A 57417-nucleotide genomic window follows, 5' to 3' on the forward strand; every position below is an offset into this window, starting at 1 on the left:
CGCAGTGCGTAGAGCTTCTTGTCGGCGGGTGCCAGCCCCGAGCCGGCCGCGCAGATGACCGCGCCCACCTCGTCGAGTTGCCTGAACATCTCCTCGTTGCTGAGCGCCGCGCGCCAGCCGGGGATCGACTCGAGCTTGTCGAGCGTGCCGCCGGTGTGGCCGAGGCCTCGGCCGGAGAGCTGCGGGACCGCAACCTCGAACACCGCCACGAGCGGCGCCAGCGGCAGCGTGATCTTGTCGCCCACGCCGCCGGTGGAGTGCTTGTCCGCGGTGGGGCGCCGCAGGGCGCCGAAGTCCATCCGCTCGCCGGAGGCGATCATCGCGTTCGTCCAGCGGGCGATCTCCGCGCGGTCCATCCCGCGAAGGAGGATCGCCATCGCCAGCGCCGCCATCTGCTCGTCGCCGACGGCGCCCCGGGTGTAGGCGTCGATCACCCAATCGATCTCTGCGTCGGAGAGCTTCCCGCCGTCGCGCTTGGTCCGGATGAGGTCAACCACGTCGAAGTTCACGCGACCAAGGCTAGCCCCGGCCGATCCTTCCGGCCGGGAGGCGGGGCAAGGTGTCCTCTTGGCTACGACGTCAGCCGCACCCTCCGGTGCTGGTCCTCCGTCGTGGACTCGCCCGGCACGTAGGGCGCGATCCACGGCCCGGTGCCCTCGGAGGCGTCGAGGATCCCGGCCTCCGCCCAGGTGTGCTTCCCGTCGAGCACCTCGCGGGCGAGCTTCACGTCGGAGGCGTCCGTGTTGTCCCAGAGCGCGTCGAAGAGCCGCTCGGCCCGGAACCGGGACTGCTTGCACGCGGCGTCGGCGAGCTCGACCTCCGCCCGGCCCTGCTGCGGGTCCTCGTCGAGCCGCGCCTTGGCCCGCGTGCACATGGCGGCCATCGCGAACAGTTCGGCACCGATGTCGACGACGCGGCCCAGGAAGCCCTGCCTACGTTCGAGCCCGCCCTGCCACCGGACCATGCCGTAGAACGTGTCCCGCGCAAGCCTGCGCGACGTGCGCTCGATGTAGCGCATGTGGGTGGCGAGCTTGCCGTACTCCTTGAACATGGTCGGCACCTGTCCCCGTCCGACGAGCAGCTGCGGATACCAGGTGGCGTAGAACGCACCCGCCTTGCCGAGCGCGCGCAGTTTGTCCGCGCGGCTGGCGTCCGGGTCGATGATGTCCCCGGCCACGGAGAGGTGGGCGTCCACCGCTTCCCGCGCGATGAGGAGGTGCATGATCTCGGTGGAACCCTCGAAGATCCGGTTGATGCGCATGTCGCGCATCAACTGCTCGACGGGGACGGCCCGCTCCCCTCGCGCGTGCAGCGAGTCGGCCGTCTCGTAACCGCGCCCGCCGCGGATCTGCACGAGGTCGTCGACAACCTGGAAGGCACGCTCGCTGCCGTAGAGCTTGGCGATCGCGGCCTCGATCCGGATGTCGGTCTCTCCGGCGTCGGCGAGCTGGCCGGCGAGCTCCAGCATCGACTCCTGCGCGTAGGTGACCGCGGCGATGAACGCCAGCTTGTGGGCGACGGCGGCGTGCCGGCCGATGGGCTTGCCCCACTGGACGCGCTCACCGGCCCACTCGCGGCCGATTTTGAGCGAGTACTTGGAGGCGGCGACCGCCAGCGCCGGGATCGACAGCCGGCCGGAGTTCAGCGTGGTCAGGGCGATCTTGAGCCCCTGTCCCTCCTTGCCGATGACGCTCTCTGCGGGCACCTTCACCTGGTGGAAGCGCGTGAGCGCGTTCTCGATGCCGCGGAGGCCGGAGAAGGCGTTGCGGCGCTCGACGGTGATGCCGGGGGTGTCGGCCTCGACGACGAACGCCGTGATGCCGCCGCGGTGCTCGTCGGACTTCGGCACGCGAGCCATCACGACCAGCAGTTCCGCGATGACCGCGTTCGTGCCCCACAGCTTGAGCCCGTCAATGACGTAGCCGCCGTCCTCGGTGGGGGTGGCGGTGGCCTGGAGCCGTGCGGGATCGGACCCCACGTCGGGCTCGGTCAGCAGGAACGCCGACACGGCGCCGGCCGCGCAACGGGGCAGGTACTTCGCCTTCTGTTCCTCCGTGCCGAAGCGCTTCACCGGCTCGGGCACGCCGATGGACTGGTGGGCGGAGATCAGCGCGCCGAGCGCCGGGTTGGTGGTGCCGATCAGCATCAGCGCGCGGTTGTAGTAGACGTTGCCCAGCTCGAGGCCCCCGTAGGCGCGCGGGATCTTGATCCCGAAGGTGCCGATCGCCGCGAGCTTGGTGAGGTACTCGTCGGGGATCCGCGCGTCGCGCTCGATGACGTTGCCGTCGAGCTCGGCCAGCACCGCGCGCAGCTTCTCGAGGTAGGCCTCGCCCCGTTCGGCGACGTCCGGCCAGGTCCGTGGGAACGGGGTGATCAGGTCGGGCCGGAAACGACCCAGGTAGAGCTCCTTGGCGAACGAGGGCTTCTCCCAGACGGTCTCGCGCGCCGCCTCGCTGACCCGTCGTGCTTCCTTCTCGGTGACTCGCGGCGTCGGCGCGGCGGGTCGGTCCGTCATGGTGGTCATTGGTCCCCCTCGGACTCTTACCGATACTTGTGGTATCGGGTAGGTCTACCAATGGTACGTCAATCGTTTGTCGATGTCAGCAGGTCAAAATTGTCCTGACGATTGGCGGCGGCGCCTTCGATCTGTGACGATGATCGCGTGCTTGGAACCAGCGTGACTGCCGAGGCCCGCCGCGCCCGCTGGGGCGTGACCCTGTGCTTCTTCCTCAACGGCGCCGCGTGGTCGTCCGTCATCCCCCGCTACCCGGAGATCCGCCGGACGCTCGAGCTCGGCGACCTCGAGTGGGGCCTCATCATCAGCGTCGGCCCGTTGGCGGGACTGTTCTTCGGGCTCGCCTCGGCGCACCTCATCCGGCGCTTCGGATCGGCCAACCTCGCAGTCACCATGCAGACCGCGGGCATCTTCACGCTCAACCTCCTCGGCAACGCCACCCACCCCGCGGTCTTCGCGCTGGGGCTGGTCATGATGGCAGCCTTCGACGGCCTCTGTGACACGGCCATGAACTCGCACGGGCTGCGGGTGCAGCGGTTGTTCTCGCGATCGATCATCACCGGCTTCCATGCCTGGTGGTCGCTCGGCGCCGTGTTCGGCGGCCTGCTGGGTTCCGCCGGTGCCCAGCTTCGCATATCCGTGTGGCTGCAGTGCCTCGTGCTCAGCATCGTGTTCGGCGCCCTGGCGATCGTCGCCCGCTACTGGATGCTCGACGGCAAGGACCCCTTCCGTCCCCACGACGTGCACGCGCCGGGCCGGATCCCACTGCCCATCCTGGTCCGGCTCCTCGCGCTCGGCATCCTGGCCGCCTCGGCCGCCATGATCGAGGACTCCCCCGCGTCGTGGGGCGGCATCTACATGGACGAGATGTTCTCCGTGGCGCCGTTCTGGTTCGGCGGCGCGTTCGTCGCGCTGCAGGGCGCCCAGATGATCGGCCGCTTCACCGGCGACCGGATCATCGACCGCTTCGGCCGGCGACGCACCGTCACCATGGGGCTCGGCGCCGCCGCCGTGGGCATGGGCATCGTCGTGTTCCTCCCCTCACCGGCGACGACGATCCTCGGTTTCGCGATCGCCGGTTGGGGCATCGCGACGACCATCCCGGGCGCGATGAACGCCGGCGACGACATCCCGGGGCTCCGCAACGGCACCGGTCTCACGATCGTGACGGCGATGTTCCGCATCGGCATCCTGTTGGGCCCCCCGACGATCGGCCTGCTCGCGGAGGTGTTCGGGATCCGCTGGGCGATGGCCGCGCTACCGCTGGCGGCCGTCGTGGCGCTCGCGCTCACCCCGGCGCTCGGCAGGGACCGTCGCGTCGAGCGGTAACCTGCCGGCGCCTGACGCACGGAAGCCGAGAGCCCGGCCGATAGGCTGGCGACCATGAACGATGCGCGACCCTGGACGAAGCACTACCAGCCGGGGGTCCCGGCAGAGATCGAGATGCCGACGACGTCGCTGGTCGAGATGTGCGAGCAGGCGGTGCGGGAGGCGGGCGACGCCGTCGCGCTGGAGTTCTTCGGCCGCACGACTACGTACCGCCAGTTGGGGGACCAGATCGCTCGTGCCGCGGAGGGGCTGCGCCGCCTCGGCGTGGGGGCGGGTGATCGGGTCGGGCTGATCCTGCCGAACTGCCCGCAGCACGTCGTCGCGTTCTACGCCGTCCTCCGGCTGGGCGCGATCGTCGTCGAGCACAACCCGCTGTACACCGCTCGCGAGCTGCGGCACCAGTTCGAGGACCATCGCGCCGACGTGATCATCGCCTGGGACTCTGCTGTCGAGAAGGTCGCGGACCTGCCCCGCGACCTCGGCGTGCGGCGCATCGTCGCTGTGAACCTGCTCGACGAGTTCCCCACGGTCATGCGCCTGGCGCTCGGCCTGCCGGTGCCGAAGCTGCGCGCTTCCCGGGACGCCCTCCACACGCCCGCCCCGGGCGCGATGCCGTGGAAGGAACTGCTGTCGGCGCCCCCGCTCGCGGCCGACCACCCACGTCCCACGGTCGACGACCTCGCCGTCATCCAGTACACCTCCGGCACCACCGGCCAGGCCAAGGGCGCCAAGCTCACGCACCGCAACCTCTACGCGAACGCCCGGCAGGGCGAGGCATGGATGCACGACGCGGTGAAGGGCAAGGAGACGCTCTACGCGCTGCTGCCGATGTTCCACGCCTTCGGCATGACGCTCTACCTCACGTTCGGCATCCTCAAGCAGGGGCGCATCGTGCTGTTCCCGAAGTTCGACGTGGACCTCGTCCTCAAGGCGTGGAAGAAGTCGCCGGCGACGGTGTACTGCGCAGTGCCGCCGATCTACCAGAAGACCGCGGCCGTGGCGAAGGAACGCGGCGTCGACATCTCGTCGGCCAAGTTCTGCATCTCGGGCGCGATGGCGCTCACCGACGACATCGTCGCGCAGTGGGAGGAGGTCTCCGGCGGCCTCCTCGTCGAGGGCTACGGCATGACGGAGTCCTCCCCCGTCGCGCTCGGCAACCCGTTCGCGCCGACGCGCCGCACCGGCACGATCGGCATCCCGTTCCCGTCGACCGACATGAAGGTCGTCGACCCGGAGGACCCCGACGTGGAGGTCGAGCGCGGCGAGGAGGGCGAGCTGCTCATCCGCGGCCCGCAGGTGTTCGAGGGCTACTGGGAGAATCCCGAGGAGACGGCACGGATGCTGCTGCCGGGCGGCTGGCTGCGGACGGGCGACGTCGTCGTGCAGGACGAGGACGGGTTCACGACGATCGTCGACCGGCTCAAGGAACTGATCATCACCGGCGGGTTCAACGTGTCGCCGAGCGAGGTGGAGCGCGTGCTGCGCGCCCACGACGCGATCGCGGACGCTGCGGTGGTGGGCCGCCGCAACGCCGGCGGGGGCGAGGACGTCGTCGCGGTGATCACCCTGGAGGAGGGCGCCACCGCACCCACCCTCGACGAGGTGCGGGCCTTCTGCAAGCAAACGCTCGCGTCGTACAAGGTGCCGCGAGCGCTGCATGTCGTCGACGACCTGCCGCGGTCCATGCTCGGCAAGGTGCTGCGTCGTCAGGTGCGAGAGAAGGTCCTGACAAACGGTTGACCTCGCCTCACGGTGGGCGCACACTGCCGCTGATGGGTGTTGCTGGGAAGGGAAGCACCATGGTCGGCTCGGCGCGCTTCGCGCTCTTGGGACTGGCAGCGGCGTGCGCCTACGTGCTCGGTGCCTGCGCCGGCGGTGACGTCGACCCGGTCCCGTACGCTTCCACGCCCGCCGCCGCGCCGTCATCCACCGCATCAGGTCCGGCGACGTCGCCGCCGCCCACGACATCGATGCAGCCGATCGGCTGCCCCTACGACCACGGCGGCACGTGCCTGTTCGAGTTGGAGCCCGGCACCTACACGACCACGACGTTCGAGCCGTCCATCACCTACACGGTCCCCGAGGGCTGGGTGAACGCCGAGGACCTGCCCGGGAACTTCCTGCTGCACCTTGACGCCGACGACCAACTCGGCGGGGCGGGCGGCAGCTACCTCGGCATCTACCGCAACGCCCACGCCGCGGCCATCAGTTGCGTGGAGGATGCGCAGGAGGGGGTCGGGACCTCCTCCCGGGAGCTCGCAGAGTGGTTCACGTCGCTGGAGATGATCGAGGTGTCGGAGCCGCAGCTGGTCTCCGTCGGCGGCCTCGACGGCCTGCAGGTGGACATCTCCCAGGTCCCGGGCGCGGAGCCGTGCACCTTCGGTGGAGGTGTCTCCACACCGCTCATCATCGGCGACGGCAAGGTCTCCGATCTCCACCACGTGGTGAGCGCCGAGATCGACGTGCGGCTGGTGATCCTCGACCACGAGGACGGCAACGTGACGCTGGAGATCACCAACGTCCTGGAGCAGCACCCCACCCAGGAGTACCGGGCCATCGTGCAGCCGATCGTCGACTCCCTCGCGTTCGGGGTCTGACCCGGCGCCGCTAGTCGAACGCGAGGCCGGAGCGGTAGGCGAATGCGACGAGTTGCGCCCGGGATTCGCAGCCCGTCGCCTGGAGGAGGCGACTCACGTAGGTCCGGACCGTGGCCTCCGAGAGGTGCATCCGCTCGGCGATCTCGCTGTTGCGCATTCCTTGGCCGACGTGGCGCAGGAGCTCCTGCTGCTTCGGCGAGAGGGCGGGGACCTCGAAGCGCAGCTGCCGCTGGTAGGAGGCGAGCAGCAGCGAGATGAGGCGTTCGTCGAGCGGGTTGTAGCCGGCGACAGCCTTGTGGATCGCCTTCGAGAGTTCCTCCGCGGACGCGGTCTTCAGGATGAACCCGACCGCCCCGGCACGGACCGCTGCGTTGAACGTGTCATCGTCGCCGAGCGCGGTGACCGCGACCACCTTCGGGGGCCTCGGCTCCGCCATCAGTGTCCGCGTCGCAGTCACGCCGTCCATGCCCGGCATCCGGATGTCCATGAGCACCACGTCGGGCAGCAGGGTCCGGGCCTTCTCGATCGCCGCGCACCCGCTGTCGGCCACCCCCACGCAACGGATCCCGGGCATCCTGTCCAACCGTCGGCGCAACTGGAGGAGAAGCACCGCATCATCGTCGACGAGGAGGACTCGGATGGGGCCGGGCATGGTTGAAACTCTAGAGGGCGACGGGTCGCCGCGCATCAGTCGCCCAATGTTGACGTTGTTGGTGAACCGCTTGCCGTGTCGTTCATCACCCGCGACGATGGGCCCCATGTATTACTGGACATATTGGTACCCGACGCTCACGACCTCTTGGTGCAACTGGCTTCCCTGGATCTGCCGGTGAACCTGCGCGCTGCGTGGGACACCAAGGAACGACCCCTTACACTCGTCTACCTCGTCGTCGCGTTGGCACTCTTCGTGACGGCGAGGCTCATGCCCGGCGACGTGAACACGCTCGCGACGGTGGGCAACGACATCTTGGCATGCCTCGGGGGCGTTCTCGTCCTGCGCTGGCCGACGGTGGGATCGGCGTTCTACCTCGTTGCCTTCATCATCTCGCTGACCAACCTGGCGGAGTCGACCCCGACGGCGCTGTGCATCGCCCTCATCATCATGGCGCTGGCGATCCGCACCTACTGGGCCGCCGTCGCCGCCGCGGTCATCTACGCGGTTCTGCTCCTGAATTTCTACCCGAGCCTGCACCCGATCGAGATGGCTCTCGAGTCCGCGATGCTCCTCACCGCCCTGGGCTTCGGGGCGGTGCTTCGTCGTTCCAGGCAGCAAGCGGAGGAGCGCGATGCGCAGGCCGCCGACGAGCAGCAGCGGCTCCGGCTCCGGCTCGCGCGGGAACTGCACGACTCCCTGGCCCGCTCCCACGTGCTCATCTCGCTCCGACTCGAGTCCGCGATGGCTGACCCGACGCTGTCCGAGGGGACGCGCGCCGAACTCGTCGCCGCCCAGAAGGCGACCGCGCAGGCGGTGGCGGACCTGGGGGCTCTCGTCGGAGCGCTGCGTTCGTCCGGCACGAACGTCATGACCAACACGAACCTGCCGCTGTCGGTCGAGGCGCTGCTGAATGAGCAGTTCGCGCGGTTGCGGGCGGAGGGCTTCAGCCCCGAGGCGAACATCCCCGACGACGCGGACAGCGCCGAGATCGCCCACTTGTTCGCGCCTGTGCTGATCGAGGCGACCACGAACATCATCAAGCACGGTGCGCCCGGCCCCTGTCGCTTCTCCATCAAGGTCGCTGAGGACACCGCCATGCTGGTGGCCAGCAACCCGCTCGACTCCCGTGCCAGCGAGCCGCGCGTCGGGTACGGCCTGCTCGGCATCGCCGAGCGCCTCAGCGCGATCGGCGGCGAGGCCACCTGGCACAGCCATGAGGGCCGCTGGGTGCTGGTGGCGGCGGCGCCGCTCGAGCCCCCCGTCGCCACCACCCCCGAGTCCGGCTCGGACCTCGCCAGCGGCATTCCCGCGTAGCGCTGCCCCGACGGTCAGACGGCCGAGGCCGGGTGTGGCGGCCTGCGGGCCAGGTCGACCAGCCGCTCGTTGTGCGCCACCCGCTCCTCGAACCGTCCGAGCGACAGGTGGTCGGAGGCCGCGACGATGGATCGCATCCGCTCGACGTGCCGGAACGCGTAGCCCCTCAGGTCCACGTGGACGACCTGCTGCTCGACGTGGCCGGCGAGGTCGACGAGCGCGAGGTAGACCGCCGGCTGCGGTCCCACGAAGGGCAGGAGGTGGTCGAACGGGACGTCGATCAGTTCCTCCAGCGTCGCGGGGCGCAGAAAGACCCGGGCGACGGTGTTGTCGTCGCCGATCACCGCCAACGGTTTGGGCGAGCGCACGAGCTCGGCCATTTGCGGGACGAGGTCCTCGATCACCGCGATGGCCGTGTACGGATCGTTGGTGCCCGGTGACAACGCCCGCACGGCGAGTTCCAGCACCTGGTGCTGGGCGAAGCGGATGTCGGTCTCCGGATTGTGGTGCGCGTCGAGGTCGATCGAGTCGTGTACGGCGCGTTCCAACGCGTCGGCGTCATGCCCGACGATGAGTCTCGCGATGGGCGTGCCCTCCACCACCCGGTCACCTATCCCGACCTCGAGGACGATCTGTCCCCCATCCGCGGTGGCGGCCTCGAGCAGCGACTCCTCGTCGAGTTGGATGACACATCCGGTGCGGCTCGACCGGACCACCACGCCGCCCACGGGAACCTTCGCGTCGACCGACTGGAACCTGGTCCGCCGCTGGACGTCCTCGACCGCACGGTTGAAGGACGCGGCGACGGACGACGTGAGCGAGTCCACCTGCGTCGTCCTCGCGATGTGATGGATGAAGGAGATGAGCAGGAGCACGTCGGCAACGGCGATCAGGATGGCGGCGTTGACGGCGAGGTGTGGGACGAACGCGCTGCCGTCATCGGTCGCGGAACGGATCGTGCGAATCACGAGCGTGGTGTAGACGAAGGTGGAGACGAGCGCGCCGAGGGTGAGTTGGTTGCGTCGGTCGCTCATGAAGTTGCCGACGAGCCGCGGCCCGTAGGTCGTCGACGCGGTGACGATGACCGAGATGGTGATCGAGAATGCGGTCGCGGCGGCCGCGAACGTACTGCCGCCGATCATCGACAGGAGCCCGCGGGACCCGTCGATGCCGAGCTGGAACACGGGGGTGGACCAGAACGGCAGATCCTCGTAGCTGACGGCGCGGTCGATGGCCACCAGCAGTTCCGCGAGCACGATGGCGGCGACGACGCACACGATGGGCACCAGCCAGAACGCCCGTAGTACCCGCCGTAGCCAGTGGAGGAAGCGCCTCATTCCCGCAGCCTACGGCCCCATGGCCGCATTCAGCGGAGGAACAGCGCCTTCAGCCGGCTCGTCGCGAGCGTCGCGCCGATCGCGATCATCACCACGAAGTAGGTCACGTGGCCCCACATCGACGGCTGCACCAGCCCCGTCGTGAGCTGGCGGATCATGTCGACCCCGTGCCAGAGCGGCAGCGCCATGATGAACCACTGCACCGGCTCCGGGTACACGGAGATCGGGAAGAAGGTGGCCGACAGCAGGAACATCGGCAGCATGACGAAGTAGACGAAGTCCAGGTGCTGGTAGGTCTTCATGTAGCTGGTCACGCCGAGGCCGATCGCTGCGAAACCGAACGCGATCAGGAGGGCCGCCGGCACGGCGAGCAGCGCCGTCCACGAGAGGTTCAGGCCCAGCAGCGTCGTGATGATCATGAACCCGACGGCGTACAGCAGGCCGCGGAACATCGCGATGAGGATCTCCCCCAGCGCGACGTCCATGGGGCCGAGCGACGTCGAGAGCATCTGGTCGTAGAGCTTCGCGTGCTTCATCTTGAAGAACACGTTCATCGTCGAGTCGTAGACCGCGCCGTTCATCGCGGAGACCGCCATGAGCGCGGGAGCGATGTAGGCGGCGTACGGGACCTTGATGCCGTAGAACTCGACGGCGCCGACGAGCGCCCCGAGCCCCAGGCCCATCGAGAGCAGGTAGAGCACCGGCTCGAAGAAGCCGGTCAGGATGATCAGCCAGTTGTTGCGGGCGATGACCTTGAGGCCGCGCTCCAGCACGGCCATGGTGTTGCCCGCGTACAGGCCGCGCAGGAACCCCGAGTGCACCTTGGGTGCTTCGACGCTCACTTGTCGAGCCTCCTCTCGAAGGTGCGGATCGACAGGGCGGCGGTCACCGCGGCCAGAGCGACGAGGAAGAGCACGTGCACGACGAGCCGCCAGCCCGGGATGTCGGCCCCGTACATCACCCAACGGCCGAGCTCGACGGCGTGCCACAGCGGGGAGATCCAGCCGATCCACTGCAGGTACGCCGGCAGCACCTCCAGCGGGTAGAACGTCCCCGAGAACAGCGCGAGCGGCGTCACGACGAAACGCTCGACGAAGCTGAGTTGGCCCCGGTCGTCCACCTGGGTGGCGACCCAGCTCGTCACCGCGAACCCGACCGCCACCGACAGCAGCATCGCCACGGGCAGCAGGAGGAGCGCCCGCCCCAGCGGCGCGATGCCGGCCACGGCGATGACCACGACGTAGCAGGCGGCGGTGATCGAGGTGCGCACCAGGATGCCGAGCTGGGAGCCGAGCACCATCTGCGCCGGGGTGATCGGAGAGGCGTACTGGGTGATGTACCAGTGCGTCCACTTGAAGCCGCCGAAGGTGCCGAAGGTGTTCTCCTGCGACGAGCCCTGCATGACGGCTGACAGCAGCAGCGCCGGCGTCACGAACGTCAGGTACGGCACGCCGCCGACCCCGGCCCCGCCCTGGTTCTCGTCGATCAGGATCCCGAGCCCGAGCCCGAGTCCCAGCAGGTACACGAACGGCGATCCCAGCGACGTGACCAGCAGCGTGATCCAGTAGGCGCGGATGTGGGAGACGCGGTGCTCGGCGACGAACCACCAGCCCCACCGTCGGGCCTTGACCGCGGTGGTCATTCGATCAGGCTCCGTCCCGTGAGCCGGAGGAACACGTCCTCCAGCGACGAGCGGCGGACCAGGCTCGACGTCGGCTCCAGTCCACGGTGCACGGCGGACTCGAGCGCGGCCTCGCCGTGGTCGGCGTAGACCAGCACACGGTCCGGCAGCACCTCCAGGCGGTCGCCGATGCCGACGAGCTGCTCGGCCGCCCACGCGTTCCGGCTGCTGCCGAACCGCAACTCGACGACCTCGCGCGTCGAGTACTGCTGGATGAGCGAACGCGGCGAGCCCTCGGCAACGATGACGCCCTTGTCGACGACGACCAGGCGGTCGCACAGCTGCTCGGCCTCGTCCATGAAGTGGGTGGTGAGCACCAGCGTCGTGCCCTGCTCCTTCAAGCGGAACAGGCGGTCCCAGAGGATGTGTCGGGCCTGGGGGTCGAGGCCGGTGGTGGGCTCGTCGAGGAGGAACACCTTGGGGCTGTTCATGAGCCCCCGGGCGATGGTGAGCCGTCGCTTCATGCCGCCGGAGAGTTCCGAGACGCGTACGCCCCGCTTCTCGCGGAGCTGGGCGAAGTCAAGGAGCTCCTCGGCGCGGTTGCGGACGTGCGCCCGGGAGAACCCGAAGTAGCGGCCGTAGGTGGTGAGGTTGTCGAAGACGCGCAGTTCCTCGTCGAGCTGGTCCGCCTGCGGCACGATGCCGAGCTGGGCCCGGATCTCGGGGCCGTACTCGTTGGTGTCGAGGCCGAGCACGTCGAGGGTGCCGGACGTGCGCGTCGACTGGGCGGAGATCATCCGCATGGTGGTGGACTTGCCCGCCCCGTTGGGCCCCAGGAACCCGAACGACTCCCCCGCCTCGATGTCGAAGTCGATGCCGTCGACGGCGAGGAAGTTGCCGTACCGCTTGGTCAGGGAACGCGCCCGGATCACACTCACGAAAGGAGACAGTAAGCCCTTGCGCGTGTCAGCCACAAGGAGGCGGCTGTGCTGGGTACCTGCCAACCCGGGATGCCATAGTGGAACCCTCAACACGAGGAGGGGGTGGCATGGCCGGATTCAGCGCGAACCCGTTCAAGTTGGAGAACGCGAGCCTGCGCGCGGGCATGTCCGACCGCGACGAGGTGGCGCGCATCCTCTCCGACGCGTACGCCGAGGGGAAGCTGGACGACCTCGAGTACCAGGAGCGGCTCGAGAGCGCGCTGCGCATCAAGTTGCTCGGCGAGGTCCGGCCGCTGGTGATCGACCTCGGCTCCCCCAAGCACCTGCTCGCCCGCCGGGAGCCGCCCGCCGTCGCCGTCGAACGGATCCGCGCCGAGAAGCGGTCTGAGCTGCGCAGGGCTGTCACGACGTGGACCGGGCTCGCACTCCTGTTCAACGTGATCTACTTGGTCACCGCGTTGACCGGGGCGGGCCTCCACTACTACTGGCCGATCTGGCCCATGGTCGGCGTCGGCATCTGGGTGGTCACCGCCCTGGCCGACGCGCGCAGGCCGGTGAGCCCCAAGGAGCTGGAGCGGCCGCGCGACGACTGACCCGCGCGGTCAGGAGCCGGTGGTCTCCGGGAACATCGACCGCCGGCCCTCGAACGCCCGGCCGAGGGTGACCTGGTCGGCGTATTCCAGATCGCCGCCGACCGGCAGCCCGCTCGCCGGGCGGGTGACGCGGATGCCGAAGTCGCGCAGGATCCGGCTGAGGTAGGCCGCCGTCGCCTCCCCCTGGGTGTCGGGATCGGTGGCGAGGATGACCTCCTGGATCTCGCCGTCGGCGAGCCGGGTGAACAGCTCACGGGTGTGGAGGTCGGCGGGACCTCGTCCGTCGATGGGCGAGATGGAGCCCCCGAGCACGTGGTAGAGGCCACGGAACTCGTTGGTGCGCTCGATCGCGACGACGTCCTTGGACTCCTCGACCACGCAGAGCACGGTCCGGTCGCGGCGCGGGTCGCGGCAGACGCGGCAGCGCTCCTCCTGCGACACGTTGAAGCAGACGTCGCAGAAGCGCGCCTGCTGCTTCACGCGCCGCAGGGTGTCGGCGAACTTGAACACGTCCTCCTCGGGAGCGTCGAGCAGGTAGAACGCGATGCGTTGCGCGCTGCGGGGACCGACGCCGGGAAGCCGGCTCAGCTCGTCGATCAGGTCTTGGATCGGGCCTTCGTACAACTACATCCCCAGTCCGGGGACCTGCGGCATGGACTCGACGAGCGCCTGGTCCGCATCCGCCTTCGCCGAGCGGAAGGCCGCGACGATGAGGTCCTGGAGGGTCTCGACGTCCTCCGCCGCCTCCGGCTTGATAGTGACGGACTCGAGGTTGCCCTGTCCGTTGAGCGTGACGGACACCAGGTCTCCGCCGGCGGTGCTGGTGAAGGTGCGCGAGGCCATCTCCTCCTGCGCCTTCGCCATGTCCTCCTGCAGCTTCTGCGCCTGCTGCATCAGCGCGTTCATGTCAAAGCCTTCACCGAACATCGGTTTTCCTTCCTTCGAAGTGGGGCCAGTCTACGTGGGCCCGGGATTGTCTTCCTCGACCGAGATGACCTGCGCACCCAGCTCCCGGGTGAGCAGCGCCTCAGCATTGCTGGTGGCGTCGAGTTCCTCGTCGTCCGCGGAGGTCTCGACGTACTCGGGCTCCGACGGCGGTTCCGGCTCGGGCCGGTTGGGCGGCTGCGGCTGCTCCGGCATGGTGCCCGCCGACCGCTGGCCCCGCTGGGCGAGCTTCTCGTTGGCCACCACTCCCTGGACGCGCAGTTCGACGCCGAGCACTTCGATGATCGAGTCGACGAGCACGTCGTGCGACCCGCCCTGGCCGAAGTTGTCTCGGGCGCCCGGGTTGGCGAAGCCGAGGACGAGCGTCCCGTCGGTCACCTCCTGCACCTGGGAGTTCTGGCTCAGCAGCATGTACGTGAACCGGCGGCGGCTCTTGACCTCCTCGAGCACGCTGGGCCAGGCGCGGCGCATCTCGGCGGTGGTCAGTTGCCCGGGCACCGCGGCTGTGGCGGGGGCCGCCGCAGGCTGGGGCGTCGGCTCCGGCGCGCGCTGTGCGGCGGGCTGGTTCGACGGTGGGGCGCCGGCCGGGCGCTGGCGCGGGGGTGCGCCCGGGGGACGCTGGGCCGGGGTCGGCTGTCGGACCGGCTCCGGTGCCGGCTCGTGGACGGGGACGGACGCCGGTTGGGGCTCGGGCGCAGCGGCGGCGACGGGGCGCTGGATGGGTGCCGGCCGGGCCGGCTCCGGGGCGGGGCGCGAGGGCACGTCGGCCCACTGCTGCGGTTCGGTGGGCGCCTCGGGCGAGCCCATCATGCCGACGCGGCGCTCCAGCCGGTCCATGCGGGCGTGGAGCCCACGCTCGTCGAGGTCCGCACCCGGGAGCAGCACCCGGGCGCACATCAGCTCGAGGTGCAGCCTGGGCGCGGTGGTGCCGCGCATCTCGGTGAGCCCGACGGCGAGCACCTCCGCGGCGCGGGTCAGCTCGCCGGCGCCGAGCGCGGCGGCCTGCGACTTGAGGCGCTCCCCCTGGTCCGCGGCGACCTCGAGGATGCCGTCGTCGATCGCCGAAGGCACCGCCGCGAGGATCACCAGGTCACGGAGGCGGCGCAACAGGTCCTCGGCGAAGCGCCGCGGGTCCTGGCCGATCTCGATGACCTTGTCGATGGTGCGGAAGACGGCCCCGAAGTCGCCTGCGGCGAAGGCGTCGACGATGTCGTCGAGCAGGGTGTCCGGCGTGTAGCCCAACAGCGCGGCCGCCTGCTCGTACTCGACGCCCTCGCTGCCGGCGCCGCCGAGCAACTGGTCGAGCACCGAGAGGGAGTCACGCACGGAGCCGGCGCCCGCTCGGACGACGAGCGGCAGGACCTGCGCGTCGACCTGGACGCCCTCGGCCTCGCAGATCTCCCCGAGGTAGTTGGTGAGGGTGCGGGGCGGGACGAGCCGGAACGGGTAGTGGTGGGTGCGGGAGCGGATGGTGCCGATGACCTTCTCGGGCTCCGTCGTGGCGAAGATGAACTTCGCGTGCGGTGGCGGCTCCTCCACGAGCTTCAGCAGCGCGTTGAAGCCGGCGGCCGTGACCATGTGGGCCTCGTCGACGATGTAGATCTTGTAGCGGCTCGCAACAGGGGCGAAGAAGGCCCGTTCCCGGAGGTCCCGCGCGTCGTCCACGCCGCCGTGGGAGGCGGCGTCGATCTCGATGACGTCGATGGACCCGGGCCCGCCGCGGGCGAGGTCCACGCAGGACTGGCAGCGGCCGCAGGGAGTGGGCGTCGGGCCCTGCTCGCAGTTCAGGCAGCGGGCGAGGATGCGCGCCGAGGTGGTCTTGCCGCAGCCGCGCGGGCCGGAGAAGAGGTAGGCGTGGTTGACCTTGTTGTTCGCCAGCGCGCGCTGGAGCGGGACGGTGACGTGGTCCTGGCCGATGACGTCCGCGAACGTGTCGGGCCGGTACCGGCGGTACAGCGCGAGGTGCTGCTCGGACATCGTCGGGCGCGCTCCGGTGCCCAGCTTCGAGGGCATGGGCGCCACGTCGGACGCCACGGGGGCAACTGCCTCGGCGGCTGGTTCAGGCTCGTCGCCGAAGAGGTCCGGCCCGTCCTGGACGGCGGGTTCGTCCGCCTCCTCGAAGAGGTCGGGGCCGTCCTGGACGATGGGCTCGTCGAACAGCGAATACTCGTCCTCGTCTTCCACGCGCCCAACCCTATTCCACGCCTCTGACACCGGCGAAACAGAGGAAAATAAAAGGGCCCCCCGCGCACCCGGAAGAGCTCACTTACCCTTGCTGCCTTCCGACCCTGGGGGAGTTGGGCGAGATACCGCCGCGCGAGGAACCATCCACAAGTCTAGCCCATCCCCGCCGCGGATGCCCATCCGGTGCCAGGGGCCCCGCTTTGGCGCAACCGGGGAACCTCCGGTAATGTCTTCCAACGGAGGATTCGCCTAGAGGCCTATGGCGCTCGCTTGGAAAGCGGGTTGGGTTCACGCCCTCACGAGTTCGAATCTCGTATCCTCCGCCAGCCCGATCCCCGTCCACCCCGATGGGGATCGTTCGCTTTGTGGAGGAATCGGTCGCCGTCGACGAGAGGAGCCCGGCTTGCAGCGCCAGTTGCCGTTCTCCGTCGTGACCAAGCCCACCGGGGCGGCGTGCAACCTGGATTGCACGTACTGCTTCTTCCTGTCGAAGGAACTGCTCCACGACGCCGACAACCAGCGGATGTCGGCGGAGACCATGCGCACCTTCATCGCCAACCAGCTCGACTCCCAGCCGGACGGGGACGTCACGATCATGTGGCAGGGCGGCGAGCCGACGATGCGCGGGCTCGCGTTCTACCGCGAGGCCGTGCGCGTGGCCGACGAGCTGAAGCGGCCCCGGCAGCGCGTCACCCACGCGCTGCAGACCAACGGCACCCTCCTCGACGACGACTGGTGCCGCTTCCTGCGCGAGCACGGGTTCCTCGTCGGGCTCTCCGTCGACGGCCCCGCCCATCTCCACGACGCCTACCGGGTCAACAAGGCCGGCCGTGGCACCCACAAACAGGTGCTCCGCGGCTGGGAACTGCTTCGCGCGCACGACGTCGACACCAACATCCTCTGTACCGTCAACGCCGCCAACGCCGACCACGGCGCCGACGTGTACCGCTACTTCCGTGACGAGCTCGGCGCCACGTTCCTGCAGTTCATCCCGATCGTCGAACGCGTCCCCGCCGAGGATCTGGCGACCGCCGAGCAGGGTTGGATCGGGCCCGACGGCGCCCGGCTGCTCTACCGGCAGACCGGCGACGCGGTCACGTCCCGCTCCGTCGCCCCCGGCCAGTGGGGCCGCTTCCTGACGGAGGTGTTCGACGAATGGGTGCGCGCGGACGTGGGCCGCGTGTTCGTGCAGCACTTCGACGTGATGCTCGCCGCCCGCTTCGGCCAATACACCCTGTGCGTCCACGCCCCCGAATGCGGCACCGCGCTCGCCGTCGAACACAACGGCGACATCTACTCCTGCGACCACTACGTCGAGCCCGGCTACGAACTCGGCAACGTCCGCACCCACGCCTTCGCTGACGTCCTCCAGTCCCCCAAGCAGCGCGACTTCGGCCGCGCCAAACGCACCGGCCTCACCGAGCAGTGCCGACGCTGCCCCGTCCGCTGGGCCTGCCACGGCGGCTGCCCCAAGGACCGCTTCGCACTGTCGGTCGACGGCGAACCCGGCCAGAACCACCTCTGCGAGGGCTACTACCACTTCTTCACCCACGCCACCCCCGCCATCGAGCAGATGGCCCGACTCATCCAGGCGGGACGCGCACCAGCCGAGATCATGGAGCGCTGAGTCCGCAGCCTCTGCGCCCGGTCACGAAAGTCCGACCTCGAGCGCCGTCCCAGTCGATGCCTGAGTACGCGGCCCATCGTCGAGCGATCGGTCCGCGGCGGTTAACACCGGCTCAGTCGTCGCAACGGTGACACCCCCAGCGCCTCGAGCGAACCGAAATCGAGTGCTCCTGCGGGCCATCGGGCTCCAGCAGCTGCCGGGCGCGAAACGGATCGCCGCCCGGCAGCGGGGCCGTGGGCTGGCGACCGGCTCAGCCGCCGATCTCGAACTCGACGGTGGCACCGGCGAGACCTGAGGTGTCGACGGCGACCGCGATGCCCGTGTCGGTGCGCGACAACTGCACGCGAGCCGCATCCCGTCCGCGGACCCTTCCGTGACCGTGGCCATGGATCCCGGCGATGTCGAACACGACGACGTTCTGGGTCTGGGTGGGATCGCTCACGTTGAGACGGACCCCGTTGTTCGTCCGGTCTCGAGCGATCAGGCACAGCGGCGCGCGGGCGGTGTAGGTGTCGACGGTGCCGGCCTTCCAGAAGTTGACTGCCACCACGCCCCCTTCGGTGCTGAGGCCCTGGGCGACGTGGTCGTTGCGCAACACGGCCACCCCGGGGTCGGAGGCTTCCTGCGCCGCGGCCTGCGCACCCATGCGCGGCAGCATCATGTATGCGTACCCTGACCCGTCGGCCGCGGATCCGGTGCCGTGGTCGTAGGCCAGTGTGGCGTAGTGGCGACGCTGGACCACCTCGGTGCCTGCGGCGGCGTTCCTGTTGTTGCGCCGCCACGTCCCCTGCCGCTCGGCGAGGCCCGCCCGCAGGGACGGCGCGCCGTCGAGGAACACGTAGCCGCCCACTCCCTCCACGTGAGCCCATCGGGCATCGGTGATCACGGTCTCGTCGGTGACGGACGCGCCATCGACGAGCAGCCCCCGCGGCGCGGTGCCGAGATTGCGGTGCTCGACGACGGTCTGGACGGCGGCGTCGCTGGCGGTGGAGATGTCGGAGCCGAGTGCGACTATGCGGTCGTCCATCGTGAACCAGGACTTGCGGGCCACCAATCCCGTGCCGCCGGGCGCGATCAGATGCATACCGACCATGGCGTACTCGTCAGCGGTCACCCCGCCGGTCCACTCGTTCGGCGGTGTGGTCTCCCCCCACTGGCCCTCGGGATCGTTGGGCAGGGGGGTCAGGTCCACCGTCGTGCCGGGAGGCGCGTCGAGGTCCGACGTCGACCAGAACTCGTCGTCGAAGTGGTCGTCGTCGTCGGCCAGGTAGAGGTACGTCATCCCCTGGCTGGTCTTGACCCCGCGGAAGTTCTCCGCGCCGGAGCTCTCGCTCCACGCGATGCGGTTGGAGCACATGGCGACGCACACGGCCCAGTCACTACTTGAGCCGCGGTGGACGTGCCGGTCCATGGCGGGGAAGAACCGTGGCCCTGTGGCGTCCCGCACCGGCGCCACGTCGGAGGCGAGCAGTTCCGTCACCAGGGCGACGCGGGCGATATTGCCCTCCATGATCGTGGCGGCCGAGTTGGACTCGATCCACTGACGGCACAGGCCGCGCCAGCGGGCGGCGGTCTCCGGGTCCGCGGCCTTGGCCAGCCGCAGGGTGTACTCGATGAGCTCGTTGCCGTTGTCGATGCTGCGCAGCGCGTAGCGGGACACCGCCCGGCCACGCACCGCGTCCATCATCTGCCCGTTGTACATGAACGGCGCGAAGGAGTCCTCGATCGTGGCGGTGAGGTTCGACCTGGTGGGGTCGGTGATGTCGAAGGTGGAGCCCGACAGGAGCGCGAACAGTTTCGAGAGCCCCTCGAGCAGCACGAGGCCGTAGGTGCCGGTGTAGCCGATGGTGGAGTGCTGGATGAAGGAGCCGTCCTTGAAGAACCCGTTGCCCGACGTGACGTACTGCCACGTGGGGCTCAGCGCGGCCACCGACGCCTGCAACAGGTCGGTGTCGGGCTGCACGATCGCGCGGATGATGAAGGCCCGGCAGATGTCCACGCGGTTCGCACCGTTGGACTCCTGGATCCCCGGGGTCGCGGGATCGCCGTTGGGGTGGATCTGGAGGCGGGGATCGCGGTTCGGCAGGAAGTGGTCCATGGCCCGGCAGTAGGTGTCGATCTCCTCCTGGTCCAACTCGGGCCGGAGAATCGCCATGATGTCGGCCAAGGGCTTCGTCGCACCGATGAGCCAGCTCCACCAGTTGCCGAACCACACCGTCTCGTCGTTGTAGATGTGGGTGTTGAGGTGCGCGAGGCCGCGACGGATGTTGGTCAGCAGGCTCTCGGATCCGTACCAGATGGAGGTGGGGGTGGCCCATGCCGTCGCCATCGTCTGCAGGTTGGCGTAGCCGAGGCGCATGTTGTTGGACTTGACGATCTCCGTGGCGCCGACCGTCCAGTCGAGATCGTTGAACAGCTTGTTGGGGAGGAACACCATCCCGCGGCGGTGCGCGGGGTTCTGGAAGTTGCCGACGAGCGTGTCCATCGAGGCGATCTTCGAGGCGAACGCCTCGGGGGATGCCTCGATGATCGATGCGGAGGTCAGGTCCTCGACCCACTTGAGGCGCAATGCCTCGACGGCGGCCGGTTCGAGCGCGGGGGCGGCAGCGGCCGACTCCGCGAAGTAGGGGCTCATTGCGGCGACGATGGCTAGCGCGCCACCGCCCTCCAGCAGGGTACGGCGTGACAAGTGGGCCATCATTGGCTCCTTCGACGTTCGGGGCGCCGTTGCGGGCGCCTTCGGATGAATGCCAGACCCCTAACCTGCGGGTGTTGCAGGGACCTATTCAAGATCCAATGAGTGACGGAGGAACACGTGGGCGGCGGTAAGTCTTCTTCTGGAACTTTGAGAGACTCTCCTCAGAGACCGTCGCGCCTCGCGGCCCGGGTTCGGGGCGCTGGTGTCGACACGTAACAAGGAGGATGTCCGCGCCGTTCGACCTCGGCCTCCAGTCCGACCGCAGCGTCCTGTCGAGGCAGCGCACGGGTCGTCGGGCTGTGGGGCATGTTGGCGGCGGCGGCCGGGCCCGCGCTCAGCATCTGGATGATGCGTCTCCGCTGTCGGGCTGTCCGCCGCCCTCACCATCATCCTCGTCAGCCGCTGACCTCGCCGCTCACGGCCGGCCGGAGCCCAGCATGACCTCCACAGGCGCGGCGTGCTGGAGAGTGAACGTCACCGTGGTGCGTCCGCCGTGCCGCCTCAGCTCGGGCGCGGCGGGTGCCTCCGTGGACACCAGACGGAGGGAGTCGTACTCGCCCTCCAACTCGATGACCACCTCGACGGGCCTGCTCTCGTTGCCCTTCCAGGGGCGGTCGTAGGGGCTGCGCCCGACGTAACGGTCGCCGCGCCACTGGTCAGTGTCGGGCCCGTCCGAGAAGTGGAGGTTCGGATCGGTCACCGACAGCTTCAGCTGCCTCCCGGCCGGCCGGGCGAGCACCAGGCACGCGCGCGACGCGGAGCGCACCCGGGATCCCTCCGCGAGCTCGACCCCGCCCGCGAAGATCGTGTGCGCCTCCACCTTCGACTCGACGTCGTGGACGACGTGCGCCTCGCCGTCGCGCTGCACGACGGTGAACGCCCGAGTTGCGCGGGCGGCCAGTTCGCGCGTCGCCTGCTCGCCGCCGAAGACGAGCTGCGCGTAGGCGTAGCCGGAGCCCTGTGGGGCGACGCCGTGGTCGATCCAACCCAGGGCGTACTCGCGGGTGGCGCCGCCGTTGCGCCCGTCGTCGGCCGGACCGTACTGCGGGGCGGTGCGATGCTGCAGGGACGACCCGTCGAGCGCGAGGTAGCCGTGGCCGACCGGGTCGACGACCCAGTTGTCCCCGGCGACGACGGCCCCCGGGTCGCTCATCGTCTCGGGGCTGATCTGGAACAGCGTCGTGTGCGTCGGGCGGTTCGACTCGTTGTGGATGTCGGAACCGAGCGCGACGATGCGGTCCTCCACCATCAGCACCGACACCTTCGCGCGGTGCCGGCCCTCGAACAGCGGTGCCTCCAGCAGCTCCATCCCGAACAGGACCGCGTGGTCCCTGAGCGCGCCCGCGCCGCCGAACTGCGACTCGGTCATCGGCATCTGCGTGCCGCCGCCGTGGTGGAGCTCGTCGAACGGGAGGACGATCGTCGTGGCGCCCGGGATGTGGTTCCAGTCGTACCCCGGCTGGACCCAGCCGTGCGCCGCGTGGGTGATGGCGCCCCGCTCGTCGGCGAGCCCCTGCACCTCGATCTGGCCGTACGTCTGGTAGCGGCCGTAGGTGTTGTCGGTGTTGTAGATCTCGGTGCTCCACAGGTGGTGGTTGTGGCCGCGTACCGTGGCGGACCACTCGCCGTGGCGCATCTGCCCTGCCGCGGCATAGCCGTAGGACCAGTACCCGTTGGGTGCGTCCTCCGGCTCGATGCCCGCGGCGGCGAACTGCGCCTCCAGCGCGGCCCGCGCGTCGGTGGGCGTCAGGGCGGGGAGCAGACGGCGGTAGGCGGCCGCCATCTCCACGTCGTACTCGACGCCCGACCGCCACGGGTTCGCGCCCAGGATCCCGAACGCCTCCGGCAGCCCGGCCGGGCCGGTGCCCATCCCCTCGACACCAGTTGGGTGGCGACCCGTGAAGGTGTGCGGGTACTCGATGGTGTTCGCGATCCGGCGCTGGGTCAGCAGCGCCGTCCGCAGCACCTGCGTCGGCTTCGCGCCCAGCGCGAAGGTGGTGAGGCGCAGGTCGTTGACCGGCGGCGTGGAGCCACCCAGCCCGTCGCGGGCGTAGGCGCTGTAGGCGCCCATGTGGTGGAAGAGCGTCCCGTCCGGCTTGAAGCCGCCCAGGGTGCCGGGCGAGTAGTCGAACGCGAGGTCGAGCCACTGCTTGAACGCCCGGAGGCGCGTCACTCGCTCGGCCGCGGCGCCGCCGACGAGGCACGCGACCAGCAGCCCGTTGGTCAAGGTGTTGAGGATGTCGGCCAGTCCGGAGTAGGAGAGGTCGTCGTCGAACTCGTGGGTGAGCCGGCCGAGCCCGGCATACCACTCCAGGGCCCGGCGTTGGTCGTCCCAGTGCCCGCGGGCCTCCAGGAGCGGGCGGGCGACGTGGAGCGAAGAGAACCATTCGCGCACCTGGTAGCCGACGTGGTGCGTCGTGCCCTGGGAGCTCCCGTAGCTCCAGCCCTGCTCGCGCATGTAGGCGAGCAGCCGCACGTACTCGTCGCCGGCCCTCTCGGCCAGCGCCGCGTCCCCGGCCTTCTCCGCCGCCAGCCACAGCTGGGCGGCGGTGAGGATCAGCTCATTGACCGGTCGGAGGCCGACGACGCGCGCCGCCTCCACCAGGCGGGCACGGAGGAATCCAGGCCAGATCGACGTCTGGTAGCCGTTGACCATGGCGCCCGGAGTCTCGAAGCGGTACTCCTCGACGGGGGCCTTGGGGTCGACGGGCTTCGGGATCCCCATGGCGTCGATGGCGCGGGTGAGCTCGTCGACCGCGCCGGCCGACGGCGTGCTCCGCCGGTCCAGGCGCGCCGTGACGCGGGACTCGATCTCCTGGAGGCCGGCGAGCTCCTCGCTGTTGGGGGCGCGGTCGTCGAACCCCGGATCGCGCAGCAACTCGTCGTAGTCCAGCAGCGCGAGCCAGTGGTAGTTGGCGTTGAGGTGGGCACCCTTCTGCACCGTGGGGACCTGGAGGTCGCGGCAGGCATGGTCGCCGCGCATCCCGGAGTTCAGCAGGATGTTGTCGAGCCAGAGGGTCCCGCCGGTCCGCGGCGCACGGAGCACCACCTTGTTCATGTCGGGGCGCGGCTCGCCGACGGTGTCGTAGCCGTAGCGGACCCAGGCGGTGCGCCACCCGGTGAATCCCAGATGGAAGTCGAACCAGCACTGATTCCCCTCGCTCGTGTGGAACTCCACCCGCAGCGGCTCGTCGGTCGGCCGCTCGTTGTAGACCCAGAAGGCGAAGTGGCCGACGGTCTGCCCTGGGTTCTCGAGGCCAGGGACGTACTGCTTCATGTTGTAGGCGATGTCGGCGTGGATCGACAGCTCCGCCGCCGCCTTGTAGTCCCAGCGTAGGCTGTGCCGGCCCACCTTGGCCCGGTCGGCGACGATCCGCATCGCGGATCCCTCCGAGACGCGGAATTGGTCCGGGACGCGGGTCTCCAGGAGGAAGATGGCGGGCCTTCGGGCGGCCATCTCCGCCTCCAGCGCGGCGAGCGCGTCGGCGTCCTGGGGGGCCAGGGGCAGGATGGTGTTGGGACCGGCCCAGGCATCGGTGGCGCAGGGAATCGAGGTGGCCGCGGCGACGGCGAGACCACTCATCAGCAGGCTTCTTCGACTGACGGAAAGGTTCATGCCGTGACGCTAGGCAGGCGTCAAGGGAGTATTGAAGACCCAATCAGAAATGCGCGGCGTCGGCGAAGGGGCCCAGTGAATAGATCTGGAATGCGTCCTGCGACATGCGGTGTATTGGGTGGGTGAGCGTACGGAAGGCGGACAGGGTGACCCGGGAGTACATGGCGCGTGCGGCTGATGAGCTGATCGCGGGCGTGCAGCGCCACAGCACGCCGTCGGGCGCGCTCATGGAGGGCGACGGGCCGTCGGCCGACCGGATGGAGGGCGTCGCCCGCGTCGTCCTGCTCGCGGCGCTCCGGTTGGCGGGCAGCGGCGGGGGCGATCCCCGGCTGGCCGCATGGCTGCGGGGCGTGCTGGACGCCGCCATGGACCCGACGCACCCGGACCGCTGGCCACCGCAGACGGACCACGGGCAGACGACGGTCGAGGCGACGGCCGTGGCAGTCGCGCTGCACCTCACCCGCCCCTGGGTCCTCGAGCAACTCGCCCCGGCGACCAGGCGGCGGCTGCTGGACTGGCTGGAATCCGGCCACTGGTGCGCCGACAACAACCACGTGTTGTTCGGGGCGTTGTGCCAGGCGTTCCGACACCGCGAGGGGGAGCCCGTCGACGAGGCCGCGATCTGGGCGGCCCTCGACCGCATCGAGGAGTGGTACGTCGGCGACGGCTGGTACTCCGACGGCGAGGGGCGGCGAGTCGACCACTACAACGCGTGGACGTTCCACCTGTACCCCTTCTGGCTGCTCGACCTGATGGACCCCGACGGTGTCCGCACCGCCCCGCGCCGGGAGCTGTACCGCCGCCGGCTCCGCGCGTTCCTGGAGGGCTATCGTCGCCTCTTCTCGCCGGAGGGATCGTTCGTGGCGATGGGGCGGTCGCTGATCTACCGGTTCGGGGTGCTCGCCCCGTTCTGGATGGCGGAGATCGAGGGCTGCTCTCCGCTGGCCCCGGGCGAGGCCGCGGCGCTCACCAGTCGCTGCACCGAGTTCTTCATGGCCGGCGGCGCGCTCGAGGACGGCATGCTCAACCTGGGCTGGCTCGGCCCGCACGCGTCGATCCTGCAGAGCTACAACCGCCCCGGCTCACCGCTGTGGGCCGCCAAGGGGTTCCTCGGCCTCCTGCTGCCCGACGCGCACCCCGCCTGGGCCGAGTCCGAGTGGGCGGCCGCCGAGGAGCCGTGGGCGCACTCCGGGCCCGCATGGCTCACCTGGGCGCATCGGGAGGACGGGATCGTCCGGCTGCTGAACATGGGCTCCGACGGCCACCCCGCCGTCGACGACCCGCTCTACCGGCGCGCCGCGTACTCCTCGGCGACGCTGCCCTGCTTCGACGAGGGGCTGGTCGACCAGGGCATCGCCCCGATCGGGGGCCGGCACCTGGGGAGGGCGGCCGGCGTGGTGCGCCCGGACTCCGGCGCGCAGCGGGTGCGTTGGCTGGCCGGCGGGAGGGAGTGCACGGTGGACCACGCCGTGCTCGTCGTCGCGGGAGCGGAGATCCACGTCGCCCGCTGCCGCGACGTGGTCGCGCTGCCGTTGGCGGTGGCCGGGTGGCACGCCCCGACGCCGATCCCGTCGGCCCTCGAGCTCATCGACACCGATGCGTCGACGGTGGGCCGGGACGCGCACGACTCGCCCGACACCGCGCTGGGGCCCGCGCGCCTCGAGCGGATCCTGCTCACCCCCCGCGGGAACGAACTGCGGGCTGCCTGGGCGACCGGCCTCGGAGCCGCGGCCGACGCGGCGCGAGAGCTCGCGAGCGCCGTGCGCGTCACCTGGCGGGACGGCGGCGCCGACGTCGTGCTGCCCGATGGGACGGTGCGGGCGATCGCGTTCGCCACACCGCACCCGGACTGGGGCCCGGCGACCCGCGCCCAGCGGGTCCATCGTTGGACCTGAGCGTCAGTAGGGCGGGTCGAAGAGTTCCGCCGTGCGGGCGGAAGCCTCCGCCGGCCAGATGAGCTTGCGCAGCATCGCCGTGTCGCCGGTCCGCTCGCACCACTCGAACAGTGTGCGCCGGCAGCGTTCGAGCTGGTCGTCGAACCGGGACTCGAGCGCGAGGTTCCGCGTCTCGCCGGGATCGTCGTCCAGGTTGAAGAGCTGTTCGCGTTCCCGCCCCCACGCGTAGACCACGTACTTCCACGGGGGATCCACGACGGCACGGCCGTCGGTCCACCCGCTGCCGGTGCTGAAGCGGGTCTCCACGACGACCGGCTCGTCGCGCTCCCAGTCCGGAACCCCGGGCGGCCGCGGGATGCCCGCGAGCCGGCACAACGAGCCCAGCAGCCCGGTGGACATGTTCACCGCACGGCCCACCGATTCGGCCTCGATCGCCGGCCCAGCGATGATCAGCGGCACGCGGATGCACTCCTGGAAGAGGGCCGTCTTCTGGTTCCAGCCGTGGGCCGCGTCCCCGTCGCCGTGGTCCGAAGTGATCACCACCGTGACGCCCATCGCCTCCAGCTGGTGCCACAGTCGTGACCACTGGTCGTCGATCCGCTCGACGAGTTGGCCGTAGGCGTCGCGATAGCGCCGCCAGTCGTCCGTGGTGTAGCCGTTCGTGCCGTACATGTGGGCGGCGGTCGCCTTGTGGTTCGCGAGCGCCTCGGGGATCGGCAGTGAGTGGCTGACCGGCAGCGGCGGGCAGTCGCGCACGGGGCGGGGCGCGACGTCGCCGTAGGGCTGGTGCTGCCCGCGGGCGAACTCGCAGATGGAGTGCGGGTCGTCCCACGAGGCGACGAGCAGGAACGGGCGGTCGCTGGGCGCGTCGCCGAGCCAGGCACCGATCGCCTCCGCCAAGCCGTGGTCGCCGAAGGGGTGGATCACGTCGAAGCCCGACTCGGGGTCGCCGTCGGGGCCGGGCGTGTGGTACTTGCCGGCCCAGACGGTGGCATAGCCGTGCTCGCGGAACCAGTGTCCCAACGAGTGCGGCGAGCGGCCGACGTGGCGGTCGTGCTGATTGCCCATGACGCCCATCTCGTGGGGCATCAGGCCGGTCATCATGCTGGAGCGCGACGGCGTGCACAGCGGGAACGAGCAGTAGGCGTGCTCGTAGTTGACGCCGCGCTCGGCCATCATCCGGAGCCAGGGGGCGTCGATGTGGTCCTCACCCAGTGCGTGCGCCCCGAGCTGGTCGGCCATCAGCACGACGATGGAGCGGTTCACCCCCGGTTGGCTTGGTCCCACACCCAATCCATGCCCTCCCACTCGTCGCCCGCCGCAGCCAGCTCGGTGACGAGCCGCGAGGCCAGCGGAGCGATGACCCGAGGATCCTCGATCCTGTGCAGCTCGTAGGGGTCCTCCTGGAGGTCGATGGCGTACTGCCACATCCGCCCGTCGGGCTCCCGCCCGACGACGTACTTCCAGCCGTGCGTGCGCACGCCCCGCATGTCGGCCCCGTCGCGTCCCGGGCTCCAGCAGTAGTAGAGCGCCGACTCGTCCCGGTCGACCTCCGCCAGGCCCAGGAGGACGCTGCTGAGATCCCGCCCCTGCATGCCGCTGGGGACGTCGACGCCCAGCAGCCCCAGCAGGGTGGGCGCGATGTCGACGCTGGACAGCATGGCGGAGGTGCGGCGGCCCCCGACGCCCGGGACCCGGATGACGCACGGCAGGCGCATGGACTCCTCGAACGGCACGTTCTTGTAGACCAGCCCGTGGCTGCCGAGCTGCATCCCGTGGTCGGAGGTGAACACGACGATGGTGTCCTCCGCTAGGCCCTGGCGGTCGAGCGTTTCCAGCAGTCGGCCGAACTGCGCGTCAATCGCTTCGACGGCGGCGAAGTAGTCCGGGGCGATCGCGGCGGCCTCGTCGGCGGCCGGGGTGCCCCACGCCACGTTCGGCCTGACCAGCAGCTCCTCGGGGCTGAGCGCGGCGTAGGCGCGGTTCGCGTCCGGCGGGAGCTCGTCGAAGGGCTGGTGCGGCGGGTTCCAGCTCACGGCCAGGGCGAACGGATTTGCCCGGGGCCGGGAGAGGAAGTTGATGGCGACGTCGGTCTCATGCTCGGCGGACCACCGGTGCACCCGATCCGGCCGCTCCCGCGGCGCCTCGGTGGGCCAGTAGTGGGGGTGCAGGTGCGAGTCGCAGCAGCCGTGCGAATACCATTCCTTGAACCCGAACCGCCGATGGGGAGGGGACCAGGCGTCCCACACCTTGCCGTCCTCGCGCCGGCCCTCGCCGTGGATCTCGTCGTCGGGGAGCAGCGGCTCCTGGAGATGCCACTTCCCGATCCATGCCGTGTCGTAGCCGGAATCGGCCAGCGCCCGGGCCCACGAGGGGACGTCGTCGCGCAGCCGCACCCCGTGCTCCACGTTCGCCGTGTTGAGGTTCATGAACACGCCGTTGCGGGACGGATGCACGCCGGTGAGCAGCATCGCGCGGTGCGGGCTGCAGACGGGATAGCTGCTCACCGCCTGACTGAGCACGATCGATTCCTCGGCGAAGCGGTCGAGGACCGGCGTGGCGACGGGGTCGTCCTCAAGCGCCATCGCCCGGAACTGGTCCGAGAGGACGAAGAGCAGGTTCCGGTTCATTTGCCGATCCCCACCGTCAGTCCCTCGCTCAACCGGCCACCGATCCAGACGTAGATCGCCAGCATCGGGAGCACGACCAGCGAGATGCCCGCGAACGTGCCGCCGTAGTCGGCACCGGTGTAGATCTGCTGGCTGACGAACTCGATCAGCGCGACGGGCAGCGTGTACTTCGTCGGCGTCTGCATGAGCGTCAGCGCCAGGAGGGTCTCGTTCCAGTGTGCGATCACCTGGAGGATGAAGGCCGTCAGGATGCCGCCCTTCGCGAGTGGAAGTGCGATGAGGATCAGGGTCTTGATCGAGCCGGCACCGTCGAGGGCCGCAGCCTCCTCCACCTCGATCGGCAGAGTTCGGAAGAACGCCGTGAGGAGGAAGACGGTGAAGGGCATCGAGATGGCGATGTACACCAGGTTGAGGCCGATCAGGCTGTCGATCAGGTTCAGCTCGTTCAGGATGACGAACAGCGGGATCAGGATCACCTGGACGGGTACGCCCAGCCCGAGGATGAAGTACATGGTGATACCTCGGGTGAGCGGTGTCTCGACCCGTCCCAGGTAGTACGCCGCCGGGACGGCCACCAGGATCGTCAGGACCGAGGAGACGAGCGTGACCCAGACGCTGTTCCACGTCGCCATGGCGAAATTGCCCTGGGTCCATGCGGTGACCCAGTTGGAGACATCGAACTCCGAGGGCAGGCCGAAGGGTTGGTCGAGGATCTCGGCGGTCGGCCTGAAGGACTGGATGACCACCCAGACCAGCAGCGCGACTCCCAGCACCACGGCGATCCAGATGATGCCGATCCAGATGGAACGGAGGACGGACGGCTTGTCCCGCATCGCGGGATGGATGGATGTAGCAGCAGCCATTTCGACTCCTAGAACTCGATGGCTTCGCGCCTGAAGACCCGGCGCAGGAAGACCACCAGGACCGAGACGAGCAGCAGCGAGATGACAGCAGACGCCGTGGCGGCGCCGAAGGCGGGAGTGGACTGTCCGGAAAACGCGGTGACATACGTATAGACCGCACTCGTCCAGGACTCCACCGGGGGAATACCGGCCCCGCTGCTTCCGCCGAAGACCCAGATGATCTCGAAGATCTTGATGGACGACAGCGTCCACAGGATGGCGCAGGTACCGAATACGTCCCAGGTGAGGGGGATGACCACGTGCCAGAGTCGCTGGAACGGCGTGGCGCCTGCGAGGGCGCAGTCCTCGTACAGGTACGGAGGGATCCGGTCGACGCCCGCCATGATGATCGTGGTGTAGTACCCGGTGGTCGTGAAGATCACCGTGGCCATGATCAGCGGGAAGATGTTCTCCTTCGCCAGCCACAGGGGCGGGTTGTCGACGCCGAACCACCCGAGAGCAGTGTTGACGAGCCCCGTGGGGTTGAAGAGGAATCCGGCCAGGACGCCGAAGACCAGAGCGTTGATGAGGTGCGGGAAGAAGATGATCGACCGCACGGCGGATCGTCCCCACATGGTCCGCAGCACCATGGTGAGCGCGAAGGCGAGCACGAAGATGGCGGTCCCGGCCACGAAGAGCAGGAGCAGCGTGTTCACGAAGGCGGCCTGGAACTGGGAGTCGTTGATCACGCGCTCATAGTTCCGGAGCCCGACGAACTCCATCGGGCCCGAGCCGGCCCACTTGTGGAGGCTCACCCACACCGCGCCGATGGCGGGCAGGACGAACAGGAGGGTGTAGAAGAGGAACGCTGGTCCCACGAAGGGGACCAGGAACTTGCGGCGTTGGTTCTCGATCACGCTGCCGGGGGCGGAGGAACGAGTCCTCCGCCTCCGGAGCGGCGGCATGAGCTTGACAGTCACTGCTAGGACTGGTCCTGCCAGTACTGGGCCTGCGCCTCGGCCATGCGGTTGATGAACTCGTCCGCGCCGATGTTGCCGAGCACGAGCTCGTTGTGGATGGGCCAGAAGACCTTCTCGATGTAGCCGGGGTGGCTCACCGCGTCGTTCTGCTGGTAGACCGCGTCGGCCTTCTCGATCTCCGACATCACCCCGGCGAGCTCCGGGGAGACCTCGATGTCATCGCGGACGGGCAGCACTTTGGCCTCGGAGGCGAATTTCTCCTGGTACTCCTTCTGGAGCGTGAACGCGGCCAGGTCGGCAGCCCAGTCGACGGCGTCGGATTTCGAGGGAATGGCGAAGCCGATGAAGTCGGTGCGCGTGTAGACCTTGTCCTGCTGCTCGGTGGGCATCGGGAAGGACGCGAACTCGAATCCTTCGGCGGCATAGGTGCCGGTCTCCGTGGGAATCCACGAGCCGTTCAGGAGCAGCGCGGCCTTGTTCGTCGCCCATTCCTGCTGCTGTGCAGGGAACTTGGAGGCGTTGTAGCCGTCGATGAAGACGTCCTGTTGCACCAGAGCCTCGACGCGCTCGGCCATGGCCCTCACCTCGTCGGACTTCCACGACTCGCCCGACTCGTCGGCCACGAGTTCCGCGAACGAGCCCGGGCCGTGCTCGCGCACGTAGCCGCTGACGAACCACATGGCGTTGTAGCCGCCGATGTCGCCGTCGAGCGCGAGCGGCACCTCGCCGGCGGCTTTCAGGTCGTCGAGCAGGGCGGTGAATTCGTCCCAGGTCTTCGGCGGTGACTCCTTCAGTTCCGGGTGCTGCGCGCCGTTGAACCAGATCGCTTCGCTCGAGATCGTGTAGGGGAGCATCCACGGCTCGCCGTCGATCTGCAAACCGGAACCCTCGATGTACTTCTTCGGGATCAGGTCGGCGACGCTGGTGTCGTCCTCAAGCGTCTTCTCGAACGCGGGCTGCATCGAGGCGTACTGACCGGTCTCGGCCAGGACGGGCGCGAGGCGAGCAAAGGACGAGTCGACCAAGTCCGGGACGTTGTTCGTGTTGAGCGCGGGGGTGAGCTTCTGCGTGATGGTCCGCCCCTGCCACTGGGCCTCGACGGTGATGCCCGTCTCCTCCTCCCAGGCGGCGATCGCTTCGGCGAGCACCTTCTGCTGGTTCTCACCCTCCTTCCAGTGCGACCAGTAGGAGATGCTCTCGGGCTTCGCCGAGTCTCCTCCCTGGCCCCCGGGGTCCGTGGCGTTGCCCGTATCTCCACCACAGGCAGAGAGTGCGACGAGCGCGGCGACCATCAGGGTGGGAGCAAGCTTGCGAGCGACAGTGCTCATGGCTTCTTTGTCCTTTCGGATTGGCAATCGGTGCGATTACATCGGCACTTCATCAGCCTTCCAAGTACCTAATCAAGAAGTAATCATCCCTTTTCGCTGAGAAGTTCTCCATCCGACCGGGCGGTCCCGTGGTCGGCCCGGGACAAGTCGCGCATGGGGACGTCGAAGGGCGTGGTCGCGAGCATCCAGTTGGCGAAAGCCTTATCGCCACGTTCGGTGAGCAGCCCGTGGAGCCGTTTGGCGAGGCGCTCCCGCACGTCCCTGTACAGCGGGACCTCGTAGACGTTGACGAGCTCGTACGGATCAGCCCTGCGGTCGTAGAGCTCGTTGATGGACTCGGGGCTGACCACCAGCTTGTAATCCCGCGTGACGAGCGTGCGCTGCTGCAGCGGGAAGTGATGGCCGTGGAACTCGCACACGATGTCCTCTCGCCAGGCCTCGGCGTGCGGCTGCTGATCGGCCAGGTCCAGGAGCGAGCGGCCGTCGAGGACCGGGGTGGTGTCGAGCCCGGCGAGGTCGAGGATGGTCGCGGGGATGTCGAGGAGAGACACGAACGCATCGGACTGGCCCTCGTGCCCGACGCCGGGGATGTGCGCCAGGAGGGGGACCCGCAGGATGTCGTCGTAGGCGGCCGGTCCCTTGTCGTTCAAGCGGTGCGCACCGGTGAACTCGCCGTGGTCGGCCGTGAAGAACACGGCGGTCTCCTCGGCGATACCGAGGGTCTCGAGCTCCTGCAGCAGGATCCCGACCTCGTGATCGATCATGGCCACGTAGCCCCGATAGACGGCGACGAGCTTCCTCCACTCGTCCCGGTCGAAGGAGTCGGTGGACCAGTACGTCGCATAGTTGCGTTGGACCTGGGGTTTGCCCTCGAACGACTCGGCGAAGGAGGGCGGGAGCTCGACGTCCTCCGGGTCGATCAAGTCGAACCATTCGTCCGGGATGATGTAGGGCAGGTGCGGGCCGAAGTAGTGGACGTGCAGGCAGAAAGGCCTTCCCTCGGTGTCGAGAGCCTCGGCGTACTCCCGCAGCCTTCTGAGGCCCAACTCGGTGAGGAACCGTTCGAAGGTCCCCTCCAGCGGCTGCTGCAATCGCGCGGCGAGCAGGTGCCCCGGGCGGCCGCCGGGGAGCGTGCCGCGGACCTCGTCGACGTAGATCGCCGGGGGCAGGCCCTTCTCCTCGAGCCAGGCGGCGTACCCAGGATGCCCCAGCGGGTTGGTCGCACCGGGGAACGAGTCGTCGTCCATGCCGAAGACATCCGGCGGGTTCTGCTTCCCCACGTGGTACTTGCCCACGAGACCGACGTTGTAGCCAGCCTCCCGGAGCGCCTTGGTGTAGGTCCAGCTGCTCGGGTCGAGTTCGGTGTTGTAGCCGATGTTCCACTCGTGGTTGGCGAGCACCTTGTGGCGGAAGGGTGCGGCTCCGGTGAGGAGGCTCGTCCGGGCGGGTGTGCAGATCGGCGTCGGGGTGACGGCCTGCGTGAAGGCGAAGCCCTCCTGGGCGAGGCGGTCGATGTTCGGCGTGTGCACTCCGCGTGCCCCCTCCCCCATGAGTGCCGCGATCGTGTCGATGCGGTGCTGGTCCGTCATGATGACCAATACATTGCGCGGGCGGGTGGACTTGCTCATGTTGCTCCTAATCGTCGCGACGGCCTCTTCGCCGCGGTCGGCAATGATCCACGAATACGGACCCTCGGGGCGCGATGTCAAGACCTACTCGAGCTAGGCACCGAGCCTGCGGGCGGCGAACGGCGTGCTGGTACGCCGTTTCCGCGCCGGGTGACTTCCGGCGTCCTGCGTTCGCTGAAGACCCGGTGGCCACGTCCCGACCGTGCACGACGGCGCGGATGCCCTCCCGAAAGCACTTCTCAGGTCGAAGACCGTTACTACTTGAATACTCTCTTCCGCTGCGGATTCAATGCAATCAACTTAAGCTTGCGATCAGGAGTGGAATCGATGTTGTGCCGCTGCAGCCCGTCCCGTGAGGAGCCTCCGGGGCCCACGGCGGGGCCGGTCGACCCAACGCATCGCGAACCGCTGCTGCGGGAGACGAGATGAAGACCCAACCGGCGGTGAAGGACCTCAAGTACGAGACCCTGGCCACCACGCTGCGCCGCGACATCAGGGCGGGAGTCTGGGCCGTGGGAGCGAAAATCCCGACGGAGAAGCAGCTCATGGAGTCCACCGGCATGTCGCTGACGACGGTGCGCCGCGCACTGCAGCTCCTCACCGAGGAGGGGTGGCTCAGGCGGCAACGGGGGGCCGGCAGCTTCGTCGCCCCTTGGATCCAGAAGCGCGAGCGCTCGACGTACCTCATCGGGGTGATGGTCCCCGAGACCCGCCAGTACTACGACCGTGTCATCCACGGCATCCAGGACCAGCTTGCCTCCACGCGCGCCGGTTCCACGCTCCTCGCCACGTACGAGTGGGATCCCGACCGCGAGATGGAAGCACTCCAGACGCTGCTGGAGGCCGGCGTTGACGGCCTGATCCTCACGCCCACTCTGCCGGACGGAGGGCGGAGCGCCTCGCTGATCTCCGAGATCGGACGCCTACCGGTACCCGTCGTCCTCGCGGAGAGGCAGTTCAGCGCACCCGGGCTGGGCCAGGTGCTGGAGCACGTGGTGAGCGATCACGCCGGAGGGGCCTTCGACGCGATCCGCCACCTGCACGGGCTGGGGCACAGCCGCATCGGGCTGGCCTACCGCAAGGGGACCAACACCACCGCGGGCGTCCTGGAGGGGTATCGAGCAGCTTGCGAGACCATGGGCATCGACCCCTGGGAGTGGGAACTCTCCGAACCACCCGTGGGCCATAGCGTCTCCACCGACGAGATCCTCCCGCTCGCCACGTCGTTGGTGGAGGCGAGGCTCTCTGCCGTGCTGGTCTTCGGCGACCGCGAGGCGATCACCCTGCAGAACGAGCTCCGGCGCCGCGGTTCGCGGATCCCCGAGGACCTCGCGATGGTGTCCTACGACGACGAAACCGCGGACATTGCCGCTGTGCCGCTCACGGCCGTCGCGCCCCCCAAGTACCAGCTCGGGAAGCTCACCGCGGACGTCCTGGTCCGCCGCCTGCGCGAGGGCAACTCGTCGGCGCTCGAGCAGATCCGGCTTCGCCCCGTCCTCGTCGTCCGTGAGTCGTGCGGCGCCGCCCAGGCCGGCGCTAGTGCGGCGAAGACCTGATCGCCACCCGTACCCAAGCTGATCGAACACTTCCAAGGAGTTTCCACGTGCCGAAGCAAGCCACCGAGACCATCGACCCACTCAGCCGGCAACGGGCAGCCGGCGACGCGCTGGCGACGCTGCGCCGGCTCGTCGAGACCTTCGGCACGCGGTATCCCGACGACTGCACCGTCGACGACCGGTATCCGTTGCGCGAGGCGCAGTTCGGCGAGCCGGAGGGCGGCAACACCGAGTGGACCACGAGTTTCTACCCCGGCATGTTGTGGCTGGCCGGTGAGATGACCGGTGACGCATGGTGGCACGACGAGGCGCAGCGGCACGTCGCGAGCTTCGCCGACCGGATGGCGCGCCGCGTCCACATCGACCACCACGACCTCGGCTTCCTCTACAGCCTCGCCTGCGTGCCCGCCTGGCGGCACCGCGCCGACGCGGTCGCGCGTGCGGCGGCCATCGCGGCGGCCGACCACCTGATGACCCGCCTCCTGCCTGCGGCGGGGATCATCCAGTCCTGGGGCGACCTCAGCGACGAGTCCCAGCAGGGCCGGGCGATCATCGACAGCCTGATGAACATGCCGCTGCTGCACTGGGCGAGCGAGGCCACCGGCGACGCCCGGTACCGCGAGGCTGCCACGCGCCATGCCCGCGCCATGCGAGACCACATCATGCGCGAGGACGGCTCGACCTTCCACACGTTCTACTGGGACGTGCGCACCGGGGAGCCCCTGCGCGGCGCCACCGCGCAGGGCTACAGCGACAACTCCTGCTGGGCGCGCGGCCAGGCCTGGGCCGTCTACGGCTTCGTCCTCAACCACCTCCACACCGGCGAGCCCGGGCTCCTCGAAGCCGCCGTGCGCGCCGCCGACTACTTCCTCGACCACCTGCCGGCCGACCTGGTCCCCTATTGGGACCTCATCTTCACCGACGGCAGCGGCCAGGAGCGCGACAGCTCCGCCGGCGCCATCGCGGTCTGCGGTCTCCTCGAGATCGCTGCCGCGACCGGCGAGGAGCGCTACCGCGAGGCGGCCCACAGCATCCTCGACTCGCTCGCCACCTCGTACTCGACCCGCGGCGAGGCGCCCGCGACCTGCCTGCTACGGCATGGTGTCTACTTCAAGGCCGGCGGCCGGGGCGTCGACGAGGGCAACCTGTGGGGCGACTACTACTACCTCGAGGCGCTGCTGCGCCGCCAGGACCCCGCGTGGACCAGCTACTGGCATCCAGGCCAGGCACCGATGGAAGGAAGGGCATGATTCTCGACTCGTTCCGGCTCGACGGACGGGTGGCGCTGGTGACCGGCGCCACCCGCGGTCTCGGAGAGGCGATGGCGGAAGCGCTCGCGGAGGCGGGCGCTGACGTCGCGTTGGTGGGGTCCTCGAGCCCGCCCGACACGACCGCCGAGGCGGTGCGGGGGCTGGGACGCCGGGCGCTGACGCTGGTGTGCGACCTCGCCTCCGCCGGGCCCGAGGAACTGGAGGCGCTCGTCCGGCGGACCACCGACGAGTTCGGTCGCCTCGACATCCTCGTCAACAACGCCGGCATCATCCGGCGCACCCCCGCGCTGGAGCTCGGCGAGGCGGACTGGGACGACGTCGTGCAGGTCAACCAGAAGTCCGCGTTCTTCCTGGCCCAGGCAGCGGGGCGTGTCATGGCGGAGGCGGGTGGCGGGCGCATCATCAACACCGCGTCCCTGCTGAGCCACCAGGGCGGCATCAACGTCGCCTCCTACACCGCCAGCAAGCACGCCGTCGCCGGCCTGACCAGGGCGCTCGCGAACGAGTGGGCACCGCTCGGGATCAACGTGAACGCGATCGTCCCCGGCTACTTCGCCACCGACAACACCGCCGCGCTGCGCGCCGACCCCGAGCGGTCGAGGTCCATCCTCGAGCGCATCCCCGCCGGACGGTGGGGCGAAGCCGACGACCTGAAGGGCGCCGCGCTCTTCCTCGCCTCCCCCGCGTCCGCCTACGTGACCGGAACGCTGCTCGCCGTCGACGGCGGGTGGCTGGCCCGATGACCGCAACCGACCACCGAGAAGGAGCAACAATGCAGAACCGATACGCGTGCGCCCCCGAGCACGTCGCCACCATGAGGACCTCCGAACTGCGGGAGCGGTTCCTCGTCGAGGACCTCTTCGTGTCGGGCGAGGCCCGATTCACCTACAGCCACTACGACCGCGTCATCATGGCCGGCATCGTCCCGGGTGACGCGCCCCTCACCCTCCCCACCCCCGAGGAGCTCCACACCGAGCACCTCCTTGACCGCCGGGAGGCCGGCATTGTCAACATCGGTCAGGAGGCGGAGGTGACTGTCGACTCGGTCACGTACACCGTCCCGCGCGAGGGCCTGCTGTACGTCGGGCGCGGCGCCCGCGAGATCGTGTTCTCGGCGCCCGGCCGGTTCTACCTGTACAGCGCCCCGGCCCACACCGCCTACCCGACGAAGCTCGTCGGCCCCGACGAGGGCAACGTCCTGGACCTCGGCGAGCAGGAGACGTCGAACAAGCGCAAGCTGCGCCAGCTGCTCTACAACGGCGACGTCAAGACGTGCCAGATCATGATGGGCGTCACGCGACTGGAGGCCGGCAGCATGTGGAACACCATGCCCGCCCACACGCACGACCGACGGATGGAGTCCTACCTCTACTTCGACGTCGCCGACGACGCCCGGGTCATCCACCTCATGGGCGAGCCGAGCGAGACGCGACACCTCGTCGTCGCGAACGAGCAGGGCGTCATCTCCCCCAGCTGGTCGATCCACTCCGGGGTCGGCACGCGCGCCTACGCGTTCATCTGGGCCATGGCCGGCGAGAACCAGGCGTTCGACGACATGGACGCAGCCCCGGTGACCGGTCTGCGCTGACGGTTCGCCAGCGATTGCACTGTGTACCTGCGAAGCACGGCTGGTACACCGTGCGAACGCTGGCGGCTCGGCGAAAGGGCACAGAGAGAGGGCGCCGGGTGGTGTACCCGGCGCCCTCGCTACTCAAAAGGTGGAGATCAGAGCGGCTTGACCGACTCTGCGTTGGGGCCCTTGGGGCCATCGACGATCTCGAACTCGACTCGCTGACCTTCGTCGAGCGTGCGGAACCCGCGCGTCTGGATGGCGGACTGGTGGACGAAGACGTCCTTGCCTCCGCCGTCGACCTCGATGAAGCCGAAACCCTTTTCGGCGTTGAACCACTTGACTGTGCCGTTTGGCATGTTCTTTCCTCACGATTGGGCCCAACTTGGCTGACCCAATTCTCGTCACCACCACTTGGGCGCCCCCAATCCGTGAGGGCAGCGGCAGCGCGAACCACCATTGTCCACCGAAAAGGGTCCAAGCACCGAATCGGCGCCAAAAAGTTGCAGTGTCCGAGTGGCGGTACCTCCGCGCCCGCGTGGGTCGGGTGTTCTAAGTTCTGTGCATCACGTCCGACAGAGGGAGTCAGTCACATGGCAGCTGCGTCCAGCACCCAGCGCGCGAACCGGGGAGCGTTCTCCGGCCGCACGGCGTTCATCCTGGCCGCGATCGGTTCTGCCGTCGGTCTCGGCAACATCTGGCGGTTCCCGTACATCGCTTACTCCAACGGCGGCGGCGCGTTCATCCTGCCCTACGTCGTGGCGCTCCTGACGGCGGGCATCCCGCTGCTCTTCCTCGACTACGCGATCGGCCACCGCTACCGCGCGTCGGCACCGCTCTCCTTCCGGCGGCTGCACCGCCTCACGGAGCCGATCGGCTGGTGGCAGGTGATGATCTGCGTGATCATCGGCATCTACTACGCCGTCATCCTCGCGTGGGCCGCGCAGTACTTCATCTTCTCCTTCACCAAGGCGTGGGGTGACGACCCCGGCGCCTTCTTCATCGGCGAGTTCACGCAGTCGATCGAGGCCGCGCAGGCCACCGTCGGCCTCGACTTCGTCCCCGCCGTGCTGATCCCGCTGATCATTGTCTGGGTGGCGACCGTGGGCGTGCTGGCGCTCGGCGTGCAGCGGGGCATCGCGCGCACGTCGCTGATCTTCATGCCGCTCCTGGTCGTGATGTTCGTCGCCCTGGTGGCCATTGGCCTCACCCTCCCGGGCGCGGCGCAGGGCCTCGACGCCCTGTTCACCCCCGACTGGAGCGCGCTGACGAACTCGTCGGTGTGGGTGGCCGCCTACGGCCAGATCTTCTTCTCGCTGTCGGTCGCGTTCGGCATCATGCTGACCTACTCCTCGTACCTGAAGAAGGACGCGGACCTCACCGGCTCGGGCCTGGTCGTCGGCTTCGCGAACTCCTCGTTCGAGATCCTCGCCGGCATCGGCGTCTTCGCCGCGCTGGGCTTCATGGCGCAGGCCGCTGGCGTCCCCGTCGACGAGGTGGCCGGCTCCGGCATCGGTCTCGCCTTCATCGCGTTCCCCACGATCATCAACCAGGCCCCGCTCGGCACCGTGATCGGCGTGCTGTTCTTCGGCTCGCTGGTGTTCGCGGCGTTCACGTCGATGATCTCGATCATCGAGGTGATCATCTCCGCGGTGCAGGACAAGCTGGGCCTCGGCCGCATCACGTCGGTGCTCGTCGTGGGCATCCCGATGGCGCTCGCGTCACTGCTGCTGTTCCCGACGACCACGGGCCTGAACCTGCTCGACGTCATGGACGCCTTCGTCAACAACTTCGGCATCGTGGCCGCCGCCCTCGTCGCCGCCGTGACGCTGACCGCGGGGTTCGCCGCCCTGCCCACACTGCGCAACCACCTCAACCGGTCGAGCTCCTTCAAGGTGGGCCGGGTGTGGCAGCTGCTCGTCGGCGGCATCGCGCCGGTCATCCTGGGCTACATCCTGATCGGCCAGTTCCAGGAGGTGCTGCTGAACGGCTACGGCGGCATGCCGCAGGGCTTCGTCAACGCCTTCGGCTGGGGCATGGCCGGCGGCCTTGTCGTGATCGCCCTGATCATGACCCTCATCCCGTGGTCGGCCCGTTCGAATGCGGCGAAGGTCGACTCCGACGGCGACCTCATCCCGTCGCCCATCCTCGACCGGCTCGTCGACGCGGGCCGCATCGAGGCCGCGAAGCAGGACCCGGTCGTCGACGACGCCACCCTGCCGCTCGAGCCCCCGCGGCCCGCCGCCCGCCACGCCGCCCACACCACCACCGAGGAGTTCTGATGAGCACCGAAGCAATCATCATGATGGTGGCCGCCATCGTCATCGTCTGGGGTGGCCTGGCCTACTCCGTGGCCTTCCTGCTGCGCAACCCCGAGGGGTCCGTGGTGCTGCTGGACGACCACGGCCGCCCAATCGAGCCCTTCTCTACCTGAGCTCCCCCGCCGCCGCGACCAGCTGGCCGGACTTCAGTAGGCCCACGCCCACCTCGATCGCGGGCGCGAGGAATCGGTCCGGGCCCGGGCCCTCGACGTGCTCGCGCAGCACCGCGATGACCCGCTTCGTGGGTTCCGACGGCTCCAGCGGCGCGCGCAGGTCGATGGCCCGGGCCGCGGCCAGCAGTTCGATCGCGAGCACCCGTCGGAGGTTGTCCACCGACGTGCGCAGCTTCCGCGCGGCGTGCCAGCCGAGCGACACGTGGTCCTCCTGCATCGCCGAGCTCGGGATCGAGTCCGCCGAGGCCGGGACGGCCAGCCGCTTCATCTCCGCGACGAGGCCCGCCTGCGTGTACTGCGCGATCATCACCCCGGAGTCGACACCCGGGTCGTCGGCCAGGAACGGCGGCAACCCGTGAGAGCGGGCCTTGTCGAGCATCCGGTCGGTGCGGCGCTCGGCGATGCTCGCGAGGTCGGCGGCCACGACGGCGAGGAAGTCCAGCACGTAGGCGACGGGTGCGCCGTGGAAGTTGCCGTTGGAGGTGATGGTCCCGTCGCGCAGCACGACGGGGTTGTCGATCGACGCGGCCAGTTCCCGCTCGGCGACGGCGCGGGCGTGGTCGATCGTGTCTCGGACGCCGCCCGCGACCTGAGGCGCGCAACGCAGCGAGTACGCGTCCTGGACCCGCGAGCCCTCCGCCGCCACGTCGGCCAGGATCCCGGAGCCCTGCAGCAGCGCGTGGATGTTGGCCGCCGAGGCCGCCTGCCCGGGGTGCGGCCGCAGCGGCAGGTGCAGCTCGGGGGCGAACGCGGTGTCGTGGCCGCGCAGCGCCTGCACCGACATGGCGGTGGTGAGGTCGGCCACCTTGACCAGCTCGTCCAGGTCGGCGATCGCCATCAGCAGCATGCCGAGCATCCCGTCGGTGCCGTTGATGAGCGCCAGTCCCTCCTTCTCGCGGAGCTCGATCGGCTCGATCCCGGCCTCCGCGAGCAGCTCCGGCACGGGGCGCTCGTCGCCGGCACGGTCCCGGGCCCGGCCCTCGCCCAGCAGCACCAGGGCGCAGTGCGAGAGGGGTGCGAGGTCGCCGGAGCATCCCAGCGAACCGTACTCGTGCACGATCGGCGTGATGCCGGCGTTCAGCAGTGCGACCATCGTCTCCAGGACGACGGGGCGCACCCCGGTGTAGCCGCTCGCCAGTGTCCGGGCCCGCAGGAACATGAGCGCGCGCACCACCTCCCGCTCCACCTCGGGACCGGTGCCGGCCGCGTGCGAGCGGATCAGTGACCGCTGCAGCTGGGCGCGACGCTCGGCCGGGATGGCGGTGTCGGCGAGCGCGCCGAAGCCGGTGGAGAGCCCGTAGACCGGCTTGTCGCCGTGCGCGAGGGCGTCGACGTGCGCGCGGACCCGCTCCACCTCGGCCAGCGCCTCGGGCGCGATCTCGACCCGCGCGTCGTGGCGGGCGACGGCGAGCACGTCGGCGGCGGTGGTCCCGGAGAGGGAGAGGGTGACGGTCATGCGGTTCCTTCCGTGAGTGGTTCCCCCGCCCGCCACACCCGGTGCGTGAGCGGCATGCCGGGGCGGTAGGCGAGGTGGATGGCGGCGGGGGCGTCGAGGACGTGCAGGTCGGCGCGGGCACCCACGCGGAGGGAGCCGACGTCGGTGCGGCGCAGGGCCATGGCCCCGCCGAGGGTGGCGGCCCGGATCGCCTCCTCGAGCGTGAGGTGCTGCTGCAGGACTGCGGTGCCGACGCAGAAGTTCATCGACGAGGTGTAGCTGGTGCCGGGGTTGCAGTTGGAGGCGATGGCGACCACGGCGCCCGCGTCGAGCAGCCGCCTGGCCGGGGCGAATGGCGCCCGGGTGGAGAGGTCGCAGGCGGGCAGGATCGTCGCGACCGTCGCCGAGGCGGCCAGCGCCTCGACGTCGTCGTCGGAGAGGTGGTTGACGTGGTCGACGCTCGCCGCGCCGAGGTCCACCGCCAGCGCGACGCCGCCCGAGTGGCCGAGTTGGTTGCCGTGGACGCGGAGGCCGAGGCCCGCGCGTCGGCCCGCCTCGAGGACGCGCCGCGACTGCTCCACGGTGAACGCCCCCTCCTCGCAGAACACGTCCAGCCAGGTGACGTGCGGCCGGACCGCGTCGAGCATCTCGCCGGTGACGAGGTCGACGTACGCGTCGGCGTCCCAGCCGGCGGGCACCAGGTGGGCGCCCAGGAACGTGACCTCGTCGACGAGTTCCGCCGCGATCCGCGCGTGGCGGGCCTCCTCGTCCACCGACAGCCCGTAGCCGGTCTTGGTCTCGATCGTGGTGGTGCCGCCGCGCTGCGCCTCCCGGACGCGGCCGGCGACGAGTCGCCGGAGTCGGTCGTCGGTGGCGGCGCGGGTGGCGTCGGTGGTGACGGCGATGCCGCCGGCCTCGTAGGGCCGCCCTGCCATGCGGGCCTCGAACTCGCGCGAGCGGTCGCCGTCGAACACGAGGTGGGTGTGGGAGTCGACCCAGCCGGGGAGGACGGCGCGCCCGCCGAGGTCGACGCGCTCGTCGGCGTCCGGCGCCTCGGCACGGGGGCCGTACCACGCGACGCGCCCGCCGTCGGCGACGAGGGCCGCCTCGCGTAGGACGCTGACGCCGGCCTCCACGTCGAACACCCAGAGTTCGCCGATGTTGGTGAAGAGCGTGCTCATGGTCAGTCCCGGATCCGCGGGTCCATGGGGATCCGCACGCCGCGCTCCCCCGCCACCTCCACCGCGCGCCGGTAACCGGCGTCGGCGTGGCGCATGACGCCGAGGGCCGGGTCGTTGGTGAGCAGCGCCTCGAGCTTCGCCGCCGCCAGTTCGGTGCCGTCGGCGAGCCCCACCTGGCCGGCGTGGATCGAGCGGCCCATGCCGACGCCGCCGCCGTGGTGGATGGAGACCCAGGTGGCGCCGGAGCTGGCGGCGGTGAGCGCGTTGAGCAGGGGCCAGTCGGCCACCGCGTCGGAGCCGTCGAGCATGCCCTCGGTCTCCCGGTACGGGGAGGCGACGGAGCCGGAGTCGAGGTGGTCGCGGCCGATCACGATGGGGGCCTTGACGCGCCCGTCGGCGACGAGCTGGTTGAACAGGAGCCCGGCGCGGTGGCGTTCGCCGTAGCCGAGCCAGCAGATGCGGGCGGGCAGCCCCTCGAACTCGACGAACTCCTCCGCGGCGTCGAGCCAGCGGTGGAGGTGTTCGTTGTCGGGGAACAGTTCCTTGAGCGCCCGGTCGGTGACGCGGATGTCCTCGGGGTCGCCGGAGAGCGCCACCCAGCGGAAGGGGCCGAGGCCCTCGCAGAACAGCGGGCGGATGTAGGCGGGCACGAACCCGGGGAACTCGAAGGCGCGGTCGTAACCGCCCTTGCGGGCCTCGTCGCGGATGGAGTTGCCGTAGTCGAAGACCTCGGCGCCCTCGTCCTGGAACTCCACCATCGCTCGGACGTGCGCCGCCATCGACTCCCGCGCCCGCGCGGTGAAGCCCTCGGGGTCTCGGGCCGCCTCGGCGTGCCAGTCCTCGACGCTGGTCCCGACGGGGAGGTAGCTCAGCGGGTCGTGGGCGGAGGTCTGGTCGGTGACGACGTCGACGCGCACCTCGCCGGCGCGGTGGCGTCGGAGCATCTCGGGGAACACCTCGGCGGCGTTGCCGACGACGCCGATGGAGACGGCCTCGCCGGCGTCCCGGGCGGCGTTCGCGCGGGCCACGGCCGCGTCGAGGCTGTCGGCGATCTCGCCGAGGTAGCGCTTGGCGAGGCGCCGCTCGAGGCGGGTCCGGTCCACGTCGACGATGATGACGACGCCGCCGTTGAGGGTGACGGCCAGCGGCTGCGCGCCGCCCATGCCGCCGCACCCGGCGGTGAGCGTGATGGTGCCCGCCAGAGTGCCAGCGGCGGTCTTGCGGCCGACCGCGGCGAACGTCTCGTAGGTGCCCTGCAGGATCCCCTGGGTGGCGATGTAGATCCAGGAGCCGGCCGTCATCTGGCCGTACATCATGAGGCCCTCGGCCTCCAGCTTGCGGAAGTGCTCCCAGTTGGCCCAGTCGCCGACGAGGTTGGAGTTGGCGATGAGCACCCGCGGGGCCCACTTGTTGGTACGGACGACGCCGACCGGCTTGCCCGACTGGACGAGGAGGGTCTCGTCGTCGCCGAGTTCCTTCAAGGTGGCGACGATGGCGTCGAACGCCTCCCAGCTGCGACAGGCACGCCCGGTGCCGCCGTAGACGACGAGGTCCTCCGGGCGCTCCGCGACCTCCGGGTCGAGGTTGTTCATCAACATGCGCAGGGGCGCCTCGGTGGCCCAGGACCGGGCGTTGAGCTCGGTTCCCCGGGGGGCGCGGACGGTTCGTGTCATCGTCGTCTCCTCTCGGCCACAGCCCACCACAGCGCCCGCCCGCGGGCCAGCGGAAGCGGCTCGGCAGGCGGCGACGGGCGCAAATACTGTCCGGTATCCCGGACACGCTCAGGCGAGCGCGGCACCCAGTCGCTCGGCAGCCCGGCGGAGCGCATCGAGCCCGTCGACCAGCTCGACGTCTGACGGGTAGGTCACGGCGATGGCGGCGACGGGCCAGCCGGCCCGGTCGTGTGCGGCAAGGGCTATCGACCGCAGGCCGGGGGTCACCTCTCCGTCCTCGACGGCATGCCCGCGCGCGCGGGTCTCCTTCGCCTCGGCCATCACCCGGGCGACCGAGTAGCCGAGTGAGGAGTCCCAGCCGGGCCGCACCTCGAGCTCGCGGACGCCCGCGTACAGCGCCCGGAGTTGGGCGGCCGGGAGTGCGGCGAGCATCGCCCGTCCGCTCGCGGTGAGGTGGGCCGGGAGCCGGACGCCCACGTCGGTGACGAGGGAGGGGCGACCCGCCGCCCGGGACTCGACGACGTAGAGGACGTCCCGGCCGTGCAGGACGGCGACGTGCACGGACTCCCCCAGTTCCGCCACCAGTGACTCCGCGACCCTGCGGCCGAGGATCGCGAGCGGCGCCTGGCGGGCGTAGCCGGACGAGAGCTCGTAGGCGGCGGCCCCCAACCCGTACGCGCGGTCCTGCTCGTAGTGGATGGCGAAGCCGCGCTCGACGAGGACGGACAGCAGGTCGTAGGTGGTGGAGCGGGGCAGCCCGGCCGCGGCCGCGATCCGTGCCGCGGGCGCCGGGCGCGCCTGCCGGGCCAGGAAGCTGAGGACGGCGAGGGTCGCGTCGGCGGCCGGCACCTTGCTCTTGTCCCTCATGCGAGCCGAATCTACGCTGTCGGAGCCGAATGGAAGGATTGCCCCATGACCTGGACCGGACGGATCGACGGCGACGGACCCGAGCACGCGCGCTGGCACCAGTTGGTGCGCGCCGACGAGCCCGCGGGCAGGCACATCGCCCTGCTCGGGTTCGCCTCGGACGAGGGGGTGCGCCGCAACGAGGGGCGCGTCGGCGCCGCGGAGGGCCCGGCGGCGCTGCGCCGGGCGCTGTCGTCGATGGCCCTGCACGGCGATCTGGGCGACGGGACCGTCGCCGTCCACGACCTGGGCGACGTCGTCGTCGAAGGGGAGGACCTCGAGGGCGGGCAGGTAGCGCTCGGCGAACGCATCGCTCAAGCACTCGACCGCGACGGCAACGCGCTCACCGTCGTCCTCGGCGGCGGTCACGAGACGGCGTGGGGTTCCTACCTCGGCCTCGCTGCCTCGACGGATCCCGTCCGACGGTGTGGGGTGCTCAACCTCGACGCCCACTTCGACCTGCGCGACGCCGACCGCCCGAGCTCCGGCACCCCCTTCCTGCAGATGGCGCGCGCTCGCGAGGCGGCGGGACTGCCGTTCTGCTACGGCGTCGTGGGCATCTCCGAGCACTCGAACACCCGGGCCCTCTTCGAGCGCGCCGACTCGCTGGGCGTCGACTACCTGCTCGACGTGGACTGCTCCGCCGAGCGGGTGGCCGACTTCGTCGCCAACTTCGCGGCCGGGCTGGACCTGCTCTACCTGACGGTGGACCTCGACGTCCTCCCCGCTTCGGTGGCGCCCGGCGTCTCGGCGCCCGCGGCGCTGGGACTGGACCCGTGCCTGGTCGTCGCCGCCGTGCGGGCCGCGGCCGGGACGGGGAAACTCCGGCTGATGGACGTCGTCGAGCTCAACCCGCGCCTCGACGTCGACGACCGCACCGCCCGCATCGGCGCCCGCCTGGTGGCCGACGCGGTCGCGGCGGCCGCGCGCCGGTCGCCAGTAGGCTGATCGCCATGTATCGGCACCTCTTCTGGGACATGGGCGGCACCCTGGTGGACACCTACCCCGCGCTGGATGCCGAGTTCGTGCGCGTCATCCGCGGCCACGGCCACGACGTCGACGCGGCGACCGTCTCGCGCTGGACGCGGCAATCCACTGGGGAGGCGATCGACGCGCTGTCCGCGCGGTTCGGTATCCCGACCGACGAGTTCGCGCGGGCCAACCGTGCGCTGAAGGAGCGGTGGCGGACCCAGCCGGCCCCCGTGATGCCGGGCGCGCGCGAGCTGATGGCCGACGTACGCGCCGCCGGCGGGCTCAACCTCGTCGTCACCCACCGGGAACGCGGCAGCGCCGAGAGCCTCGTCGAGGGCCTCGGCCTCGAGATCGACGACCTCGTCTCCACCTCCGACGGGTACCCCCGCAAGCCGGACCCGACGATGTACACCGTCCTCCTCGGCCGCCACGGTCTCGCCCCCGCCGACTGCCTCGGCATCGGTGACCGCGCGATCGACGCCGAGGCGGCCTGCGCCGCGGGCATGGACGCCGCCATGCTCACGTCCCCGCACGCCGCGCCCACCGACGTCGCCACCCACATCGTCGCCACGCTCGACGAACTCCGCCCCCTTCTGCAGCTAGGAACCCCGTGAGCCTCGAACCCGATCCCGTCGACCGACTCCTGCTCGAGGAGGTGCCCGCCGCGCCCGGCACGGTCGCAGTGTTCGACGCCCCCGCCGTCGTGCCCGAACTGCTCGACCGCGGCGCCGAGGTGCGCGTCTTCTGCGACGACCTGCGCGACGCGCTCGAGGTGCCCGAGGAACTCCTCGCCGAGCACCCCGACGAGCTGGGTGGGGCATCGGTGGCCGTGGCCCGGCTGCCGAAGTCGCTGGGCGCGCTCGACGAGATGGCGGTCTCCTCGCTCGGCGCGGACGACCTGATGTTCCTCGGCGGCGGCCGCGACAAGCACATGAACAAGTCGATGAACAGCGTGCTGGCGAAGTACTTCACCGCCGTCAACGCGAGCCTCGGCCGCAGCAAGTCGCGCGTGCTGCGCGCCTGGGGCCCGGTGGAGGAGGCGGCCAACGAGTGGCCCAAGCTCAAGCGCTACGATGACCTCGGCTTCACCGTGGCGGCGCACGGCGCCACCTTCGGCGGCACGAAGATCGACCCGGGCACGAGGCTGCTGCTCGACACGCTGCAGGTCGAGGGCGACGATGTGCTCGACTTCGGCTGCGGCAACGGCACGATCTCGCTCTGGCTCGCGGCGCGCGGGAAGCGGGTGTCCGCGCTCGACGTGAGCTGGTCCGGCGTGGCCGCCACCCAGATCGGCGCCGCGGAGAGCGGCCTGGAGGTCGACACCTTCTGGGCCGACGGCACCACCGAGCTCCCCGAGCACAGCTTCGACGCGATCGTCACCAACCCGCCGTTCCACCGCGGCACGGCCAAGGACTCCGACGCGGCGCTCGAACTCTTCGACGATGCCCGTCGCCTCCTGCGGCCGGGCGGCCAGCTGTGGTGCGTGTACAACTCCCACCTCCCGTGGCGCCGTGAGCTGAACATGCGCCTCGGGCGTACCAGGGTGGCGGCGCAGAACCCCCACTACACCGTGGCCGTCGCGACGGCGCCGTGATCGGGAACGCCTCGGAACTGCACAGAAACCTCACAGAAAGCTCATAGATTCGGTTGGAACACTGGGGTCAACGAGCTTGAAGGAGAACCGATGAGCGACACCCCAAACCCCTGGAACGACGACCACCGCCGCGCCGACACCGGCCCGCAGGGCCAGCCCTCGGCGAACGCGCCGCGGTACCAGGAGCGGCCGCAGTTCCAGCAGGGTCCGCAGTACCCGCAGGGGCAGCAGGCCGGAGCGTCGTACCCTCGCCCGGAGTTCCAGACGAGGCCGACCTCCCAGCCGTGGCAGGGCCAGCCCTCCATGGGCGGCGGCTACCGCCCGCCCATGCAGCAGTCCTACGGGCCCCAGCCGCAACCCAGCCGGTCCCCGCAGAAGAAGGGCAGCGGCAAGCTCGCCGCCGGCTTCGTCGGTGTCGCGCTGCTGGCCGCCGGCGTCGGGGCGGGCTCCGGCATCGTCGCGGACCGGTACTGGAACACGTCCGAGCCTGCGGTCACGAGCACGCAGGAGGAGCAGGGCACCGGCACCACCACGGTCGTCCAGGCCGACCCGAACGCGCCTGACTGGGCCACGGTCGCCGACGTGGCCAGCAAGTCGGTCGTGGCGATCCAGGTGGCTACCGCGCAGGGCGGCGGCCAGGGCTCGGGCGTCGTCATCGACACCGACGGCAACATCATCACGAACAACCACGTGGTCAACGGGGCACGGCAGATCCTCGTCACCCTCGGCGACGAGTCGTTCCAGGCCGAGCTGGTCGGCACCGACCCGGCGACGGACCTCGCGGTCATCCGCCTCACCGACCCGCCCGAGGACCTCACCCCGATCGCGATCGGCGACTCCAACGCCCTCGTGGTCGGCGACCCGGTGATGGCGATCGGCAACCCGCTGGGCCTGTCCGGCACCGTCACCACGGGCATCGTCTCCGCGCTCGACCGGCCCGTCACCACCCAGGCCGTCGGCGCGTCCAACCGCGACACGGTCGTCACCGCCGCCATCCAGACCAACGCGGCCATCAACCCGGGCAACTCCGGCGGCGCGCTGGTCAACAGCTCGGGCGAGCTCGTGGGCATCACGACGTCGATCGCGTCGCTGCCGGGCTCCTCGTCGGGCGGCCAGGCCGGCAACATCGGCATCGGCTTCGCCATCGGCTCCGACCAGGCCCAGCACGTCGCCGAGCAGCTCCTCGAGGACGGCACCGCGCAGCACCCGCAGGTGGGCGTCACCGCCCGCGACGTGCAGGAGGTGGGCACCATGGGCGCCGAGGTCGTCACCGTCGTCCCAGGTTCCCCCGCCGCCGAGGGCGGCCTCCAGCCCGGTGACGTGATCACGGCCATCAACGACCGCACGGTGTCCTCGACGAGCCAGCTCGTCGGCCTGGTCCGGGCCCAGAAGGTGGGTGAGCCGATCACCGTGACCTACGTGCGGGGCGGTGAGGAATCCACGGTGGAGGTCACACCCGTTGCGGCAAGCGAGTAGGTCGCTAGGCTGAGGCAATGCCCATCCGCGTGACGTTCGCCTCGACCGACCCGCTCTCCGACGCCCTGGTCGGACTCGCGGACCCCGAGCGCATCGTGAAGACCGAGACGACGTTCGGCCACGCGGTCCACGCCTTCACCGAGCACGACGACCCCGAACGACTCCGCGCCGAACTGGCCGCGGCGGCGGACGGGGTCGCCGTCGCCGTGATCGACGGGGCGCTCGCGACGGAGGACGCGCGGCTGATCCTGTGCGACGTCGACTCCACCCTCACGACCACGGAGGCTGTGGACCTGCTGGCCGAGTACGCGGGCGCGGGCGACGAGGTCGCCGCGATCACCGAGGCCGCGATGCGGGGGGAGATCGACTTCGAGCAGTCGCTGCGCCGCCGCGTCGCCACCCTGAAGGGCCTCCCCACGTCGGTGTTCGAGGAGGTCTACCCGCGGATGACGCTCAGCCCGGGCGCGCACGAGCTGATCGCGTCCGCCAAGGAGCGGGGCGCGAAGGTGGGGGTCACGTCGGGCGGGTTCACGCACCTGGTGGGGCCGCTCGCCGAGGAGCTGGGGCTCGACTTCATGCACGCCAACCAGTTGGAGATCGTGAGCCACGGCGGCGGCGAGTTCCTCACGGGCAACGTGATCGGGAAGGTCGTGGACAAGCTGCAGAAGTCGCTGGACCTGCGCGCCTTCGCGTTCCGGCAGGGTGTGCCGATGACGCACACGGTGGCGGTCGGTGACGGCGCGAACGACCTCAAGATGCTGGCGACGGCGGCGCTCGGCGTCGCGTACTGCGCGAAGCCGGTGGCGGCGCTGCAGGCCGACGTCGCGATCCCGTTCAAGCGGCTGGACGCCGTCGCGGCGTTCGCCTTCCCGCAGGCGTAAGCCCCGGCTCAGGCGGTCGCGAACCGCTTCGCGCTGCGGGCCCTGGCCTTCGCCGCCTCCACCTCACGGTCCTTGGGCGGCGCGTTGGTGACGAGGTCGTCGAGCAGGTGCATGGTGGCGTGCGCGATCTCGGCCACGGCACGGTCGAAGGCTTCCTGGTTGGCCGCCGACGGCTTGTTCATCCCGCTGACCTTGCGGACGTACTGCAGCGCCGCCGCCTGCACCTCGTCAGTGGTGGCGTGGGGCTCGAAGTTGTGCAGGGGTCTGATGTTTCGGCACATGCGCCCATGGTCGCACGGGCGCATGCGCCGGGAACAGGGCTGCGGTCAGCCGAAGCGCCAGAGCTCGTGGGAGCCGCCGCCACCGGGACCCGTGTACAGCGGGGACCCGGTGAGGTGCTTCCGCCCCGCCGGTTCCTGCCAGGCGGCGAGCGACTCGGCCGGCGGCGGCAGGTCGGGGTCGTTCACGACGAGGCTGCCGTCGATGTAGGTGCCCGACGGTCCGGGGATGAGCCCGAGGAAGTACAGCTCGCGGTCGTCGACGAATCCCTGCGCGAACAAGTCGCGGGCGTAGGCCCACAGGTTCGGGTAGTCCTGCACGCGCTTGGTGTGCTCCTCGCCGAAGATCTTCGCGATGCCCGGCCGGTAGCCGCGCTCGTAGGACGAGAGGGTGATGAACAGCCGCACGTCGGAGTCGGTGAGGCGGTCGCCGAAGAGGTAGCGGCGGGAGGCGAGGCGGAAGTCGTAGTCCGCGAGTCGCGCCTCGAAGATCGTCTTGGCGGCCCGGGCGGCGCCCTCGCTGGTGGCGAAGAGGACCTTGTAGGTGCCGTTGTTGACGTCGTCGAAGAGCTGCTGGTTGAGCAGATCGATCTCGGGGCGGAGTTCCTCGGGGTACAGGTCGGGGGCGCCGTCGGCGTGGAACGGCTTCCAGGCGGTCTCCCAGTCGATGCTCATCAGGTGGTAGTTGTTCGTCACCACGAGCCCGGTCTCGGCGTCCAGCACCGTCGGCGACGTGCCGCGACCCACGAAGTCGGGGTCGGTGCGGCGGTAGAAGTCGTTGAGCAGGTCGGTGCCGAAGCGGTCGGCCAGATCGTTGCCGCTGGGCGCGATGCGCCAGCCCTTCTCGTCGCGCCCGGTCAGGAGGACGAACGGCACGGCCTCGCTCAGCCCGAGGAGCCGGAGCACGATCTGCTGGCGGCGGTTCCAGCCGCAGGCGGTGCTGCCGAGCAGCAGGTAGCGCCCGAGCTCGGGCTCGGCCTGGCCCGGCGCATCGCCGAAGCGGCGGGTGAAGTGGTTGCGCTGGCGGCGGAAGCCGCCGTCAGGCGTCTGCTCGGCCTGCGTCTCGGGGATCTTGCCCGTCTCCACGCAGGCCGGGCGGCTGAGGACGTCGGCTTCCAGGTCGCTCGAAAGGTTGGACATCAGGACGATCCTCCCGTGTTGGTCGTCGGCCGGGCGGTGCGTGGTTCACCGTCCTCTGCGTGGTGACAAGGGTACGCTCGAATTCCGCGCCGGGAGGAACGCCATATGACTGATCGCTGGGACCAGGACCACATTCCCACCGAGCGCATCCCGGTCGTCCCGCCTGTGGAGCTGACCCGCGAGATGCCGCCGGTGCCCCCGTCGCCGGTGCCCAGGCTGCAGCGGCGCCCGCCGTACGGCGCGATCGTGCGACGCCTCGTGACGCGGTTCCCGTCGGTGGTCGGGCTGCTGCTGGTGGCCGCCTGGTGGAGCGGCATCCTCGCCTCGGGCGAACGGCCCACGCTCAGCGACTTCGCGATCCCACCGGTGGAGGCGCTGCTGCTGTGGGCGGGGCTGTTCACGCTGGTCGCGACGGGCGCCGACGTGGCCGGCTGGTGGCTCGTGCCGGGGAGACGTCGGCTGCCCAGCCGGCTCCTGGCGCACTGGCTGGCCCTCGCGGTCGTCGTGCTGCGCCCGATCCATTTCCGGGGCCGCGACATCGAGGCGATCGCCGACACCGCGGGTTGGCTGCTGGGCGCCTACCTTCTGGGGTTGGCGGCGACCGTGGCGGTCGAGCGCTGGTTGCCGCACGACCGGCCGCCCACCAAGGGAGCCGCGGACCTGGCGTCGGTGCTGCTCGGCGTGACGGCCGGGATGCTCGCGGCGCTGCCGTTCACCGGCCTCGACTTCCTGCTCACGCGCTGGTCGCGCCCCGCCTACGACCGGGTCCTCGGCTGGATCGACCCGGGTCTCGGCGACGGCGGCGAGGGCACCGGGCTGGCCCTGGTCGGGCTCGTCGTGGCGTTCGCGGTGCTGGTGTTCGTGCGACGGTGGCGCGGGCTCGGCCGTCGGCTCTCGTACGTGCCCGCGCTGGTGGTGGCGCTGCTGCTCGTCGCCCTCGTGCTCTGGTACCCGCTGGCGACGTGGACGGGCACGATGTTCGGGATCCCGGTGTGGTTCACGCTGGTCGCGGCCAGGGAGCGGATCCAGGCGCCCCGGTAGGGTTGGTCCTGTTCGTCCAGGAGGTTTGCACCATGTCCGAGCTCGTCGAGCTTCGTCGCCAGTTCCACCGGATCCCCGAGGTCGGGCTGCACCTGCCGCAGACCCAAGCGCTCGTGCTGGAGGCCCTGGAGGGGCTTCCGCTGGAGATCACGCTCGGCAAGTCGCTGTCGAGCGTCGTCGCGGTGCTGCGCGGCGGGAGGGCCACTGACGGGAAGCGCCCCGTCGTGCTGCTGCGCGGCGACATGGATGCGCTGCCCGTGCAGGAGGCCACCGGCCTCGACTTCGCCTCCACCAACGGCAACATGCACGCGTGCGGCCACGACCTGCACATGACCATGCTCATCGGCGCCGCGCGCGAGCTGAGCGCCCGCCGCGACGAGCTCGCCGGCGACGTCGTCTTCATGTTCCAGCCGGGCGAGGAGATGGTCGACGGGGCGAGCTACATGCTCGACGAGGGCGTCCTCGACGCGGCCGGCGCCCGGCCCGACGCCGCCTACGCGATCCACGTCTGGGCGGGGATGGAGCCCCACGGCACGTTCACCACGAAGCCGGGCACGACGATGGCCTCCCACGATGTGGTGCGGGTGCGCTACGTCGGCAAGGGCGGCCATGGGTCCGTGCCTCACACCGCCGTCGACCCCGTGCCCCCGATCGCCGAGCTGGTCACGGCGTCGCACGCGATGGTCACCCGCCAGTTCGACGCGTTCGAGCCCGTCGTGGTGACGATCGGCCGCCTGTCGGCCGGGACGGCCGCGAACGTCATCCCGGAGTACGCGGAGCTGGACGCGTCGATCCGCACGTTCTCGCCCGAGTCGCGCGAGAAGGTCATCGCCCGCCTCGAGCGGCTGGCCCGCGGCATCGCCGACGCCCACGGCGTCGAGTGCGAGCTCACCAACCCGCAGTCGTACCCGCCCACCGTCAACGACCACGCCGAGGCGGACTTCGTCGGCGCGATGGTCTCGGAGCTGTTCGGCGACGAGCGGCACGTGAGGTGGGAGAACTCGCTGACCAGCTCGGAGGACTTCTCGCGGGTGCTGCAGGAGGTGCCGGGCTGCTTCTTCGGGCTGAGCGCCTGCCCGCCCGACGCCGACCCGGCCACCGTGCCGTTCAACCACTCCGCCTATGCGGTCTTCGACGACGCGGTCCTCGAGGACGGCGTCCGGGTGTTCACCGAGCTCACGCTCCGCAAGCTCGCGGGGTAGGTTTGGCGACGATGCCGAAGGAGATCGCCACGCTGCCGCCGCTGGCGGAGCTGAAGAACGAGACGCCGCTGAGCCCGCGCACGGGCGAGCCGCGGCGTCCGGCGGCGGTTGCCGTCGCGGCCGTGGTGCTGTACCTGGCGGTGGCTGCGGTGGCGTTCAGCTACGGCTGGCACTGGTTCCGGGCGGCCTACTCGGAGACGTACCCGGGCAGCGCGCACCTGACCGTGTGGCTGGAGCCGGAGCCGGGGAAGTGGGTGTCGCTGTTCCTGGAGTTCGTCTACGCAGGCCTCGTCGGGCTCACCGGGGCCGCGGCCGGCGTCGTCGGCTTCCACGCCTGGAACGGGGAGCGCTGGACGCGCTGGGGCGGGCTGGTCGCGCTGGCGCTGACCGGGCTACTGGCGGGGCTCGTCAACCTCTGGGCGCTGATCGCGCTCGGGCTCGTGGTGTTGGGGCTGGCGCTGCTGTTCACGCCGCCGGTGGGCCGCTATTTCCGTGAATGGGACGACGTGCGGTCGCGGTCCGAGCCGCGCTACCGCCGGCCCACCGCCGTCGTCTACGGCCGGCTGCCGCGCTACCGCTAGGAGTACCCGTGAACTGGCAACGGCTGATGAAGCGCCTCGTCGTCGAGGGCATCCGCGAGGCGGGCAGGCAGGCGACGAAGCGTCGCCCGTCGGGGTTGGAGGAGCCGAAGGGCCGCCGCTACCAGCAGCCGGTCCCGCCGTCGCAGAGCGTCAACTACCCGGGCGACTTCTCTGGTGCCGTCGACCCCGTCTACGACCCCCACCCCGACGGGCTGCCCGACCCGGGCGAGATCGTGTGGACCTGGGTGCCGTACGAGGAGGACGTCACGAAGGGCAAGGACCGCCCGGTCTTGCTCATCGGACGCGACGACCCGTGGCTGCTCGGGCTGCAGGTCACCAGCCAGGACCACGACCGCGATGCCGTCGCGGAGGCGCGGGAGGGGCGGTTCTGGGAGGACATCGGCGCGGGCGACTGGGACAACCGGCGGCGGCCGTCGGAGGTGCGGGTCAACCGGCTCATCCGTATCGACCCGAGCGCAGTACGCCGGATCGGGGCCGTGCTGGACGAGGAGACCTTCCAGCGGGTGGCGCGCGAAGTGCGGAAGCATACCTGAGAAGTTTCAGCCATGGGTGAACTCCCGTGAGATTGGATTTCCGGGCCCCGCTCGCGGCTGATTCAATGGGACGGTCCCCCAGGAGGCTCATTTGATCACAGTCACGGATCTCGTCAAGGAGTACCGCACCAAGCGCCGGTTCGTCCGCGCGCTCGACGGCGTCTCCCTGACCGTGCCGCAGGGGACGATCCACGGCATCATCGGGCACTCGGGCGCCGGCAAGTCGACGCTCGTGCGCTGCCTCGCGATGCTCGACCGCCCCACCAGCGGCAGCATCGTGATCCAGGACCAGGACCTGACGAAGGCCACCGACGCGAACCTGCGCAGGGCGCGGCGGCGCATCGGGCTCGTGTTCCAGCACGCCAACCTGTTCGACTCCCGCACCGTGGTGAGCAACGTCGCATACCCGCTGGAGATCGCCGGGGAGCCCAAGGCCCAGCGGATGGAGCGGGCGCGCGAGTTGCTGTCGCTCGTGGGTCTCTCGGACGCGGCGGAGGTGTACCCGTCGCAGCTCTCCGGCGGCATGCGCCAGCGGGTCGGCATCGCGCGGGCGCTCGCGGTGGACCCGGACGTGCTGCTGTTCGACGAGCCCACCTCGGCCCTCGATCCCCGCACCACGGACGAGATCCTCGAGCTGATCCTGAAACTACGTCGCCCCGACCTGGCCACCATCGTGATCACCCACGAGATGCACGTCGTGAAGAAGATCTGCGACTCGGTGTCGCTGCTGGAGCACGGCAGCATCGTCGAGTCCGGACCGCTGACCGAGGTGGTCTCGCGGCTCGACGGGCGGCTCAGCCAGATGCTGCTCGGGATCCCGCCGCACGAGGACGACGTGCCGGGCACGCTGGTCGACGTGCTGAGCCGCGGCGCACAGGCGAACCAGCCCGTCGTCGCGCACACCTCGCGGCTGGTGGGTGCCGAGTTGGCGATCATCGCCGGCAGCGTCGAGCACCTTGCCGGGACCACGTTCTCGCACCTGCGGATCGCGGTGCCGGAGGGCACGGACGCACGGGTCGTCGTCGAGAAGCTCAAGGAGCAGGGCGCCGACGCGGCCCTCACCTCGGAGCTGGAGGAGGTGGTGGTGCCGTGATGGACGCCATCACCCCGCAGATGTGGGGCGCGATCTGGGACGGGCTGCTGGAGACCCTGCAGATGGTGGGGATCTCCGGGGTGTTCACCGTGCTGTTCGGGCTGCCGCTCGGCATCGCGCTGTTCACGTTCAACTCGCTCGGGTTCACCGGCCGGGTCGTCAACACGGTGCTCGGCGTGCTCGTCAACATCACCCGCTCCTTCCCGTACGCGATCCTCATGGTGTCGCTCATCCCGCTGACGAAGATCCTCGTCGGCACGTCGATCGGGCCGATCGCGGCGAGCGTGTCGCTCACCATCGCGGCGGTGCCGTTCTTCGCACGGCTGGTCGAGACGGCGCTGCGCGACGTGCACTCGGGCAAGACCGACGCGGCGTTCGCGATGGGCTCGTCGCGGATGCAGGTGATCCGGAAGGTGTGGCTGCCCGAGGCGATGCCCACCCTGATCGCCGCGGTCACGACCACCATCGTCACCATCGTCGGCTACTCCGCCATGGCCGGACTCATCGGCGGCGGCGGCCTCGGCCGGCTCGCGTACAACTACGGCTACCAGCGCTTCATCCCCGAGGTGATGGTCGTGACGATCGTGATCCTGATCATCCTGGTCCAGCTGATCCAACTCGTCGGCGACCGCCTCAGCCGCGTCGTCGACCACCGCTAGGTCTCCCACTCCTAGTGGGTTGTCGGGCATCCCGCCCGACGAAAATGAAGAAACGGCCAACTTGTTGTTGGCCCCGAGCAAAGGAATCCTCCTATGCGAAAGCTTCTGTCTGTAGCCGCTGCCTCGTTGGCCGCCACCCTCGCTCTCACCGCGTGCTCCAGCACCGGTGGCGACGCGGCCGAGACGCCCTCCCCCACCGTCGACGACGCCACCACGGCGGCCGGCGGCGAGCTCCAGGAGGTCATCGTCGGCGCGAGCCCCGTGCCGCACGCGAAGATCCTCGAGTTCGTCCGCGACAACCTGGCCGCCGATGCCGGCATCAGCATCGAGATCCGGGAGTTCGACGACTACGTCCTGCCCAACCAGGCGCTCAACGACGGAGAACTCGACGCCAACTACTTCCAGCACGTGCCCTACTTCGAGGCCGAGGTCGCCGAGAAGGGCTACGAGTTCGAGCACGGTGAAGGTGTCCACATCGAGCCGCTGCGCCTGTTCTCCAGCAAGGTGAGCGACCCGGCGGAGATCGAGGACGGCGCCACCGTCGCGATCACCAACGACGTCTCCAACCAGGCCCGTGGCCTGCTC

General features: G+C 70.0%; 50 protein-coding genes, 1 tRNA gene and 1 other RNA gene (2 of these 52 only partly in view). 26 read left to right on the plus strand and 26 right to left on the minus strand.

What is annotated here, in order from left to right; all coding sequences use genetic code 11:
• Both BLR46_RS14175 and BLR46_RS14180 read right to left on the minus strand, forming a co-directional pair.
• Positions 1-509: the start of a thymidine phosphorylase gene (locus BLR46_RS14175; RefSeq protein WP_093253594.1), read on the minus strand. The gene continues 769 nt to the left of window position 1, outside the view; 509 of the gene's 1278 nt are visible here — the first part of the coding sequence; the start codon lies at positions 507-509; its stop codon lies beyond the left edge, outside the window.
• 62 nt (positions 510-571) lie between these two features.
• The gene (locus BLR46_RS14180; RefSeq protein WP_093253597.1) at positions 572-2524 is read right to left on the minus strand and encodes an acyl-CoA dehydrogenase family protein; all 1953 of its coding nucleotides are present in this window, start codon (positions 2522-2524) and stop codon (positions 572-574) included.
• 138 nt (positions 2525-2662) lie between these two features.
• On the opposite strand from BLR46_RS14180, the gene BLR46_RS14185 reads away from it, so the two are divergent.
• Genes BLR46_RS14185 through BLR46_RS14195 form a run of 3 tightly spaced genes read left to right on the plus strand, consistent with a single transcriptional unit; the run spans position 2663 to position 6441 of the window.
• Positions 2663-3844, plus strand: coding sequence for an MFS transporter (locus BLR46_RS14185; RefSeq protein WP_143008321.1), 1182 nt, complete (start codon positions 2663-2665; stop codon positions 3842-3844).
• A gap of 54 nt (positions 3845-3898) precedes the next feature.
• The gene (locus BLR46_RS14190) at positions 3899-5584 is read left to right on the plus strand and encodes a long-chain-fatty-acid--CoA ligase (protein WP_093253601.1); all 1686 of its coding nucleotides are present in this window, start codon (positions 3899-3901) and stop codon (positions 5582-5584) included.
• A gap of 32 nt (positions 5585-5616) precedes the next feature.
• Positions 5617-6441 carry a hypothetical protein gene (locus BLR46_RS14195; protein ID WP_143008322.1) on the plus strand — a complete coding sequence of 275 codons (825 nt, stop codon included), beginning with the start codon at positions 5617-5619 and terminating at the stop codon, positions 6439-6441.
• A gap of 10 nt (positions 6442-6451) precedes the next feature.
• Here the strand turns inward: BLR46_RS14195 and BLR46_RS14200 are convergent, their stop codons facing one another.
• Complete coding sequence (locus tag BLR46_RS14200; RefSeq protein WP_176761797.1) at positions 6452-7093, minus strand: response regulator transcription factor; 642 nt, start codon at positions 7091-7093, stop codon at positions 6452-6454.
• Between the two features lie 177 nt (positions 7094-7270).
• On the opposite strand from BLR46_RS14200, the gene BLR46_RS14205 reads away from it, so the two are divergent.
• Positions 7271-8410, plus strand: a complete 1140-nt coding sequence (locus BLR46_RS14205; protein ID WP_093253611.1) for a sensor histidine kinase — start codon at positions 7271-7273, stop codon at positions 8408-8410.
• A 14-nt stretch (positions 8411-8424) separates the two neighbouring features.
• Here the strand turns inward: BLR46_RS14205 and BLR46_RS14210 are convergent, their stop codons facing one another.
• Genes BLR46_RS14210 through BLR46_RS14225 form a run of 4 tightly spaced genes read right to left on the minus strand, consistent with a single transcriptional unit; the run spans position 8425 to position 12306 of the window.
• Complete coding sequence (locus tag BLR46_RS14210) at positions 8425-9747, minus strand: DUF2254 domain-containing protein (protein ID WP_093253617.1); 1323 nt, start codon at positions 9745-9747, stop codon at positions 8425-8427.
• 29 nt (positions 9748-9776) lie between these two features.
• Complete coding sequence (locus tag BLR46_RS14215; RefSeq protein ID WP_245701743.1) at positions 9777-10589, minus strand: ABC transporter permease; 813 nt, start codon at positions 10587-10589, stop codon at positions 9777-9779.
• Entirely contained in the window at positions 10586-11389 is an 804-nt protein-coding gene (locus BLR46_RS14220) for an ABC transporter permease (RefSeq protein ID WP_093253620.1), read from the minus strand. Before BLR46_RS14220 ends, BLR46_RS14215 begins: the two co-directional genes overlap by 4 nt.
• Positions 11386-12306 (minus strand): ABC transporter ATP-binding protein, encoded by a 921-nt coding sequence (locus BLR46_RS14225; RefSeq protein ID WP_093253622.1) that lies wholly within the window; start codon positions 12304-12306, stop codon positions 11386-11388. Before BLR46_RS14225 ends, BLR46_RS14220 begins: the two co-directional genes overlap by 4 nt.
• 110 nt (positions 12307-12416) lie before the next feature.
• Here BLR46_RS14225 and BLR46_RS14230 point away from each other — a divergent pair, with 110 nt between their 5' ends.
• Complete coding sequence (locus BLR46_RS14230; protein ID WP_093253623.1) at positions 12417-12902, plus strand: DUF1707 SHOCT-like domain-containing protein; 486 nt, start codon at positions 12417-12419, stop codon at positions 12900-12902.
• 9 nt (positions 12903-12911) lie between these two features.
• On the opposite strand, the gene recR is transcribed toward BLR46_RS14230, so the two are convergent.
• The 4 genes from recR to ffs all read right to left on the minus strand — a co-directional run bounded on the left by recR (position 12912) and on the right by ffs (position 16176).
• The gene (recR, locus tag BLR46_RS14235; RefSeq protein ID WP_093253625.1) at positions 12912-13526 is read right to left on the minus strand and encodes a recombination mediator RecR; all 615 of its coding nucleotides are present in this window, start codon (positions 13524-13526) and stop codon (positions 12912-12914) included.
• Positions 13527-13829, minus strand: a complete 303-nt coding sequence (locus BLR46_RS14240; RefSeq protein ID WP_093253628.1) for a YbaB/EbfC family nucleoid-associated protein — start codon at positions 13827-13829, stop codon at positions 13527-13529.
• Positions 13830-13859: 30 nt separating this feature from the next.
• Positions 13860-15824: a DNA polymerase III subunit gamma and tau gene (locus BLR46_RS14245; RefSeq protein ID WP_425441407.1), complete on the minus strand. Its 1965-nt coding sequence runs from the start codon at positions 15822-15824 to the stop codon at positions 13860-13862.
• A 255-nt stretch (positions 15825-16079) separates the two neighbouring features.
• An RNA gene (gene ffs / locus BLR46_RS14250) (signal recognition particle sRNA small type) lies at positions 16080-16176 on the minus strand.
• A 93-nt stretch (positions 16177-16269) separates the two neighbouring features.
• On the opposite strand from ffs, the gene BLR46_RS14255 reads away from it, so the two are divergent.
• Both BLR46_RS14255 and BLR46_RS14260 read left to right on the plus strand, forming a co-directional pair.
• A tRNA-Ser gene (locus tag BLR46_RS14255) sits at positions 16270-16357 on the plus strand.
• A gap of 77 nt (positions 16358-16434) precedes the next feature.
• The gene (locus BLR46_RS14260) at positions 16435-17658 is read left to right on the plus strand and encodes an anaerobic sulfatase maturase (RefSeq protein ID WP_093253630.1); all 1224 of its coding nucleotides are present in this window, start codon (positions 16435-16437) and stop codon (positions 17656-17658) included.
• A 250-nt stretch (positions 17659-17908) separates the two neighbouring features.
• Here BLR46_RS14260 and BLR46_RS14265 read toward each other — a convergent pair whose 3' ends face one another.
• Together BLR46_RS14265 and BLR46_RS14270 are read right to left on the minus strand one after the other, a co-directional pair.
• A complete protein-coding gene (locus BLR46_RS14265; RefSeq protein WP_176761798.1) occupies positions 17909-20356 on the minus strand; it encodes a polysaccharide lyase 8 family protein in 2448 nt (815 codons plus the stop codon).
• 415 nt (positions 20357-20771) lie between these two features.
• Entirely contained in the window at positions 20772-23972 is a 3201-nt protein-coding gene (locus BLR46_RS14270; protein WP_093253636.1) for a chondroitinase family polysaccharide lyase, read from the minus strand.
• Positions 23973-24118: 146 nt separating this feature from the next.
• Here BLR46_RS14270 and BLR46_RS14275 point away from each other — a divergent pair, with 146 nt between their 5' ends.
• Complete coding sequence (locus BLR46_RS14275) at positions 24119-25867, plus strand: DUF2264 domain-containing protein (protein ID WP_176761799.1); 1749 nt, start codon at positions 24119-24121, stop codon at positions 25865-25867.
• A gap of 3 nt (positions 25868-25870) precedes the next feature.
• On the opposite strand, the gene BLR46_RS14280 is transcribed toward BLR46_RS14275, so the two are convergent.
• From BLR46_RS14280 to BLR46_RS14305, 6 genes are all read right to left on the minus strand, one after another.
• Positions 25871-27133, minus strand: coding sequence for a sulfatase family protein (locus BLR46_RS14280; RefSeq protein WP_093253642.1), 1263 nt, complete (start codon positions 27131-27133; stop codon positions 25871-25873).
• The gene (locus BLR46_RS14285; protein WP_093253645.1) at positions 27130-28497 is read right to left on the minus strand and encodes a sulfatase family protein; all 1368 of its coding nucleotides are present in this window, start codon (positions 28495-28497) and stop codon (positions 27130-27132) included. Before BLR46_RS14285 ends, BLR46_RS14280 begins: the two co-directional genes overlap by 4 nt.
• A complete protein-coding gene (locus BLR46_RS14290; RefSeq protein ID WP_093253647.1) occupies positions 28494-29360 on the minus strand; it encodes a carbohydrate ABC transporter permease in 867 nt (288 codons plus the stop codon). The genes BLR46_RS14285 and BLR46_RS14290 overlap by 4 nt, the downstream gene beginning before the upstream one ends.
• An 8-nt stretch (positions 29361-29368) precedes the next feature.
• Positions 29369-30319: a carbohydrate ABC transporter permease gene (locus tag BLR46_RS14295; RefSeq protein WP_218118486.1), complete on the minus strand. Its 951-nt coding sequence runs from the start codon at positions 30317-30319 to the stop codon at positions 29369-29371.
• A 2-nt stretch (positions 30320-30321) separates the two neighbouring features.
• Positions 30322-31647: an ABC transporter substrate-binding protein gene (locus tag BLR46_RS14300; RefSeq protein ID WP_093253650.1), complete on the minus strand. Its 1326-nt coding sequence runs from the start codon at positions 31645-31647 to the stop codon at positions 30322-30324.
• Positions 31648-31730: 83 nt separating this feature from the next.
• Entirely contained in the window at positions 31731-33275 is a 1545-nt protein-coding gene (locus tag BLR46_RS14305; RefSeq protein ID WP_093253653.1) for a sulfatase family protein, read from the minus strand.
• A 425-nt stretch (positions 33276-33700) separates the two neighbouring features.
• Here BLR46_RS14305 and BLR46_RS14310 point away from each other — a divergent pair, with 425 nt between their 5' ends.
• The 4 genes from BLR46_RS14310 to kduI are packed head-to-tail and all read left to right on the plus strand — an operon-like array spanning position 33701 to position 37690.
• A complete protein-coding gene (locus tag BLR46_RS14310; protein WP_093253655.1) occupies positions 33701-34831 on the plus strand; it encodes a GntR family transcriptional regulator in 1131 nt (376 codons plus the stop codon).
• Between the two features lie 47 nt (positions 34832-34878).
• A complete protein-coding gene (locus BLR46_RS14315) occupies positions 34879-36081 on the plus strand; it encodes a glycoside hydrolase family 88 protein (protein WP_093253657.1) in 1203 nt (400 codons plus the stop codon).
• Positions 36078-36845, plus strand: coding sequence for a 2-dehydro-3-deoxy-D-gluconate 5-dehydrogenase KduD (kduD, locus tag BLR46_RS14320; RefSeq protein WP_093253660.1), 768 nt, complete (start codon positions 36078-36080; stop codon positions 36843-36845). Before BLR46_RS14315 ends, kduD begins: the two co-directional genes overlap by 4 nt.
• Before the next feature lie 29 nt (positions 36846-36874).
• The gene (gene kduI / locus BLR46_RS14325; protein ID WP_093253663.1) at positions 36875-37690 is read left to right on the plus strand and encodes a 5-dehydro-4-deoxy-D-glucuronate isomerase; all 816 of its coding nucleotides are present in this window, start codon (positions 36875-36877) and stop codon (positions 37688-37690) included.
• A 137-nt stretch (positions 37691-37827) separates the two neighbouring features.
• Here kduI and BLR46_RS14330 read toward each other — a convergent pair whose 3' ends face one another.
• Positions 37828-38031: a cold-shock protein gene (locus tag BLR46_RS14330; protein ID WP_093253665.1), complete on the minus strand. Its 204-nt coding sequence runs from the start codon at positions 38029-38031 to the stop codon at positions 37828-37830.
• 234 nt (positions 38032-38265) lie between these two features.
• Between BLR46_RS14330 and BLR46_RS14335 the strand changes: the two genes are divergently transcribed.
• Together BLR46_RS14335 and BLR46_RS14340 are read left to right on the plus strand one after the other, a co-directional pair.
• A complete protein-coding gene (locus BLR46_RS14335) occupies positions 38266-39954 on the plus strand; it encodes a sodium-dependent transporter (RefSeq protein ID WP_093253666.1) in 1689 nt (562 codons plus the stop codon).
• Positions 39954-40106, plus strand: a complete 153-nt coding sequence (locus BLR46_RS14340; protein ID WP_093253669.1) for a methionine/alanine import family NSS transporter small subunit — start codon at positions 39954-39956, stop codon at positions 40104-40106. Before BLR46_RS14335 ends, BLR46_RS14340 begins: the two co-directional genes overlap by 1 nt.
• On the opposite strand, the gene hutH is transcribed toward BLR46_RS14340, so the two are convergent.
• From hutH to BLR46_RS14360, 4 genes are all read right to left on the minus strand, one after another.
• Positions 40099-41622 carry a histidine ammonia-lyase gene (gene hutH, locus BLR46_RS14345; protein ID WP_093253671.1) on the minus strand — a complete coding sequence of 508 codons (1524 nt, stop codon included), beginning with the start codon at positions 41620-41622 and terminating at the stop codon, positions 40099-40101. The genes BLR46_RS14340 and hutH overlap by 8 nt on opposite strands.
• On the minus strand, positions 41619-42782 hold the full coding sequence (gene hutI, locus BLR46_RS14350; RefSeq protein WP_093253674.1) for an imidazolonepropionase: 1164 nt from the start codon (positions 42780-42782) through the stop codon (positions 41619-41621). The genes hutH and hutI overlap by 4 nt, the downstream gene beginning before the upstream one ends.
• A gap of 2 nt (positions 42783-42784) precedes the next feature.
• A complete protein-coding gene (gene hutU / locus BLR46_RS14355; RefSeq protein ID WP_093253676.1) occupies positions 42785-44455 on the minus strand; it encodes a urocanate hydratase in 1671 nt (556 codons plus the stop codon).
• A gap of 108 nt (positions 44456-44563) precedes the next feature.
• Entirely contained in the window at positions 44564-45322 is a 759-nt protein-coding gene (locus BLR46_RS14360; protein ID WP_093253679.1) for an IclR family transcriptional regulator, read from the minus strand.
• Positions 45323-45367: 45 nt separating this feature from the next.
• Between BLR46_RS14360 and hutG the strand changes: the two genes are divergently transcribed.
• The 5 genes from hutG (at position 45368) to serB (ending at position 50284) form a co-directional block, all read left to right on the plus strand.
• Positions 45368-46309: a formimidoylglutamase gene (gene hutG, locus BLR46_RS14365; RefSeq protein WP_093253681.1), complete on the plus strand. Its 942-nt coding sequence runs from the start codon at positions 45368-45370 to the stop codon at positions 46307-46309.
• A 5-nt stretch (positions 46310-46314) separates the two neighbouring features.
• Complete coding sequence (locus BLR46_RS14370) at positions 46315-46947, plus strand: HAD-IA family hydrolase (protein ID WP_093253684.1); 633 nt, start codon at positions 46315-46317, stop codon at positions 46945-46947.
• Positions 46944-47927, plus strand: a complete 984-nt coding sequence (locus BLR46_RS14375; protein ID WP_093253686.1) for a class I SAM-dependent methyltransferase — start codon at positions 46944-46946, stop codon at positions 47925-47927. Before BLR46_RS14370 ends, BLR46_RS14375 begins: the two co-directional genes overlap by 4 nt.
• Before the next feature lie 90 nt (positions 47928-48017).
• Positions 48018-49403, plus strand: coding sequence for a S1C family serine protease (locus BLR46_RS14380; protein ID WP_093253689.1), 1386 nt, complete (start codon positions 48018-48020; stop codon positions 49401-49403).
• Between the two features lie 17 nt (positions 49404-49420).
• Entirely contained in the window at positions 49421-50284 is an 864-nt protein-coding gene (gene serB / locus BLR46_RS14385) for a phosphoserine phosphatase SerB (RefSeq protein WP_093253691.1), read from the plus strand.
• 8 nt (positions 50285-50292) lie between these two features.
• Here the strand turns inward: serB and BLR46_RS14390 are convergent, their stop codons facing one another.
• Together BLR46_RS14390 and BLR46_RS14395 are read right to left on the minus strand one after the other, a co-directional pair.
• Positions 50293-50565 carry a DUF2277 domain-containing protein gene (locus BLR46_RS14390; protein WP_093253694.1) on the minus strand — a complete coding sequence of 91 codons (273 nt, stop codon included), beginning with the start codon at positions 50563-50565 and terminating at the stop codon, positions 50293-50295.
• A gap of 45 nt (positions 50566-50610) precedes the next feature.
• Positions 50611-51702 carry a glutathione S-transferase family protein gene (locus BLR46_RS14395; protein WP_093253696.1) on the minus strand — a complete coding sequence of 364 codons (1092 nt, stop codon included), beginning with the start codon at positions 51700-51702 and terminating at the stop codon, positions 50611-50613.
• A 105-nt stretch (positions 51703-51807) separates the two neighbouring features.
• Between BLR46_RS14395 and BLR46_RS14400 the strand changes: the two genes are divergently transcribed.
• The 7 genes from BLR46_RS14400 to BLR46_RS14430 form a co-directional block, all read left to right on the plus strand.
• Positions 51808-52743 (plus strand): hypothetical protein, encoded by a 936-nt coding sequence (locus BLR46_RS14400; RefSeq protein ID WP_093253699.1) that lies wholly within the window; start codon positions 51808-51810, stop codon positions 52741-52743.
• A 32-nt stretch (positions 52744-52775) separates the two neighbouring features.
• Positions 52776-53945 (plus strand): M20 metallopeptidase family protein, encoded by a 1170-nt coding sequence (locus tag BLR46_RS14405; RefSeq protein ID WP_093253755.1) that lies wholly within the window; start codon positions 52776-52778, stop codon positions 53943-53945.
• An 11-nt stretch (positions 53946-53956) separates the two neighbouring features.
• A complete protein-coding gene (locus BLR46_RS14410) occupies positions 53957-54526 on the plus strand; it encodes a hypothetical protein (protein WP_093253701.1) in 570 nt (189 codons plus the stop codon).
• Positions 54527-54534: 8 nt separating this feature from the next.
• A complete protein-coding gene (locus BLR46_RS14415; RefSeq protein ID WP_245701749.1) occupies positions 54535-55080 on the plus strand; it encodes a type II toxin-antitoxin system PemK/MazF family toxin in 546 nt (181 codons plus the stop codon).
• Positions 55081-55171: 91 nt separating this feature from the next.
• Complete coding sequence (locus BLR46_RS14420; RefSeq protein ID WP_093253704.1) at positions 55172-56173, plus strand: methionine ABC transporter ATP-binding protein; 1002 nt, start codon at positions 55172-55174, stop codon at positions 56171-56173.
• Positions 56173-56832, plus strand: a complete 660-nt coding sequence (locus BLR46_RS14425; protein ID WP_093253705.1) for a methionine ABC transporter permease — start codon at positions 56173-56175, stop codon at positions 56830-56832. Before BLR46_RS14420 ends, BLR46_RS14425 begins: the two co-directional genes overlap by 1 nt.
• Before the next feature lie 93 nt (positions 56833-56925).
• Positions 56926-57417, plus strand: the 5' portion of a protein-coding gene (locus tag BLR46_RS14430) for a MetQ/NlpA family ABC transporter substrate-binding protein (RefSeq protein ID WP_093253708.1). The gene runs 369 nt beyond the window's last position; the window shows 492 of its 861 coding nt (coding positions 1-492); the start codon lies at positions 56926-56928; the stop codon falls past the right edge of the window.

It is taken from the genome of Tessaracoccus oleiagri, from assembly GCF_900103275.1.
Classification (GTDB): domain Bacteria; phylum Actinomycetota; class Actinomycetes; order Propionibacteriales; family Propionibacteriaceae; genus Arachnia; species Arachnia oleiagri.

Coding starts and splice junctions, on each gene's coding strand:
- BLR46_RS14180 (WP_093253597.1), bottom strand. CDS start 2,524: ATGACCACCATGACGGACCGACCCGCCGCGCCGACGCCGCGAGTCACC.
- BLR46_RS14190 (WP_093253601.1), top strand. CDS start 3,899: ATGAACGATGCGCGACCCTGGACGAAGCACTACCAGCCGGGGGTCCCG.
- BLR46_RS14195 (WP_143008322.1), top strand. CDS start 5,617: ATGGGTGTTGCTGGGAAGGGAAGCACCATGGTCGGCTCGGCGCGCTTC.
- BLR46_RS14200 (WP_176761797.1), bottom strand. CDS start 7,093: ATGCCCGGCCCCATCCGAGTCCTCCTCGTCGACGATGATGCGGTGCTT.
- BLR46_RS14210 (WP_093253617.1), bottom strand. CDS start 9,747: ATGAGGCGCTTCCTCCACTGGCTACGGCGGGTACTACGGGCGTTCTGG.
- BLR46_RS14220 (WP_093253620.1), bottom strand. CDS start 11,389: ATGACCACCGCGGTCAAGGCCCGACGGTGGGGCTGGTGGTTCGTCGCC.
- BLR46_RS14230 (WP_093253623.1), top strand. CDS start 12,417: ATGGCCGGATTCAGCGCGAACCCGTTCAAGTTGGAGAACGCGAGCCTG.
- BLR46_RS14240 (WP_093253628.1), bottom strand. CDS start 13,829: ATGTTCGGTGAAGGCTTTGACATGAACGCGCTGATGCAGCAGGCGCAG.
- BLR46_RS14245 (WP_425441407.1), bottom strand. CDS start 15,824: ATGTCCGAGCAGCACCTCGCGCTGTACCGCCGGTACCGGCCCGACACG.
- BLR46_RS14265 (WP_176761798.1), bottom strand. CDS start 20,356: ATGGCCCACTTGTCACGCCGTACCCTGCTGGAGGGCGGTGGCGCGCTA.
- BLR46_RS14270 (WP_093253636.1), bottom strand. CDS start 23,972: ATGAACCTTTCCGTCAGTCGAAGAAGCCTGCTGATGAGTGGTCTCGCC.
- BLR46_RS14285 (WP_093253645.1), bottom strand. CDS start 28,497: ATGAACCGGAACCTGCTCTTCGTCCTCTCGGACCAGTTCCGGGCGATG.
- BLR46_RS14290 (WP_093253647.1), bottom strand. CDS start 29,360: ATGGCTGCTGCTACATCCATCCATCCCGCGATGCGGGACAAGCCGTCC.
- BLR46_RS14300 (WP_093253650.1), bottom strand. CDS start 31,647: ATGAGCACTGTCGCTCGCAAGCTTGCTCCCACCCTGATGGTCGCCGCG.
- BLR46_RS14305 (WP_093253653.1), bottom strand. CDS start 33,275: ATGAGCAAGTCCACCCGCCCGCGCAATGTATTGGTCATCATGACGGAC.
- BLR46_RS14310 (WP_093253655.1), top strand. CDS start 33,701: ATGAAGACCCAACCGGCGGTGAAGGACCTCAAGTACGAGACCCTGGCC.
- kduD (WP_093253660.1), top strand. CDS start 36,078: ATGATTCTCGACTCGTTCCGGCTCGACGGACGGGTGGCGCTGGTGACC.
- kduI (WP_093253663.1), top strand. CDS start 36,875: ATGCAGAACCGATACGCGTGCGCCCCCGAGCACGTCGCCACCATGAGG.
- BLR46_RS14330 (WP_093253665.1), bottom strand. CDS start 38,031: ATGCCAAACGGCACAGTCAAGTGGTTCAACGCCGAAAAGGGTTTCGGC.
- BLR46_RS14335 (WP_093253666.1), top strand. CDS start 38,266: ATGGCAGCTGCGTCCAGCACCCAGCGCGCGAACCGGGGAGCGTTCTCC.
- BLR46_RS14340 (WP_093253669.1), top strand. CDS start 39,954: ATGAGCACCGAAGCAATCATCATGATGGTGGCCGCCATCGTCATCGTC.
- hutH (WP_093253671.1), bottom strand. CDS start 41,622: ATGACCGTCACCCTCTCCCTCTCCGGGACCACCGCCGCCGACGTGCTC.
- hutI (WP_093253674.1), bottom strand. CDS start 42,782: ATGAGCACGCTCTTCACCAACATCGGCGAACTCTGGGTGTTCGACGTG.
- hutU (WP_093253676.1), bottom strand. CDS start 44,455: ATGACACGAACCGTCCGCGCCCCCCGGGGAACCGAGCTCAACGCCCGG.
- BLR46_RS14360 (WP_093253679.1), bottom strand. CDS start 45,322: ATGAGGGACAAGAGCAAGGTGCCGGCCGCCGACGCGACCCTCGCCGTC.
- hutG (WP_093253681.1), top strand. CDS start 45,368: ATGACCTGGACCGGACGGATCGACGGCGACGGACCCGAGCACGCGCGC.
- BLR46_RS14370 (WP_093253684.1), top strand. CDS start 46,315: ATGTATCGGCACCTCTTCTGGGACATGGGCGGCACCCTGGTGGACACC.
- BLR46_RS14380 (WP_093253689.1), top strand. CDS start 48,018: ATGAGCGACACCCCAAACCCCTGGAACGACGACCACCGCCGCGCCGAC.
- serB (WP_093253691.1), top strand. CDS start 49,421: ATGCCCATCCGCGTGACGTTCGCCTCGACCGACCCGCTCTCCGACGCC.
- BLR46_RS14390 (WP_093253694.1), bottom strand. CDS start 50,565: ATGTGCCGAAACATCAGACCCCTGCACAACTTCGAGCCCCACGCCACC.
- BLR46_RS14395 (WP_093253696.1), bottom strand. CDS start 51,702: ATGTCCAACCTTTCGAGCGACCTGGAAGCCGACGTCCTCAGCCGCCCG.
- BLR46_RS14400 (WP_093253699.1), top strand. CDS start 51,808: ATGACTGATCGCTGGGACCAGGACCACATTCCCACCGAGCGCATCCCG.
- BLR46_RS14405 (WP_093253755.1), top strand. CDS start 52,776: ATGTCCGAGCTCGTCGAGCTTCGTCGCCAGTTCCACCGGATCCCCGAG.
- BLR46_RS14410 (WP_093253701.1), top strand. CDS start 53,957: ATGCCGAAGGAGATCGCCACGCTGCCGCCGCTGGCGGAGCTGAAGAAC.
- BLR46_RS14425 (WP_093253705.1), top strand. CDS start 56,173: ATGGACGCCATCACCCCGCAGATGTGGGGCGCGATCTGGGACGGGCTG.